This window comes from Gardnerella sp. KA01000 (genome assembly GCF_049244035.1).
Classification (GTDB): domain Bacteria; phylum Actinomycetota; class Actinomycetes; order Actinomycetales; family Bifidobacteriaceae; genus Bifidobacterium; species Bifidobacterium leopoldii.
Genome location: NZ_CP058367.1, coordinates 173015 through 230685, shown reverse-complemented (window position 1 = coordinate 230685; position 57671 = coordinate 173015). Strand labels below are relative to the sequence as shown.

At 44.9% G+C, this 57671-nt stretch carries 40 protein-coding genes, 1 tRNA gene and 3 rRNA genes (2 of these 44 running past the window's edge); 4 read left to right on the top strand and 40 right to left on the bottom strand.

What is annotated here, in order from left to right; genetic code table 11:
- Window positions 1-638 carry the final stretch of a PucR family transcriptional regulator gene (locus tag HXT58_RS00905; RefSeq protein ID WP_415706285.1) on the top strand. The gene continues 709 nt to the left of window position 1, outside the view, so 638 of the gene's 1347 nt are visible here — the last part of the coding sequence; its start codon lies off the left edge, out of view; its stop codon occupies window positions 636-638.
- A 121-nt stretch (window positions 639-759) separates the two neighbouring features.
- On the opposite strand, the gene HXT58_RS00900 is transcribed toward HXT58_RS00905, so the two are convergent.
- From HXT58_RS00900 to rplK, 5 genes are all read right to left on the bottom strand, one after another.
- Window positions 760-1221, bottom strand: coding sequence for a hypothetical protein (locus HXT58_RS00900; RefSeq protein WP_004118594.1), 462 nt, complete (start codon window positions 1219-1221; stop codon window positions 760-762).
- 388 nt (window positions 1222-1609) lie between these two features.
- Window positions 1610-3058 carry a hypothetical protein gene (locus HXT58_RS00895; RefSeq protein ID WP_415706283.1) on the bottom strand — a complete coding sequence of 483 codons (1449 nt, stop codon included), beginning with the start codon at window positions 3056-3058 and terminating at the stop codon, window positions 1610-1612.
- Window positions 3059-3510: 452 nt separating this feature from the next.
- Window positions 3511-4371, bottom strand: coding sequence for a hypothetical protein (locus HXT58_RS00890; protein ID WP_004118590.1), 861 nt, complete (start codon window positions 4369-4371; stop codon window positions 3511-3513).
- A 610-nt stretch (window positions 4372-4981) separates the two neighbouring features.
- Window positions 4982-5677 (bottom strand): 50S ribosomal protein L1, encoded by a 696-nt coding sequence (gene rplA / locus HXT58_RS00885; protein WP_004106273.1) that lies wholly within the window; start codon window positions 5675-5677, stop codon window positions 4982-4984.
- A 14-nt stretch (window positions 5678-5691) separates the two neighbouring features.
- Window positions 5692-6123, bottom strand: coding sequence for a 50S ribosomal protein L11 (gene rplK / locus HXT58_RS00880; protein WP_004118588.1), 432 nt, complete (start codon window positions 6121-6123; stop codon window positions 5692-5694).
- Window positions 6124-6307: 184 nt separating this feature from the next.
- Here rplK and HXT58_RS00875 point away from each other — a divergent pair, with 184 nt between their 5' ends.
- Window positions 6308-6502 (top strand): hypothetical protein, encoded by a 195-nt coding sequence (locus HXT58_RS00875; protein WP_410294780.1) that lies wholly within the window; start codon window positions 6308-6310, stop codon window positions 6500-6502.
- Between the two features lie 186 nt (window positions 6503-6688).
- Here the strand turns inward: HXT58_RS00875 and HXT58_RS00870 are convergent, their stop codons facing one another.
- The 14 genes from HXT58_RS00870 to HXT58_RS00805 all read right to left on the bottom strand — a co-directional run bounded on the left by HXT58_RS00870 (window position 6689) and on the right by HXT58_RS00805 (window position 26199).
- The gene (locus HXT58_RS00870; protein ID WP_421775635.1) at window positions 6689-7621 is read right to left on the bottom strand and encodes an ORF6N domain-containing protein; all 933 of its coding nucleotides are present in this window, start codon (window positions 7619-7621) and stop codon (window positions 6689-6691) included.
- 347 nt (window positions 7622-7968) lie between these two features.
- Window positions 7969-9336: an ATP-binding protein gene (locus HXT58_RS00865; RefSeq protein WP_415706136.1), complete on the bottom strand. Its 1368-nt coding sequence runs from the start codon at window positions 9334-9336 to the stop codon at window positions 7969-7971.
- 186 nt (window positions 9337-9522) lie between these two features.
- Window positions 9523-10521, bottom strand: a complete 999-nt coding sequence (locus HXT58_RS00860) for a class C sortase (protein ID WP_410297522.1) — start codon at window positions 10519-10521, stop codon at window positions 9523-9525.
- A gap of 750 nt (window positions 10522-11271) precedes the next feature.
- A complete protein-coding gene (locus HXT58_RS00855) occupies window positions 11272-13200 on the bottom strand; it encodes a SpaH/EbpB family LPXTG-anchored major pilin (RefSeq protein ID WP_415706134.1) in 1929 nt (642 codons plus the stop codon).
- Between the two features lie 319 nt (window positions 13201-13519).
- The gene (locus HXT58_RS00850; RefSeq protein WP_415706132.1) at window positions 13520-16024 is read right to left on the bottom strand and encodes a hypothetical protein; all 2505 of its coding nucleotides are present in this window, start codon (window positions 16022-16024) and stop codon (window positions 13520-13522) included.
- 337 nt (window positions 16025-16361) lie between these two features.
- Window positions 16362-17264 carry a transcription termination/antitermination protein NusG gene (gene nusG, locus HXT58_RS00845; protein ID WP_415706130.1) on the bottom strand — a complete coding sequence of 301 codons (903 nt, stop codon included), beginning with the start codon at window positions 17262-17264 and terminating at the stop codon, window positions 16362-16364.
- A 41-nt stretch (window positions 17265-17305) separates the two neighbouring features.
- Window positions 17306-17533, bottom strand: a complete 228-nt coding sequence (secE, locus tag HXT58_RS00840; RefSeq protein WP_004106254.1) for a preprotein translocase subunit SecE — start codon at window positions 17531-17533, stop codon at window positions 17306-17308.
- A 36-nt stretch (window positions 17534-17569) separates the two neighbouring features.
- Window positions 17570-17645, bottom strand: a tRNA-Trp gene (locus HXT58_RS00835).
- Between the two features lie 156 nt (window positions 17646-17801).
- Complete coding sequence (locus HXT58_RS00830; protein ID WP_415706129.1) at window positions 17802-19040, bottom strand: pyridoxal phosphate-dependent aminotransferase; 1239 nt, start codon at window positions 19038-19040, stop codon at window positions 17802-17804.
- A 102-nt stretch (window positions 19041-19142) separates the two neighbouring features.
- Window positions 19143-20288: a glutamate 5-kinase gene (gene proB, locus HXT58_RS00825; RefSeq protein ID WP_174163575.1), complete on the bottom strand. Its 1146-nt coding sequence runs from the start codon at window positions 20286-20288 to the stop codon at window positions 19143-19145.
- Window positions 20289-20313: 25 nt separating this feature from the next.
- Window positions 20314-21996 carry a GTPase ObgE gene (gene obgE, locus HXT58_RS00820; protein WP_004118573.1) on the bottom strand — a complete coding sequence of 561 codons (1683 nt, stop codon included), beginning with the start codon at window positions 21994-21996 and terminating at the stop codon, window positions 20314-20316.
- A 147-nt stretch (window positions 21997-22143) separates the two neighbouring features.
- Entirely contained in the window at window positions 22144-22395 is a 252-nt protein-coding gene (gene rpmA / locus HXT58_RS00815; RefSeq protein WP_004106248.1) for a 50S ribosomal protein L27, read from the bottom strand.
- Between the two features lie 33 nt (window positions 22396-22428).
- Window positions 22429-22737, bottom strand: coding sequence for a 50S ribosomal protein L21 (gene rplU / locus HXT58_RS00810; RefSeq protein WP_415706127.1), 309 nt, complete (start codon window positions 22735-22737; stop codon window positions 22429-22431).
- Window positions 22738-22923: 186 nt separating this feature from the next.
- Complete coding sequence (locus tag HXT58_RS00805) at window positions 22924-26199, bottom strand: Rne/Rng family ribonuclease (RefSeq protein WP_415706125.1); 3276 nt, start codon at window positions 26197-26199, stop codon at window positions 22924-22926.
- Between the two features lie 394 nt (window positions 26200-26593).
- On the opposite strand from HXT58_RS00805, the gene HXT58_RS00800 reads away from it, so the two are divergent.
- On the top strand, window positions 26594-27535 hold the full coding sequence (locus HXT58_RS00800; RefSeq protein ID WP_004106240.1) for an AEC family transporter: 942 nt from the start codon (window positions 26594-26596) through the stop codon (window positions 27533-27535).
- Between the two features lie 221 nt (window positions 27536-27756).
- On the opposite strand, the gene HXT58_RS00795 is transcribed toward HXT58_RS00800, so the two are convergent.
- From HXT58_RS00795 to HXT58_RS00730, 14 genes are all read right to left on the bottom strand, one after another.
- The gene (locus HXT58_RS00795; RefSeq protein ID WP_415706124.1) at window positions 27757-29196 is read right to left on the bottom strand and encodes a Maf family nucleotide pyrophosphatase; all 1440 of its coding nucleotides are present in this window, start codon (window positions 29194-29196) and stop codon (window positions 27757-27759) included.
- A 33-nt stretch (window positions 29197-29229) separates the two neighbouring features.
- On the bottom strand, window positions 29230-30306 hold the full coding sequence (gene thrB, locus HXT58_RS00790) for a homoserine kinase (RefSeq protein ID WP_415706122.1): 1077 nt from the start codon (window positions 30304-30306) through the stop codon (window positions 29230-29232).
- 18 nt (window positions 30307-30324) lie between these two features.
- Window positions 30325-31716 carry a homoserine dehydrogenase gene (locus tag HXT58_RS00785; RefSeq protein ID WP_415706120.1) on the bottom strand — a complete coding sequence of 464 codons (1392 nt, stop codon included), beginning with the start codon at window positions 31714-31716 and terminating at the stop codon, window positions 30325-30327.
- 61 nt (window positions 31717-31777) lie between these two features.
- Window positions 31778-32770: a CPBP family intramembrane glutamic endopeptidase gene (locus HXT58_RS00780; protein ID WP_004118563.1), complete on the bottom strand. Its 993-nt coding sequence runs from the start codon at window positions 32768-32770 to the stop codon at window positions 31778-31780.
- A 101-nt stretch (window positions 32771-32871) separates the two neighbouring features.
- The gene (locus HXT58_RS00775; RefSeq protein WP_415706118.1) at window positions 32872-34014 is read right to left on the bottom strand and encodes a D-alanine--D-alanine ligase family protein; all 1143 of its coding nucleotides are present in this window, start codon (window positions 34012-34014) and stop codon (window positions 32872-32874) included.
- A gap of 72 nt (window positions 34015-34086) precedes the next feature.
- Window positions 34087-35082, bottom strand: coding sequence for an NAD(P)H-dependent glycerol-3-phosphate dehydrogenase (locus HXT58_RS00770; RefSeq protein WP_004118560.1), 996 nt, complete (start codon window positions 35080-35082; stop codon window positions 34087-34089).
- 141 nt (window positions 35083-35223) lie between these two features.
- On the bottom strand, window positions 35224-36108 hold the full coding sequence (locus HXT58_RS00765) for a lysophospholipid acyltransferase family protein (RefSeq protein ID WP_064340516.1): 885 nt from the start codon (window positions 36106-36108) through the stop codon (window positions 35224-35226).
- A 20-nt stretch (window positions 36109-36128) separates the two neighbouring features.
- Window positions 36129-36992 (bottom strand): anchored repeat-type ABC transporter permease subunit, encoded by an 864-nt coding sequence (locus tag HXT58_RS00760; RefSeq protein WP_064340515.1) that lies wholly within the window; start codon window positions 36990-36992, stop codon window positions 36129-36131.
- Entirely contained in the window at window positions 36992-37780 is a 789-nt protein-coding gene (locus tag HXT58_RS00755; RefSeq protein WP_004119642.1) for an anchored repeat-type ABC transporter ATP-binding subunit, read from the bottom strand. The genes HXT58_RS00760 and HXT58_RS00755 overlap by 1 nt, the downstream gene beginning before the upstream one ends.
- Window positions 37781-37800: 20 nt before the next feature.
- Window positions 37801-39516 (bottom strand): anchored repeat ABC transporter, substrate-binding protein, encoded by a 1716-nt coding sequence (locus HXT58_RS00750; protein ID WP_004118551.1) that lies wholly within the window; start codon window positions 39514-39516, stop codon window positions 37801-37803.
- A gap of 51 nt (window positions 39517-39567) precedes the next feature.
- Window positions 39568-41766 carry a choice-of-anchor M domain-containing protein gene (locus HXT58_RS00745; RefSeq protein WP_004118549.1) on the bottom strand — a complete coding sequence of 733 codons (2199 nt, stop codon included), beginning with the start codon at window positions 41764-41766 and terminating at the stop codon, window positions 39568-39570.
- A 13-nt stretch (window positions 41767-41779) separates the two neighbouring features.
- Window positions 41780-42982: a choice-of-anchor M domain-containing protein gene (locus HXT58_RS00740; protein ID WP_415706116.1), complete on the bottom strand. Its 1203-nt coding sequence runs from the start codon at window positions 42980-42982 to the stop codon at window positions 41780-41782.
- Between the two features lie 34 nt (window positions 42983-43016).
- A complete protein-coding gene (locus HXT58_RS00735; protein WP_415706114.1) occupies window positions 43017-45335 on the bottom strand; it encodes a choice-of-anchor M domain-containing protein in 2319 nt (772 codons plus the stop codon).
- A 230-nt stretch (window positions 45336-45565) separates the two neighbouring features.
- Window positions 45566-46120 carry a cysteine hydrolase family protein gene (locus HXT58_RS00730; RefSeq protein ID WP_415706113.1) on the bottom strand — a complete coding sequence of 185 codons (555 nt, stop codon included), beginning with the start codon at window positions 46118-46120 and terminating at the stop codon, window positions 45566-45568.
- 349 nt (window positions 46121-46469) lie between these two features.
- Here HXT58_RS00730 and HXT58_RS00725 point away from each other — a divergent pair, with 349 nt between their 5' ends.
- A complete protein-coding gene (locus HXT58_RS00725) occupies window positions 46470-47030 on the top strand; it encodes a hypothetical protein (protein WP_117009052.1) in 561 nt (186 codons plus the stop codon).
- Between the two features lie 113 nt (window positions 47031-47143).
- On the opposite strand, the gene HXT58_RS00720 is transcribed toward HXT58_RS00725, so the two are convergent.
- From HXT58_RS00720 to HXT58_RS00690, 7 genes are all read right to left on the bottom strand, one after another.
- A complete protein-coding gene (locus HXT58_RS00720; protein WP_415706111.1) occupies window positions 47144-48394 on the bottom strand; it encodes a DUF6591 domain-containing protein in 1251 nt (416 codons plus the stop codon).
- Between the two features lie 381 nt (window positions 48395-48775).
- A 5S ribosomal RNA gene (rrf, locus tag HXT58_RS00715) occupies window positions 48776-48892 on the bottom strand.
- A gap of 179 nt (window positions 48893-49071) precedes the next feature.
- Window positions 49072-52133, bottom strand: a 23S ribosomal RNA gene (locus tag HXT58_RS00710).
- Window positions 52134-52508: 375 nt separating this feature from the next.
- Window positions 52509-54035 (bottom strand): 16S ribosomal RNA (locus HXT58_RS00705).
- The 16S, 23S and 5S rRNA genes sit together here, the layout of an rRNA operon.
- Before the next feature lie 192 nt (window positions 54036-54227).
- The gene (locus HXT58_RS00700) at window positions 54228-54374 is read right to left on the bottom strand and encodes a hypothetical protein (protein ID WP_415706068.1); all 147 of its coding nucleotides are present in this window, start codon (window positions 54372-54374) and stop codon (window positions 54228-54230) included.
- Between the two features lie 143 nt (window positions 54375-54517).
- The gene (locus HXT58_RS00695) at window positions 54518-55333 is read right to left on the bottom strand and encodes an HD domain-containing protein (protein WP_004104700.1); all 816 of its coding nucleotides are present in this window, start codon (window positions 55331-55333) and stop codon (window positions 54518-54520) included.
- Between the two features lie 23 nt (window positions 55334-55356).
- Window positions 55357-57671, bottom strand: the 3' portion of a protein-coding gene (locus tag HXT58_RS00690; RefSeq protein ID WP_032835175.1) for a KUP/HAK/KT family potassium transporter. The gene runs 319 nt beyond the window's last position; the window shows 2315 of its 2634 coding nt (coding positions 320-2634); its start codon lies beyond the right edge, outside the window; its stop codon occupies window positions 55357-55359.

The window sequence follows — 57671 nt, the reverse complement described above, 5'->3', positions numbered from 1 at the left end:
ATGCATATGATGCAATAGTTGAGCGCACACAAAGTAGTGCTTTGCAGCGCATTACGGGAGCTTGGCAAAAAACGCAAGCACTGATATCAGCATCTACGAAAAATTCTTCTACTTTTGCAGCACCTTCTCATATTATTCTGCTTGCTGTACGCGAAAATCCTAGCGATCAGGCTTTAGAGAAGCTGTGCAAAGTTTTTGAGAATTCTCATAAGACGATTTGTGTTAGTAGCATGGTTGAGGGCGTTGAGCAGATTTCTTCCGCTCTTACTGCTACTCTTGCCGCGATTGCTGTTGCTCCAGCAGTAAAGCATTTGCCGCAAATCATTCACACGGATGATTTGCTTCCGGAGCGAGCACTTATTGGCGATGCCACAGCTTTTGATACTCTTTACAACAAGGTGTATCAAAGTTTGGCTCCTTACAGTCATGACGATCCGACTTTGGAAACTATTGACATGTTCTTGCGCTTTGGTGGAGCTCTTGACCAAACAGCACACGAACTTAATGTGCATCCAAATACTGTTCGTTACCGTTTACGTAAAGTTGCGCAAACTACAGGATGGGATGCTACGGATCCGCGCGCCGCTTATGTGCTGCAAACAGCTATAACAATTGGTAGAATTCGCGATTCACATTAAGTCTAACTTTACAAACAAAAAACGTGCGACGCAAAACCAAAGGTTTTACATCACACGCTAAATGCAAGAATAAAGCAAGCACAAACAATAATAATATATTATTTATACTTACGGCACTAATTTAGTGACGAATCTTGCGAAGAGCAGTACCCATGCCGGCAAGAGCAGAAGCAACGACAGCAATCACAGCTACCGCGGCACCGGTCTTAGGAAGCTTAGCCTTAGCTGGAGCAGCTGGAGCTGGAGCAGCTGGGGCTGGCTTCTTATCATTCTCATGGAAATTGCTGGTAAGAGCTCTGTTGTACAAAGTCTTTGTAGCAGGCTCGCAAACTACAGTGCCCAAAGCGTTCTTGTAGCAGTGATTCATATCAGGAACCTGGGTAGGGTCATTGTAACCCTTAGGATTAGCAGGAGCCTCATGAGTCTCTGGATACAAATTCTCACCGTTCAATGGATCTGGAGTACCGTACTCAAGAACATGAGTATCGATTTCATCATCAGCCATTGCTGGAGCAGCAAAAGCACAACCTGCAAGCAAAGTAGCAGCTGCAGCGAAAGCTGCAATGGTCTTCTTCTTTAACATATTAGACCTTCAATCTCTTTTATCTGATCCCCGCGCAAAAGTTAGGGCTAACACGCAGAAGCCAGATACCAATATTAAAACTGGAATAAACCAACCCGGAATACACCAACTCGGAATATACCAATCTAAATTACAATAACACAGGGTACACCAATTTTTCACAAATAGAAAGTATTTTAAAGAAAAAACACTAAATAAAGGCGTTTTGTTGTAATAAACAAACTATTAGCAGTATAAGAGAATGTTCAGAACTCAATACAGAACAAACTATGGATAATCAGCAAACAGACATAATACTAAACTCAATATTAAAAAGTGAGCGTGCCGTATTCGCATACAGCACGCTCACAAATAGTTAAGCAATCATGCACTTCTGTGCATTAAAAGCTTAGTGGCGAATCTTGCGAAGAGCAGCACCCACACCAGCAAGCACAGAAGCAACAACAGCAACCAAAGCTACAGCAGCACCAGTCTTAGCCAATGGAGCAGCAACATTTGCAGCATTCTTCGTTGCATTCTTCATTGTCTTATTGTCATTAGTATTACCAGCAACATTTCCAGCGCCGTTGCCAGTACCAGCGCCATTACCGCTAGGCTGACTTGGAACAGGAGTCAAAGGATTAATAGGCTTTGGAGTAAGCTTCTTGCTCTTTTCAGCTTCAGCAAGCAAAGCGCGAGCACCCTCAACAGTCTTAGCCTTACGAATCAGCTTAGCAGTGAAAGTGAAACCTTCCTTCTCAGCCTGCTGAGCAATCTTCTCAATCTCAGCCTTAACAATCTTCTGGAAAGCAGCCTTAGCTTGAGCAAGAAGCTTTACAGTATCAGCATCAAGCTTGCCATCCTTAGCAGCCTTCTTAGCAGCTTCTGCATGAGCGTTCATTTCCTCGTACAAAGCCTTAGCCTGGTCATAAGTCAAGCCCTTGAACAAATCAGCACCATTATACTCAGGCACATTATTAACTGCAGGAGCTACGCCATTGTTAATATTTCTTTTTTCACGCTCAGCCTCAGCAAGCAAAGCCTTCAATGCAGTCAAAGTAGATTTCTTGGAATTACGAATCAGCTTAGCAACGAAAGCGAAACCTTCCTTCTCAGCCTTCTTAGCTAACTCTTCCCTAGCATTCTTCTTACCCTGCTCAAGAAGCTTTGCTACAGCAGCAGACTCCTTAGACTCAGCATAATGTTTCAAAGCATCAATAACACTCTTTGGCAAGCCAAAACGCTCAGCCTCAGCAATAAGCGCATCCTTCTTAGCCTTATCTTTAGATATTGCTTCTTCAACCTTCGCTCTTTGAGCGTCAAATAAGGCTTTTTGGACAGGACTAATCTTCTTCTTCTGCTGCTTCAGTGTAGCTTCAAAAGTCTTAAAATCACCAAGACCAGCCATAGTCGTAACAACATCATCAGTTACATCGCTCTTATATGTAAGAGTAACTGTAATAGCGTTCTCACCAGCATTAATAGTTGTAGGATAAGTAATTGGCGCTACAGTACCAGTATCAACTACAGAATCACCCTGAGCAGGAGTAAGATTATTCTGCACCTGAGCTAACAAGCCAGCACCAATCTGAGCAACAGTATGGGTAATATCATCCTTAGTAGCACCGTACTTATCACCCTTCTTGTAAAGAGTAATAGCAGTAGTCTTATGATCCTTGTTATCTACCTTGAAGCTGAAAACAACATTATCAAGCGTAGTAACTTGATCGCCCTGCACAGCAGGAGGATTAGAACCACCATTAACAGGCGGCTTTGCCATGGCTGGCGCAGCAAACACCAAACCAGAAACCAGCGTAGCACCTGCAGCAAATGCAGCAATCGCTTTCTTATTCAACATAATAAACCTCAATTTTTCTCACATAAATTGCGCAACATCATTTGTTCACGCAAATGCAAAATCAATAAACAAAATTCAGTAAATATTCAAAATGAGCTTCAATATTTTGGGAATTAATTCAATATCTTGAGCAATAACCTTCAAAACTTGGGTTATAGGCCAAAACTTTAATCAAAACCCAAAATACTAACACATACGGCAAAAGGCTTGGGAAACGAATGCCCCTAGTAGCACAATTCCCCAAGCCTCTTACACTAATCAGCATTGCTTCCCTAACAAGCAACACTGACTCAACACTCAACAGCTAGCTTACAAACACTATCAACGCCAGCACTGTGAAGAAAGAGATTTGGCAAAACAGTGAAAACGCACAATAAAATTTGCAAGTCGCCTGTGGCATAAAACTTAAACAGTCTCATGCCACAAGTTGAGTGAAAAATTATTCACTAAATTTAGTGACGAATCTTGCGAAGAGCAGCACCCATACCGGCAAGCACGGAAGCAGCAACAGCAGCCAAAGCTACAGCAGCGCCGGTCTTAGCCAATGGAGCAGCGGCAGCTGGGGTCTTAGCTGCAGCAGTCTTAGCCTCAGCCTTAGCAGCAGCCTTCTTAGCTGGAGCCTTCTTACCTGGGAAGTTTGGTTCCTTCTTCATAGCATTCAAGATATCCTTGGCACCAGTGTCGCAGCTCTGATCCTTAGCGTGATCGCGTGCGGAATCCAACAAGGCAGCAGCGCGAGTACGGTTGTTATCAGCAACCTTGAGCAAAGCTTCTACCTGAGCCTGAAGCTGCTGGACTTCGTGAGCCTCAACGTAATCACCCTTAGCAAGGGCATCCTTCATATCCTCAGCAAGCTCAGCCTTGAGATCCTTAACAGTAGCTTCAACATGACCGTAGTGCAAAACAGCCTTCTCAAGCTTACGACGAATATCCTTCAAGTAAGCGCAGGTGTCACCCATACCCTTGATGAGGTCATCCCAGCCGTGAGCCTGTGTAGCTTCAAGCTTTTGGAGAAGAGCATCATAAAGGTGAACATTGGTCTGCGCACGCTTCAAAACCTCTACGAACTGACCCTTGTAGTTATGCTGAAGCAAATCAGAGTTGATTGGATCATGGCTTTCTGGATCAGCTGCAGGAGTACCAGGAACACCATTATCAGACTGCTGACCAGTTGGATCAGTGGTGTGGCTGCTCATACCTGGAACCTTAATCCAGTCATCCAAGCCTGCTGCCATTGCTGGAGCAGAAAAAGCGAAACCGGAGAGGAGGGTGGCGCCGGCAGCAAATGCGGCAATAGCCTTCTTATTTAACATAATATTTTCCTTTCTTCTTCTCCTTCACGCCAAACGCGCGAAGAAAAAATTAATATTCACAACTTAAGTTTTGTGAATAACTACCAGCGCAGAGCATCCGGCTGGAAGCTGTTATTAACATACCCCCCCCCCGTTCGAAAAAGTCAAGAGCAGACGCACAACTCATTAACAAAAAACATTTATATTTTTACGGAAATATTTCAGTCAAACTATTTTTAAGTATAAAAAATACAGTATTACACATTACTTTTCGTAAAAATGTCAATTTCAAGGTTTTTAAAGATTTTTCCCAGAAAACTCTCAGGAAACTCTTGAATACTCCCCCAACCAGCCGCAAAACCGTTGCAAAACCGCCATTCCCCCGCGACACGCCGCGCACGACCACGCGCCCTCAACCTCTCCAGTCACCTATTCATTACTAACACAGTTTGCGTACTGCACCAGCAACGCTAATCGCAATTACTCGTTACTAACGCAGAAACGCAGTAACGCAAGTAACAAAAAACGCTGAAAACATGACTCAAAAGAGCACATTTTCAGCGTTTATAAGTTTTAAACTTAATCTACTACTTACCAGCCATGCTTTCGCATAAGCTACGCAAGCAATAAATCAGGCAGCAATGCTGGCGATATCAACTGGAACACCAGGAGCCATCGTAGAGGTCACAGTTACCTTAGTAATGTAACGACCCTTGATGGTGCTTGGCTTCAAGCGACGGATTTCGTCTGCGACAGCCTTGAAGTTCTCTTCAAGAGCCTTAGCATCGAAGGAGAGCTTGCCGAAGAGGAAGGACAGGTTGCCCTGGCGATCCACGCGGAACTCAATCTTACCGCCCTTAATGTCGGCAACAGCCTTGGCTACATCCATAGTCACGGTGCCAGTCTTTGGGTTTGGCATCAAGCTACGAGGACCGAGAACACGACCCAAGCGGCCAACCTTACCCATCATGTCTGGGGTTGCAACGACTGCATCGAAGTCAAGGAAGCCACCGGCAACCTTTTCGATAAGCTCGTCATCACCAACAATGTCAGCGCCAGCTTCCTGAGCCTCAGTAGCCTTTGGGCCACGAGCGAACACCAAAACCTTAGCGGTTTTACCGGTGCCGTTTGGCAAGTTCACAACGCCACGAACCAACTGATCAGCCTTGCGAGGATCCACGTTAAGGCGCATAACAGCCTCAACGGACTCGTCGAAAGCGTGCTTTGGCATGCTCTGCAACAAAGCGATAGCTTCAGCTGGGGTGTACAGGTTATTGCGGTCGATCTTCTCAGCCGCTTCACGATACTTCTTAGAACGCTTAGCCATTTCTACACTCCCTTTCAGTCGGTAACGGTAATACCCATCGAGCGAGCAGTACCCGCGATGATCTTCATACCGGCCTCGACGTCACGTGCGGAGAGGTCAGGCATCTTAATTTCGGCGATTTCGCGCACCTGAGCCTTGGTCACAGAACCAACCTTGTGAGTCAATGGATTCTCGGTGCCCTTCTGGATTCCAGCAGCCTTAAGCAACAAAGCAGCGGCTGGTGGGGTCTTCAAAATGAAGGTGAAGGAACGATCTTCGTAAACGGTGATCTCTACTGGGACGATCTGACCCATCTTGTCCTTCGTCTGGTCGTTATACGCCTTGCAGAAGTCCATGATGTTCACGCCGTGGGAGCCTAATGCTGGGCCCAGTGGTGGAGCTGGATTTGCCTTACCAGCCTGAATCTCGAGCTTAATAAGCGCGGAGACTTTCTTTTTCGGAGCCATAATATGGTTCTTCTTTCTTGTACAAGCGGTTCAAACGGTTGTTGCAAACTCTCCTATAGTCGCTTCTTACAGAAGTAAAACACTTACGAAACGTTGCTATAAAGCCGTTTTGCAGCTTCCTCCCGCACCTTGTATTGCTGTGCTGTGCTAGCGGATTCCTCCTCCAGTCACAAGCCTTCCTATTATGCCACATCTTCGCGACACGCTGCATTACGAAATCTGCAACTATTTTTGCGCAGCTACTTTTGCGCAACAGCAAAAGTTGGAAGCATACTTCCAAGTTGGGTACAAACTTACAAAAGTTGGAAGTCTACTTCCAAGTCGAGCGCAAACTTACGAAAGTTGGAAGTCTACTTCCAAGTTGAGCGCAAAACACTAGAACATTATAAAATGTTAAAACTCTAACTCAGGATTCTTTAACAACTCATCAAACATCACATGATACAAGCGCAAAGGCAGATCCTGTCGCTCGCGCGTTACAGCGCGCTCACGTCTTCGCTTGCATTGAAAGCACACCGTGCTTTCAACTTTGAGCAAGCTCAGCGCTCCGAATTACCTTTGCGCGCTACGCTTTAAGCGCAAAAGTAGGTCGTCGCGCACAAACGTAAACAGCCTCATCTGCCGTCCCATAATCTATAACCACATACCTATCGTGATACTTTCTGCCAGCAGCCTTAAACTTCAAATCAACACCAGGATAATCGCTTACAAAATCACTCAATATGCTTTCCGTAAGCATATTCTTATTCCTAGCATTATCACTAAAAACTACTATTCCCACCTCTTCACCAGCAAACCGCAATAGTTCCAAAGTTTTAAGACCAATATAATTATCAACAACGTAAATGCTTTTCTTAGCTGATTTATATATTTTGCAATACGCAAGATCCGCTTCTATTTTATTGCCGTCCATAAGAAGAAAATGCTTATACGTATTTGGATTAATAAAATTATCCATTACCTTATTAAAATCTTCCTTTGTTGCCATTTGAGATTTTATTTCCGCTATATCTTTAGTATTCTGATTCGTTTGAATCGCCAACTGCGCTAACTCATTCGCGCCAATAAAATCCCTGTTTTCAACAATATAATCCTTCATTTGCTTAAAGGTTCTAACTAATGCCCTACTCTGTTTAACAGCAAGATCACCTCTTAACACAGTCATGAGCATATAAATACCCTGCTCCGTAAAAGCATAAGGCAAATATCGAGAGCCACCCCAACTTGAGGTGAAATTTTTGCACCTCAAGTTTTTGAACTCGTCAGCAGTTAGCCGAAACATAAAATCTTCGCCCTCAAACTTTTCAATATTATTCTTAATCTGTCTATTGAAATTTTTCGTTTCATACCCATATATTTCAGCAAGCTCAAAATCAAGCATGACTTTTTGATTACGAATGTTGTAGATTTTCTCTTTTATTGTTTCAGCGTCTATTATCATTCCAACAGACGCGTTTTTAGAGTCAGCGATAATTAGATTTTTATTCCCCTCTACCATAAGATCACTCCTAAAAAATGTGCGTAAAACCTAGCGCTGTACAACAAAAACTACATTTCTAACACAAAACCCATGAATCGCAAGCAATCAGGGTTATTCCAAAAATCAATCACAAGCCATAAAACATCTAACAACTAACAAAACTAGCATGCATCAGCGCATAAATATAATTCTATAAGATTCCACAAATAAAAAGCAACAAAAAAAAATCGGTTTTAATACAAACGCACAGCACATTTATGTAGTGCGCTTGTACCTGATTTACGGCATGTCATGCCAAATCAGCCAAACGGCTAAGCCGTGAGGAATAAGTGCACTACATAGCAGCGCGAAGGCAGGTCGGAACGCTACACCAATCCACACATATAAAGTGGTAATATTACGAGATTCAAATCTTTTCTAACGCTAAGCTGTTTAGGAGCAAATACATAACTTGTTCCAATTCTTTTTGAAAACTTCGCCTTAAATTTATCAAGAGAAACTGTTTTGAACACATTTCCAGATTTAACTTCAATCGCAGATATACGCATTTTGCCAGCAGAATCCTGAAAAGCTTTAGAAATCAAAAAATCTATTTCCATTGTATTTTCCGAATTTTCTTTGTCTCTATTTGAATAGAAAAATAGGCGATGTCCAGATGCTATTAGCTGTTGCGCAACAACGTTTTCAACTAGCATTCCTTCATTAATTGAAATTTTTCCAAATAAAATTTCTTTATGCAGATCATTAGACGCAATACTACTATCTGAAAGTATCATAGAAGTCAACAAACCAGTATCAGCCATATAACATTTTACTAACGCATCATCTGCATTAAGATTCAATCCCACATTTGGATCTGTAGATTTATAGCAATTATTTGTAATACTCGCATCCGAAAGCCAAAAAAACGCATCCTTATAGTCACGCATACGAGCATTCTTGCCTAAGGAAGTAATCCTATATCTTTTTTCATGCCTGGAAAGCTGTGCTGGTATTCCATCAAACACAGCCATAACTTTCATTTCATAACCTTTTGCAAACTTTGCAGCATCCTGCCTATAGAGCGAAAGAATACGACGCTTAACCCTATCTACTCGAGCAAAATCTCTCGAATCAACATATTCATTTACAGACTGCGGCATGCCGCCAATCAGCATGTATTCTCTAAAAAGTCGCATCGCTTTTTTATGTAAAGCATCCGGCAAAGGATTTAACTCATCAAATGAATTTTTAATAACTTTCGATAGATTTTCTTCTCCAAAAGCCCACAAAAATTCTTCAAAATCAAGAGGATACATGCGTTCTTCTTGTTCTTCAGATGGAATCAATATTGTTTCAACATTGTGTTTAATAGACAATAACGAGCCAGTCTCTATATAGTCATATCTGCCATCTGCAACTAGTTGTTTTACAAATTCTCTAGCCTGTGGGAAAAATTGCACTTCGTCAAAAACCATTACCGATTCACGGTTATAAAGTTTCACACCATACAATGCAGATAGGTACGTAAAGAAAGTGCTTAAATCTGAACGATAATCTTCAAATAGCCGAAGCGCATCTTTTGATACTTGCGAAAAATCAATAAGAATATAAGACTTGTATTCGTTTCTTGCAAACTCTTCAACTATAGTACTTTTCCCAACTCTTCGAGCACCTGTTACTAAAAGCGCTGTTGAACCGCGATCAGCATTCTTCCAATCGAGCATTTTTTGATAGAATTTTCGCCTTAACATATAACACCACTCTTAATTACCACAAAACCGTTGAAAATACTATTGTTTTATAGTATATATTTCACGAAAATCAATGTCAATTTATGCTAAATTTTCACGAAATCAGGGGTAAATATATGCCGAATTTTCACGAAAATCAAGGTGTTATTTCTCTAAATCTTCGCAACACGCTGCATTACAGCAATTCTAAGCAGTTATATGTTTGGCATGAGCAAGTGAAGCAGCACGGCGGCGGCGCTTGCGAACCGCGGCAATAATCATCGTCGTAAGAATCACCGCGCAACCAATAAGCGCGAGCACGAACATCGTCATCCAAAGCGGCCACTGCAACTTGTCCCCAGGAGCGGAAACTGGATCCGGCAGCACGCGATAGCCCGTAACCAGCAACCTCTGCGTATTCACACCATACGGCGTACACGTAAGCAACGTCGCCAAATCTCGCCCATTCTCGCGTTGAAGCAACCTAATATCATGCGGATCGACCACGCTAATACGGAACACCTTGTAACGTAAGGTTTCGCCTTGCACGTCAAAATAGAAATAGTCGCCCTTCTTCAACTCCACTAAATCATCAAACATGGTCGCATTCGGCAAACCCGTATGTGCCGTCACAACAGAGTGACGCGTTTTGCCACCAACCGGCAAATCCGTGCCATACAAATGCCCGGCGCCATACGCCAAAACCTCCTGCGAACTACCGTGATAAATCGGCAGTTTAACGCCAATCTTCGGGATTTTCACAATACCCATAATCCCCATTGGCTCATCCAGCTGCTTCGCATATTCCTTATACTCCGGCGTCTTCATATAATCTGTCGTGCCATCGTAAGGATCAGCCGTAATAATCGACTTGTGGCGCGCATTATAACGACGAGCAGCGTTCAAAATCTTCTCGCGAGCGCTCGCAGTCTGCTTACGACTCAAACGATCATACGCGGTAGAAATCTCCTTCGACACCTTGTTATTCCACAACGTTGACGCAATCGGGTACGTGAAGCACAAAATTGCTGCAAGCGCGAGGGCAATTGGCTCAAGCGTTCGGCGGAGCTTGGATTTTGGCTTTTTGGTGGGTTTTGATGCGGGTTTTGATGCGGTTGATGAGTCTTGAGTTGATTCGGTTGCAGGTTTTGCTTTAGACTGATTGAAGAAAGCATATACTTTTGTAACAACTTTGTTTAATTTCATGCTTCCTCCTTGTGAAGTTTATATGCGTAAATACTTGCTTGATGTGGCGCGAGTTTTGGGGGCTGGTGTTTGGCTGGTGGATTTCTGAAGTGGATGTGAGTGGTGGGTGTTACTTGTCTCGCAGCGCTCCGCTCTTATACCTTACTTGGACTTAATGGTTGCGTAGTTAAGTTTAGTTTTTTACTTACTTTCTCTGCAAAAATAGTATTCGTCAATAAGATTATTACTATCGTTCCGCTTTTATATTGCTCGACCAAGCAACACCCACCCCTCACTCGTAAATTCACACATCGTTGTTTTGTGGTGTGGTAGGAGTGCTTGGCGTGGTGTATGCGGCAGCAATGACGTTAATGTCCTTTGGACAACAAGCAATCAACGTCTGCAGAGCAATAATGCTAAAGTTCACTAAGCAATAAATAATCGACGTTTGCAAAACATTACTGCAAAGATTCAGGAGGTTTGGGGGAAATACGACCTTTATTTTACGCGACTGTAAAATTTCTGCCGGATTCGAGCGCGTAGCCGACCGTTTCTGTACATGCACGTAAAGTTTATGCCGCTTGTTAGCGCGCAACCGACCGTTCCTTTACACGTGTGTAAAATTTCTGCCGCTTGTTGGCGAGAACACGACTTTTTCTTTACGAGGCTGCAAGAGAACAATCATAAGAGCAAGTGAGTCTAGGATTTAGTTCAGTAAACCCTAGACTCACACTTTGCTATTAGACTACAAGACCAGCTTTAGAAAGCGGATCAAGCGTTCTGCTGCTGTTCTTCTTCCTTGCGATTGCGCACGTACATAATCACGCTCGCAACAATAAGAACCATGCCCACAACAGCGAAAATCAGCACGCCGTAAGCACCAGTTGCAGGAAGATTGAACCAGAAGCTCTTGCCGTTGTCGCCGCCCTTAAGTGGAAGGTCCTCAAACGGCTCAGTAGTAGTCGTGTCCTTCTTAACAGTCACAGCGTGGACTACAGGAGAAATCGCATAACCCTTAGGAGCTTTAACCTCAACAAGATAAACAGGAACACCAGCGCGAGTCTTGTATGCCTTCGCGAAGTTACCTTTAGTATCTGTTGTAGCAGTCTGCACATCAGTAGTAGCAGCGCCAACTGGTTGGGAAGCACCAGCTGCAGCAGCATCATTAATAGTTGACGCAGCCTTGCAAGCATCAATCGAGCCAAGTTCCTTATTTTCCTTCAGACCTTGAGCGCAAGCATCAGCCTTAGCCTTATCAGCAAAAATCCTGAACTCAGCATTTTCAAGCGGCTTCTCTTCAGTACCTTCCTTATAGAACTTACGCACCTGAAGGAAACCGAAGTCAATAGTCGCTTGAGAATGATCATTATCAGGAATGATTGGCGGCAAGTCACCCTCATTCTTCTCATGAGCCTGGAAGAAGCCAGACTTGTTTACAATCTCATCCTTCTCCTTATCATCATCAGACATTGGCTTAGATTCGGTTGGAGCAGTGCCACCTTTGAAAGCATCACTAAGCTCAAACTCGAGATCAACCGTAACCTTAGGTGCTTCTTGATCTTCAGTAACGTTATTCAAGGCAGTAGCAATCTTACCTAAGCCATCATTATTAAACGTTACAAGAATACGCTTATGACCAGCAGCAAGATCCGCACCACCAGCATCAGAAGACGAGTTTACAACACTAACGGTGTACATATCTTTATTTTGATTGTCTTTTTTATCAAGACTAGTTTCGCCAATCTTTACATGCTTCACAACACTTGCATCAATAGTCTTGAAGGCAGCAGTTGGAGCATCATCGAAGACCTTATAACCCTGAAGATTAGCAGCAGTCAACTTACCATTTTTAGGCTTAGCTTTGTTCACTTCCGCAGTAATCGTGAAAGGCACTTTATCCTTAACGCTAGCGAACTTAGTCTTATCGTAAACCTTCTGAATAGTAGCCGATAGATCCTTGTTCTTCGGCTTCACAACAGGATTATAGTTATACGAAACAGTCGTCTTTGCATCCTTGCCCTCGCTAGTAGTGTACTCCGGCAAAGGAAGCGTCATATAGAAGGATTGCAAATCCGAAACACCATAGCCCTTAGGCGCGTTAGTTTCCTCAACCTTATACAAACCAAGATCAAGATTATTCTTGCCATCACCAAACTTGGCTATACCATTTTCATCAGTGGTCTGCGTCTTAGCGTTATCAGTATCAAGCTTGACTTCTGCATCATCACCACTGTCTTTAATAGTGTGATCATTCAACTTAGTAACAAGCTTTGCAATCTTCTGCCAAGACTCAAATTTGCTAAGATCTAAAGTAACGTCTTCTTTAGTTTTCTTACCACCTTTATCTGTTTTCTCTTCCTTAACAGAAATGACCTTAGTCAATTTGAAAGTAGCATCTTTAAGCGGCTTAAAACCAGTTTTGCATTGAGGATCTGTTTGTGTCTGAGAAGTAGTAGAGTTATCATCCTTCGTCTTCTTCACGCACTTAAGGATGGTTATAGTACCTTTTGTCGGAGCATCCTTCTCCCACGGAGCCTTAGGATTCTCAGTAGCATGGGTTTCATTATGCACAGGATGGTTAGGATCCGGTTTCGCACCCCACGCAACGCCAGCCACGGTTACAGCGCCGGCGACGCACAGCGTGCCAGCCATCGCAAGCGACGCAACCGCCGCCACGAATTTATTAGTGAACTTTTTCATGTTCACTCCTTTCATTTGCTTTTTACAGCAAGTAGAGAATTGATTTGCATTAATAATGCTCTTGACGAGTAAAGTTTTAAAATTTTTGGCATTTACCTTGTGTTATCACGCTCCCGAATCCCGAAAGACTGCGCGATAGAACAATACGCAATAAAACAATACGCAATAAAACAATACGCAATAAAACAATACGCAATAAAACAATACGCAATAAAACAATACGCAATAAAACAATGCGCGAAACAGGAAGGCTTTATGCGCAAATGCGTACGTAGTCGCCTTATGCGAAGCACGGCGAGTAAATGCATATACAACTGCTTTATACGTAATTGCATAAGCCTCGCCACCTTCCCAAAATTAATTTGCGACCGCGCTCACTTTGGCTTACCACAAAGCCAGCCGCCAGCAGATTCACCAACAGAGCGGCAAGAATACCCAGCTGCAAATTCCAACTCTGCCCACCCGTGTGCGGCAAAGTAAAATTGCTCACCGAATCAATATTGAGCGTAAAAGCAGCAAAATCCTTATTTTCTTTAAGAGACTTATCACCAGCTAATGCCTTATCAATGTCCGTAGGCGTTTGCTTGCCAGATTGAGCATTGAACGCTTTAGGCTTTAGCGCGTACACAACGCACTGGTAATTGCCAACCTCAGTCGGCTTTATACTCACTTCCATAGAAGTTTGAGACGCAACGTTCTTCGCAGTACATTCTTTATCCCCATCATTTGCCTTATTGCATCTAGTTTGCTTCGTATCCTCAGGCACACTCAGACCAAGCTCGGCAAGATTACTGCTCCAAGTCTTGTATTCAAGAGGCTCCTCAGCTTGCGGCGATCCAGCAGTTTGAGACGGTTGCGACGGTTCAGAGGGTTGCTCAGATTGCGAGACAGCGCCAATATTAGTGCCACTTGAGCCACTTCCAGCAGAACCACTTCCACTCGAGCCAGTACCGCCAGTCGAAGCGCCACCACCAGCATTATCCTTCTTCTTTTCGCCCTTAGAGCACAGCACGCGCAATGTAATCTTATTCTTGCTATCCGCCGCAGAAGTAGCATCAATAAACGGCTTAAGCTCCATACCGATCATTGCAGAAATCTTGTTATTCTTTTCAGACAATGCCGTAGGACTACCATTAAACGGATACACCTTCAGTGTAAGAATTTCTGGCGGCTTCGGCTTATCTCCAAACTGGATTGTTATCTTCTTATAATCCCAGTCAACGCCTTGCTTAATAGACGCTTTATTAGTCCACTTATCTTCAACAATGTTTTGTTCTGGCTTTTCAAACAGAGATTGCTTATTAGTTTCTACTCTAGTATCAAACTCGTCTAATACTGTAGAATATACCTTAGTTTTACCGTTTCCTGAGTTTCGCTCTAATTTAAATTCATCATCTTTTTTAATAGCAAACACTTTGCACTCAAAAGTCCCAGACTTCGTAGGCGTTCCAGTAATCCAGCTTTGAGAGCGCTCAGTATAATCATCATTTTCATACACAGCAGAATTCTCTGCATTTTTATCAGGTCGATTCTGATTTTCCTTATGCTCGAACTGAGTCTGCGTACCTAGACTCAAACCATTAACACTGCCTACCGTATAACTGGCATTATCATCACTACCAGTTTCATGGCAAATCATACGATGATAGATAAAACCAGGCTTATCTTTCGATTGCGATTCAATAAAAAGCTTATTGTCAATAGGATCGTAAACGTCTTTCTTATCAGTACTGCCAGTAGTACTGCCGTCAGTACCTCCGCTAGGAGCTGAACCTTTAGACTTTGGTTTTATAGTAATTTTATTACCACTTACAGGAGTCTTATCCTTCTTATTCACAAAATCGTATAAGCTCAGCGATAAATCATCGGGCTGAGCCTTAGGCAAATCATCCTTAGCAAGTATCGCTTTAATCCTAGTGCTGGATTTAGAACCATTTGGATAATGTATTACAACATTAAACCTATATGTATTATCTACTAGCCATTTGCTTGCAAAAAAACGTATAGAACCATCGCTATTAGATACACCCTGCGTAGATTTAGCAGTGTAGCTATCATTCTTATCATTCTCACCCTTGAAAAAAGCATACTTTACGGAATCATTAGTTTTACCATACTTCTCCAACCCAAGCCAAACGCCATTAGGTAATGTTTGCTGCACAATACCAGCAACTTTTATTGTTGGGGTAATAATCTGAGGAACCCTATTATAAGACTCGCCATCCTTGCCTTTAATGTTTATTGTGTCTTTATTACCTTTATCTTTACTACCATAAGTAATGCTGTAGCATTTTACAGGAGTATTATACTTTTTATTATTCTTGCACACTTCCGGAAGTTCAGGCTTTTTCTTCACACTTCTGTCAGTGCCTTTAACAGATTCCGTAGAGGCGCCTTTCTTTTGGGCATCTTTAGCTTTTTTATTTACAGCAGTCTCATTTACAAACTTCTCAGCCTTAGGCTTATTGACACCATTGTTACTAGCAGGGTTCTGCTTTTCAACAGACTTTAGCTCACCATCATTCTTCTTTAAAGTATCAGAAGAGCCAGTATTTTTCTTATCATGCTCAGCACTATTAGATTCACTCTGATCAGGCTGCTTATTCGATTCACTATCGTTTTTAGCAGAACCAGCCTTCGCGCCCTCAGCCTTCTCAGTAGAAGTAGCACTTTCACCAGTACCTTCGCCAGCACTTAAAGCAGAAGTTGGAGCAATCACAAAAGTAGCAAGCAACATTGCAATCGCCACGAAAAAAGCAAATAACGAACGGCGAATTGAGCACACTAGTCGAAGGAAACGGCTAAATATATGCGAATTAAACATATACACCTACCTCCTAATTCACCAACTCTTATATAGTAATGTCGTTATTACAACGGCACTGAAAAACTCGAATTCTCTGCTAAAAACGCTCTTCTCAAACACTCAGCACTATACCCCCCCCCCACGCCTATTTGCAAGCCAAACGAAATATTTGGAAATATTTATTATTTACATTGATAAAAGCACTGTAATTGCAAGAAAATTTAGGATTATTTCCCCATTTTACGGCGTGTTGCAGTAAATAATAAAAACCGGGGCGCGAATTAACACACCCCGGTTTGTAAAAGTTACAAAAACTTAAAGCTTTTCACTCAAGCTTTTGGATCAGTCTTTCATCTCAAACAATCGGCTCCACTTGGTTGAATCCAAGCTCCACAGGAGTTTCACGCCCAAAGATGGAAACCAACACTGTAAGCTTCTGAGTTGTAGGCTCCACATCCGAAACCACAGCTGCCATCGTTGAGAATGGACCGTCAGTCACAGTCACCTGATCGCCAACCTTGTAAGCAACCTCAACCTTACGCTTGCGCGCTGCAGCCGGCTTATCGCCAGCATTCTTCAAAGCTTCGGAAGCAATCATCGGAGCCATCATTGACACAACTTCTTTGCGGCTCAATGGTGCAGGCTCTCTAGAAGGACCAACAAAACCAGTCACGCCCTCAGTCTCGCGCACAATGCGACGAGCGTTCTCATCCGGCCACATGCGAATCAACACATATCCTGGCACACGCACACGGGTAATAACCTTCTTACCCTTTTCTGTATGCTTCTCGACTTCTTCCATAGGAACTTCAATCTGGAAAATCTTATCTTCCAAACCAAAGTTCTGCACGCGGGATTCAACGTTAGTTTTCACGCGCTTTTCGTAACCAGAATACGTGTGAAGAACGTACCACTTGCCTTCCAAAGTGCGAAGTTTCTTAGAAAATTCTGCTACAGCGATTGCGCCGGCATCAGTTGGGTCGGCTTCGCTAGTTTCGCCAGCATCGCTAGCTTCATCAGTTTCGCCAGTTTCGTTAGAAGCATCAGCAACACTGTCAGCTACAACACTGTCAGCAGCAGCGCCATCAGCTACATCAGCTTCAACATCAGCAGATTCCTCATCCACATCAGCTTCAACGGACTCGCTAGAAGCAGCAACTTCATTATTCACAGCTGATTCGTTTGCTTCGTCAGCATCATGAGAAGCAAAAGCCTCATCAGCTTCACTTGCTTCTTCGAGATTGAATTCATCAGTCATCTTGCATACACCTTCAAAATTTCAATTCAGCCAATTTCAACTCAGCCGAACAGCCACATTACGGACTTACCCAAACCGAAGTCCATGCAGGTGACGAAAGCCATCAAAAATACAACAAATATGAAAACTGCAGACGACCAAGCAAACAACTCTTTGCCATGAGGTGCAATAACCTTGCGCGTCTCGTCAATAGTTTGCTTAACGAACATGCCAATACGCACGAACAAGTTATGCTTTACTGCTTTCTTAGTACTGCGTGCCTGCGCCATGCTTGAATCCTTCGTGTAAAAACTTGAACAAAAAACTGGCAGGGACGGCGGGACTCGAACCCACAACCTACGGTTTTGGAGACCGTTGCGCTACCAATTGCGCCACATCCCTAAGGTGAACTTGCTCATCATACCCCAAAAGGGACGAAATAGCAAACCGCCAGATAGACATACTATCTCATGGGCATGATTTCGTTATATCATCGCACAAAAGCGAGTGTCGCATTTTGCATGGCAAGCAAGTTCTTATTTTGCAATAAATACTTGCTTAAGCTTCAACCCACTTCTTCATGCGACGCATGCCCTCAGCAAGCTGGTCGTCAGCAAGAGCGCAAGAGAATCGCAAATATCCAGGAGCACCAAAAGCCTCTCCTGGAACCGCAGCAACATGCGCTTCGTCAAGCAACATTTCAGCAAATCGAGAAGAAGTATGCGGCACTTCGCTATGCTCCCCGAGCGGACGCTCAAGCAGCGCCTCAACGTTAGCAAACGCGTAAAAAGCGCCATGAGGAAGAGGGCAAGTAACGCCGTCAATATTGTTCAACGCTTCCACAATCGCTTTGCGTCGAGCGTCAAAAGCCCCACGCATAGTGGCAACCACGTCTAGCGAACCGCCGACTGCAGCAATTGCTGCACGCTGCGAAATATTAGAAACATTAGAAGTCATATGGCTTTGAAGCTTAATTGCAGCTTTAGCAACATCTTCTGGTGCCACCATCCAGCCAACACGCCAGCCAGGCATGGCGTAAGTTTTCGCAACACCATTCAAAATCAGCAGCTGCTCGCGAATTTCCGGCACCTCTACGCCAATATACGAAGTCGAAATGCCGTCGTAATGCAGGTGCTCGTAAATCTCGTCAGAAATAACCCAAATATGGTGTTTTACAGCCCACTCGCCGATTGCGCGTATAGTTTGCGCGCTCCAAATAGCGCCTGTAGGATTCGAAGGCGAAGTTACGATAATTGCGCGCGTGCGTGAAGTACGAGCTGCCTCAATCGCCTCAATATCTGGTTCAAAACCGCAATCTGCACCTGCCAAAACTGGCACAGGCACGCCGCCTGCAAGCTTCACAGCCTCCGGATAACTCGTCCAATATGGAGCTGGAATAATAACTTCGTCGCCATCATTTAAGAGAATTTGGCAAGCCTCATACACAGCTTGCTTTCCGCCGTTTGTAACTACGACTTGTTTTGGGGAAACTTCGTAGCCGGAATCTCGCTGCACTTTGCTCGCAATCGCCTCCCTAAGCTCCGGTAAACCTGCCGTAGCAGTATAACGATAGTTGCGCGGGTCTTTACACGCTTGTGTTGCAGCATCAACAATATAAGAGGGAGTAGGAAAATCTGGCTCGCCTGCGCCAAAGCTTACAACGTCAATGCCGTCAGCTTTCATAGCTTTTGCCTTGCCGTCTACTGCCAAAGTTGCACTCGGAGCGACCCGGTTAATACGCTCGCTTAATACGCGCCAATTTTCTGAGGATGAAGTTTCTGCAATATTCTCTGCCATGATTTACAGTGTAACCTTAAGCCGCGAAACGAGCGAAACAAGCGAAACTGTCGAAAACACAAAACCATTTGGTGAAATCGACAAAACACGAACCACTAGTAATCACACAAGCACGAGATTGTCGCGGTGCACAACCGGATGCGCATACTGACGGCCGAGTGATTCTTCAAGCTCATCGCTCGTACGCCCCATAATCTCCGGAATTTCCTCCGCGTCAAAAGCAACCAAACCCTTAGCCAAATGGTTACCCTGCTCATCGTCAATCCACACAGGATCCGTCGCCGAAAACTCGCCACGCACGCCAACAATACCAGCCGCAAGCAAGCTCGCGCGACCTCCGCGAACCGCCTTCGCAGCACCATTATCAACCACCAAAACTCCGTGCGGATGCGAAGCAAAACCAATCCAAAGTCGCCTTGAAGAATCGCGCGTATGCACCGGCGCAAACACAGTACCAACAGCATCTCCAGCCAGTGCCGGACCGGCATTTCCAGCGCAAGTTAGCACAGTTGGAATTCCCGAAACTGCAGCAACATGCGCAGCTTCCATCTTCGTCACCATACCACCGGTACCTACGCCCGAAACACTTGCGCCAACTTTCACTTCTTCAATCGCGCGCGTCACATCTGGCACAAAACTCACACGCTTAGCACCCGGTTCACTAGGCGGCGCAGTATAGAGAGAATCCACATCCGTAAGCAACACAAGAGCTTCCGCTCGCACAATATTTGCTACAAGAGCTGCAAGACGGTCGTTGTCACCAAATCGAATTTCGTTGCTAGAAAGTGCATCATTTTCGTTTACTATTGGGATTACGCCAAGCTCAAGCAAACGTAGCATTGTGCGTTGCGCATTGCGGTAGCGCGACGGCGAAATAGTAACGTCCGCCGTAAGAAGCATTTGCCCGACTCTGAAACCAAATTGCGAAAATGCTGCTTCGTATTGAGCCATAAGCAATCCTTGGCCAACTGAAGCCGTTGCCTGCTGAGTTGGCACATCTTTAGGACGCTCATTAAAGCCGAGCAAACCAAATCCAGCTGCAATTGCGCCAGAAGACACAAGCACAATGCGAGCACCTTGCATTTGCGCGTGACTTATTGCAGCCACAAGAGCGCGCAACTTTTGCACATCCAGCTGCCCGGACGCGCTCGTAAGTGAGCTTGAGCCAACTTTTACAACGATTGTACGCGCCTCACGAATTGAACACCGAACCCCATCTTCGGTAAGCTCAATTTCTGGATTATTCATAAGATTCCCCTTGACCTTGATTTTTCTAGTTTTTCTGCTCTTCTCCACGACCAAACAAGCTATTTTCATCATGGCGATCGTCATCCACAGAAGGATCTGCCCAGTGACCCGACTTTCGCTCAGCCATCATCGCGTCTCGAACTGCGCTCTTTGCATCCATCATGCTGTGATAATCTCGTCTACGCTCAGCATTCGTACGCCTTGCTCCGCGAGGATCGTTCGCTTCGATTCGCAAATCCTTACCACGCGCACCCAAGTTAGCGCCGTCCAATCCTTCTGCACCGGCAGCAATACTTGGATCCCAATCGAAACAAACCATATGATTCCCAGTGCCAATACGAATTTCGTCTCCTGGACGCGCGCCCTTCTTGCGCAATTCATCCTCAACACCAAGCTTTGCTAAGCGATCTGCCAAATAACCAACGGCTTCGTCGTTGTCAAAATTCGTTTGTACAACCCAGCGCTCAGGTTTTGCGCCAGTAACAGTGAACCAAAAATCACCATTCCTGTCTTCTTCGCGCTTAATTTCAAAGTCTGCACTATTTCCACGTCCATCATCGCGGCGACGACGCAAAGCTGAAGTCTGCTGCTCAAGCGGCTGGATGACAACACGCTCTTCTTCTCGTGCTGCTTCCTCGGCAGCGAGCTTCTCGCGCATCTTTTCAACCAATCGTCCAAGCGCAAAACCAAGCTCTTTCAAGCCCTCGTGAGACGCGGTAGAAATCTCAAATACAGTCAATCCCATTTTCTCAAATTCACCGCGTACAAAATCAGCCAATTCTTTAGCTTCAGGCACATCGACTTTATTTAGCACAATAATGCGCGGACGCTCTGGAATTGGAATCGCACCCAACGGAAGCTCAAGTTTATCAGCGTATTGCGCAAGCTCATGCTCAAGAGCGTGGTAATCGCTAATTGGATCGCGATTTGGCTCCAGCGTTGCGCAATCAATTACATGCGCAATAATCTCTGTGCGCTCAATATGACGCAAAAACTCAAGACCTAAGCCTTTTCCTTCGGAAGCTCCTGGAATTAAGCCTGGAACGTCTGCAATTGTGTAGCGATAGTTGCCGAAGCTTACAACGCCTAGGTTTGGCACCAAAGTAGTAAACGGGTAATCAGCAATTTTCGGCTTAGCTGCACTAATTGAGGCAACTAAGCTTGATTTTCCTGCAGAAGGGAATCCAACTAAAGCTACGTCTGCGATAGACTTGAGTTCCAAAATTACGTCGCGTTCTTCGCCAGGCTCGCCTAAAAGCGCGAATCCTGGGGCACGACGAGTTTTGTTTGCGAGTGCTGCGTTGCCAAGACCGCCGGCACCCCCCTGCGCCACAACGAATTTGTCTCCAACATGTTGCAAATCCGCCAAAACTTCGCCAGGTCGCTTTTGAGAGCCTGCGGCACCGCGTGCTGTAAAAACAACAGTTCCAACAGGCACTGGAAGCACTAAGTCTGCACCTTTTGAACCGTCTTTAGTGTCACCTAAGCCCATCGTACCGTTTTCTGCAGTGCGGTGAGGCATGAAGCGGTAGTCAAGTAAGCTGTTTGCGTTGCGATCAGCTACAAAAATAACGGAACCGCCGTCACCGCCATTACCGCCATTTGGGCCTGCTAATGGTTTGTACTTTTCGCGACGAACTCCGGCAGATCCGTTTCCACCATCTCCGCCTTTTACATGCACTGTTACGCGGTCTACAAAATCACTCATACTGCTACCTTACTCGAAGCTAAACACCTAAATTCTTGGGAACATGCGAGAACAAAAAAGCCGCACCGAACTGGGTGCGGCTTAAACGTTTTATCGCCGAGTTATTATCGTCGACTTATTGTTGAAGCGCTTTGGCTTAGCTAAAATTCAGGCGGTAACAACGTCAACAACCTTGCGGTCGCGACGGATACCGAACTTCACATTGCCGTCCACCAAAGCGTACAGCGTGTGATCCTTGCCCAAAGCAACATTCTGACCTGCGTGGAACTTAGTGCCGCGCTGACGAACGATAATGTTGCCAGCCACTACAGCTTCACCGCCAAACTTCTTAACACCAAGATATTGCGCTTGTGAGTCGCGACCGTTGCGCGAGCTAGACGCACCCTTCTTATGTGCCATCTCACTGTCCTTTCAGGTTTATAACACCGTCAATCAGGCGATGGCCGTGATCTTGACGAGAGTCAACTTCTGACGATGACCCTTGCGACGAGCCACACCAGTCTTGTTCTTATACTTCATAATGCTAATCTTTGGACCTTTGGCTTCGTCATTCAAGACTTCTGCCTTCACCGTGATCTTAGCAAGATCCTTGGCGCTTAAGATCACCTTAGCACCGTCAACAACGAGCGCGACCGGGAATTCCACGGTATCGCCCTTCTTTGCATCGAGACGGTTCACGAGAATGGCGTCGCCAACCTCGACCTTCTCTTGATGGCCACCGGCCTTCACAATCGCGTACATAATTCGTTCCTTAGCTCAATTGAAAGCTTACTTTTGCCTTGCGCACAGCAAAACGCGCGCGGCAAGACACCGACTATCAAAAATACACCTACCCATGTACTAACGTCAAGTCGCTAGATTCATGAGTCAATGCAGACAATATTCAATATTGTACTCAAGGCATATACTTAGTCACTATTCAGAGGCTCAATCATCATTTTCTGCAGTTTCTTGCGTAGTTTCCTGCGTAGCATCTTGCGTAGGTTGCTCCGAAGTATACCCAGCAATCTCTTGCGTAGTATCCTCTAAATTATTTTCAATTAATTCTTCAGAAGTTTTATCAGCTTCACTAGTTTCCGCAACTTCACTAGTTTCAGCAGTTTCGCCAGCATCCGCAGTTTCGCCAGTTTCCGCAGTTTCGCCAGTTTCATCCGCCTTAGAAGATACAGACTCTTTGTCAGAATTCAAAAAATTGCTATACTGCGTTTCTTCTTCAGATTTATGAGCTGCGTCAGTAATTACAGATGCGGCAGCTATACGCGCTAACTTAGCTCTCACTTCCGCGCTAGAACCCTGCTGCTTAACAGGAGCAGGCTGTTCCGTTGCGCTTCCGTGACCATACTTGTTTGTTTTAACAAAAGGATCTCCGCCCTTAAGCGCGTAAGGATCCGCATATTCCGAAGAAACAGTAGGCTCATCGTGCAAAATAAATCCACGTCCCTTGCACGTTGGACACTCTTCAGAGAACGCTTCAACTAAGCCTTGGCCAACGCGTTTACGCGTCATTTGCACAAGACCAAGAGACGTAACTTCAGCAACCTGATGCTTCGTGCGATCCCTAGCCAAGCATTCCAAAAGCCTACGCAAAACCAAATCGCGGTTCGCTGGCATAACCATATCGACATAATCGATCATAACCATGCCACCAATATCGCGCAAACGAAGCTGGCGCGCAATCTCTTCAGAAGCCTCCAAATTACAACGAGTAACCGTTTCTTCCAAAGACTTACCACGCCCAATAAATCGTCCAGTATTCACATCGATCGTAGTCATTGCTTCCGTACGATCAATCACGATAGAGCCGCCAGCTGGCAAATAAACCTGACGCTCCATGCCCTTACGAAGCTGACTATCAATCTGCCACTTATCGAAAACGTCTTTGCCTTCATGCTCAGCAGGATCCCAATATTCAACCTTGCTGCGCAAATCTGGAGCCATCATCTCAAGATATTCATCAATTCGCTGACGCACTCCCTCGCCTTCCACAATAAGCTTTTGGAAGTCATCGTTGAAAATATCGCGCACAACACGAATTGCCACATCAGGCTCACCCTGTAACAACTTAGGACGCTTTCCATGCAAGTATTCTTCGCGCTTAGCTTCAATGCGCTCCCACTGCTTAACGAGCGAATCTAAATCTTTTTCAATCGACTCCTCGCTTGCACCGTCAGCAGCAGTACGAATAATAACACCCATATCTTTTGGCGCAATCTTCGACACAATAGCGCGCAAACGCGAGCGCTCTCGATCTGAAAGCTTGCGGCTTACACCTGTCATACCGCCAGATGGCACAAGCACTAAGAAACGCCCTGCAAGAGTTACTTGCGAAGTCAATCGAGCACCCTTATGTCCAATTGGATCCTTAGTAACCTGTACAAGCACAGGATCGCCAGACTTAAACGCAAGCTCAATTCTACGAGGTTGACCTTCAAGACGAGCCATATCCCAATTAACTTCGCCTGCATAAAGCACGCCATTCCTGGCCTGACCAATATCTACGAATGCAGCTTCCATGCTTGGAAGTACGTTTTGAATGCGCCCAAGATAAATATTTCCAACAGTAGCAACTTCTTGAATATCAGAAACGTAATGTTCTACAAGAATATTGTCTTCAATAACGGAAATTTGCGTGTGGCGATCGCGCTCACGAACAACCATTAATCGTTCAACATTTTCGCGACGAGCAAGGAAATCTTGCTCCATAAGAAGGTTTTGACGGCTACGCTCACGCCTATTATCTCTACGGCGTTGGCGCTTTGCTTCAAGTCGCGTAGAGCCTTCAATATCCGTAATTTCGTCTATATACTGCTGCTTGCGCGAGCGGCGAGAAGTCAAGTCGTCTTCGTTTGCATTAGTGTAGTCGGATGACTCTTCCTGAGAAGGTGCGGAATTCGTGTCATCGGAGGATTTAGAACGGCGGCGGCGACGACGGCGCGTATAAAGAGTTTCTTCCTCATCTTGCTCACGAAGTTCTTCTGGATCTGGAATTAAATCGCGATCTTCTTGAGAGACTTCATCTAGACTTGTGCGTTTTGTGCGAGAATTCACGTCATCGTCAAGATCATTTGAAATATCGATGTCTAAATCGCGACTTCCGTTGCGGCTTTCATTTCGATCAGTGCGAGAGCTACGACGGCGACGACGGCGACGCGTAATCATTATTTCATCGTCATCGTTGCTATTATTCGCATTATAATCGTCGTTTGTACCTCTGTTATCGCCTTCGTCACTGCTATTACGGCTATCTCTGTTATCTCTGCTATTGCTACCGCCTCTGCTGTCTACTGCACCGTTTTCATTTCGAGCGTCATCATCATTAGAGATGTTATTCGACATATTGCGACGATTAGAACGCCTATTTGAAGCATTTTCCGCAGATAAAATATCGCTAACATCAAGAGTTTCATCGATGCGCGTATCAATGGGAGCATAAACAATATTGTCGTATGCAAGATCCTCTTCAATTTGCTCAACTTCAGCTGCAGCACGTCGCTCAACAGCATTCAATCTGCGAGAACGGCGAGAACGCTGGCTTTTGCGAGTTTTTTCATCGCGATCATCTTGCGAATCCTGAAAATTCTTAGCGTACTCAGAATCTTGAGAATACATAGAATGACTTGTTTCACGCGATGTTTCACGACTATTCCCTCTGCCACTATCACGCTTTATTTCGCTTGAATTCTCGCGTCTTTCAGAACGAGACTTGCGTTCGCTACTATCACGACTATCACGAGAATCACGGCTATTGCGTCCACCGCGCCTTCCGCGAGAAATATCACGTAAATCATCGCGCAAATCATCATTCAAGCCATCACGCGAGTTGTCACGCAAGTCATTACGCGAACTGCTGCTTTCCTCGCTACGATCGTTCACTACCTTAGGAAGAACTGGCTCCTGGAATAGGAGCGAAGTTATTGGGCGCGATTTAACAACATGCGGCTCAGAATTCTTCGCACTAGAATCCTCAACTTTTAGTTCCATTGCTTCTCCAGCCGCACCGGCACCACGAGTAACTCGTCGACCGCGACGACGACGCGTAACGCCAGAGCTTTGCTGCAAAGTATCACCGGCAGCTATATTACTTTCCGCAAAATCTGTAGATTGCATTATTCCGGACATTTCCGCAGAAGTAGCGGTTTTAGACACAGTTCTACTATTTTCAGCTTCAGATTCATTGAAGCGTTCTCTTATTATTCTGGGCACTATGCTCCTCACGAGACGCTGCATCGCCTCGCATCCCTGGCTTTAAGTTGAGCACGCACGTGCGCGAGCCACCCCAAAGCTCTCTACAAAGTCTAGCTGCGCGACAGCGGACGCCAGCCTCGGAAAACGCTCACGAGGGGATCGACGCCATCGATTGCCTGGCGGCTTGCAGTGCCACCGCTCTCTAGTATGCCATATTGCCGAGTCAAATATATGACTCGTTGAATATTAAAATTTGCATCGCTGTTTTTAAGCCAATTAGCAGTTACTAAAAATTCCAATAATTTCAAACTTATCCATAGCGCACATAAAAGTTGCGTATCTCTCCTATAGTTACAGCATAGGTTCGCACGCATGCAATTTGCGTGCAATTAACGAATTTTGGAGGCAAGAAATGGGCTTAATCAGCGCAATGCAAGGCTTTTGCGTAATTGGCATTGTTATTGCTGCAGGCTACGTTACTGCTCGCATGCGCGTTGGCGGTTCACAGGCTCAAATGGTCCTAAATCGCGTAAGTTTTTTCGTTTCCAGCCCTTGCTTAATGTTTGCAATACTTTCTAAAGAGCCTATTTTTGAGATTTTTCACTCTTCGATTTTTGTTGCATTCTTTTCTGCGATGATTGTTGGAGTTGCGTTCGTTCTGCTTAATCGCTTTTGCTTCCATCTTCCTGCAGCTGACTGCACTATAGGTGCTCTCAATTCTCTTTATTTAAATTCAAACAATATTGGCTTGCCGGTTGCGACTTATATTTTGGGAAATCCTGCGCTTGTTGCTCCGATTTTAGTTATGCAACAGGCTGTATTTACTCCTGTTGGTTTGACTGTTCTCGACATTACAACTACTGGGAAATGTTCGCTTAAGCGCATCGCTCAGCAGCCTTTAAAACAACCACTTTTAATTGGTTCGCTTGGGGGAATTATTATTTCTGCAATTTCCGCAAAAGTTGGCTACTTCCCTGTTCCTAATTTTCTTTACGATCCAATTAAGATGATTGGCGATTCTGCAGTTCCAATGATTTTAATGGCTTTTGGAATGTCGCTTTACGGCAGCAAGCCTTTGCAAAAAGATTCTAATCGCGCTGCTATTGCCACGGTTGCTGTGTTAAAAAATCTTATTATGCCTGCAATTGCGTTTTTGCTAGCTTATTTTGTGATGGGTTTCCGCGGGGCGACTTTGTATGCGTGCGTTGTGTTAGCTGCTCTTCCAACTGGTCAAAACGTTTACAATTATGCTGCGCGCTACAACGTCGGCTTAAGTTTTGCGCGCGACGGCATACTGTTTTCTACTGTCACTAGCCCAATTTGCATAGCCGTAATTGCCGCAATTTTGGGATGATTTCGTGCGCAGTTTATGCCGCCTACGCGCGCAATGCTGCGCTCAGGCAGGTCGGAGCGCACACAAAACACAACCCAGTTTCTAAAACCCAACCACACAAACCTGCCCTGCCTTCGTCAATCGAGACGAAGGCAGACCTCGCTTGCGTTGAAAGCACACCGTGCTTTCAACCCTAAGCAAGCTCGGCGCTCCGAGTTGCTTTAGCGCGCGCTGTGCTGCGCTCAAGCATGTCGGAGCGCTAACTCATCAAGGCGCGCACGGAAAGACGGCCAATCCGTGCGCATTGCCGTAAGCAACTTCAGCTTAGGCACGTCGTCAATTGGCACCCACTTAATTTCCATACTCTCGTCGTCGTGCGCGCAAGGATCCACACTATGCTCCGGCTTTTCAAACGCAAAAACCGTTGTATAACACCAGTTTCCGTGATCCTCGCGGTAAGCTCCAACAACTTCAATATCTCCCGAAGTAATATTTGCTTCCTCGAAAGACTCACGCAATGCGCCCTCAATCGCGCTTTCTCCATCGGAAATTGCGCCACCAGGGATGCCCCAAGTGCCACCTTCAGCGCTCCAAAGCGCGCGATGTTGCATCACAACGTGCGTCACGCGACCAGTTTCGACATCTCGCCTAGCAAGCAGAACTCCAGCAGCACCGTTATGACCCCAATGCCTGCGACCACAATCGCAATGCACCCAGCCATCTCCCGGCTGATGCACATTTTCTTTAGGCACCTCCGTGGAAGTCGGATCATTCTTTTCGCCAACTTCTTCCAAGCTTTCCTTATTCCACAAATCCGGCCAAGCGTATCCAAGCTCTGCAACCATTTGTCTCAGCAGCGGCAAGCTGATTCCAAGAACACCGTGAGGATCTCCATTAATGCTTTCAATAAAAGCTCCGCCAAAACCTTCTAGTGTAAAGGATCCTGCAACTTCTAGAGGTTCACCAGTTGCTACATACGCGCGAATTTCCGCGTCACTCATTTGCGCAAAAGTTACGCTTGCATGACTTGTTTTGCAAATAGTTTTGCCGGTTTTTGCGTCGATTAAGCAGTGGCCAGTCCACAATTGTCCTGTTTTTCCGCTCATCTGCTTGATTCTCTCAAATGCCACTTCAGGAGTATGCGGCTTTCCGTAGCACTCACCATCGAGTAAGAACATGGAATCGCAGCCAACAATCAGCACACCGCTACAATCATGAGAAGATTTATTTGTATATGCAAAATCGTGAATATCGAAAGTTTTTGTAGGAACAGTAACGCCTGAAAAATCGCGAGTTTGCGCCGTATCTACGTTATGCGTTACGTCTGATTGCGAATCGCTTGCTAAAGCATTACCAGCAGATTTCGCAGTTTCTGCAAGTTCAGAAGATTCAGTTTCAGCTTCCAGCGGATACCCCACAACTAAATCGCCACTAGCCGAAGCAGCCGTATCCGCCACACGTTTCCACGCATGGTACACAGCTTGAGCTTTTGCGCGAGCCAAAATAGAAACTCGCTGCTCAGCACTCAACTGCTCAACGCTTGCACCTCGATCACTAGCGGCATCACGCAAAGCTGCCGGCTCATCCACTTCGCTTACGTGAATTACCGGAATCACGCCAGCCGCCGCCAAAACCGCTCTACGCGAAGGAGACTGCGAGGCTAAAATCAACGAAACTGTCATACCTTACCCTTCCCTTTTACAACTTCACACAACTTATTCGCGAGTTATTGCAACGCCAGTAGAATCAACCGACACGTGAAGTACCCGCCAGCCAGTACGCGAAAGCCACGGCTCAGCAATTGCGTCGATTTTTTGAGCTGCACTCTTGTTATACTCGGCATCTCCTGCATAAAATACAGCAACGCACGATCCTGCTCCCGAAATCGCTGCCGCAAAACCATGCTCGCGCAACGTCTCCACCAGCTTCCACGAATCTTTCATAAGATTTGCACGATACGTTTGATGAAGAGCATCTTGAGTTGCTGCAAAAAGTAGCGCATTTCGCGAAATATCAGATTTTACTGTGCCTAATTTATTTTCAGAATCGCTATTTAACTCACCAAAAGCAACCGGGAGCATTGCAGCTCGCGACACATTAAATATTGCGTCACCATACGGCACTTTTGCTGGAAGCGCGCGTCTAGCAAGCTCTGTAGAAAGCTCGAAATCAGGAACGAATACCGACACAGAAATATCTTGCGAAACTTTGTATCGCACAGTATGAAAACCGGTAGAAAGCGGAGCTTCGCAATCTCCAGCCACGCGCACAGAACCTTTGCCTTCCCCAGCATCAAGCTTCCAGCTCATCGTCAAACCGCCAAAAACTGCAGGAGCAACATTGTCTGGATGACCTTCAATTGCGGCCGCTATTTCGAAAATTGCTTCACGATTAAGCTCACCTTCGTGCGCAAAAGCCCAAGCAGCAGCAACAGCAGCAACAATCGCTTCTGCAGAAGAGCCCATACCGCGCGCTTGCGGAATCCGATTATGCGCTTCTAACGTAAATCGCAAGTTTGGCAGACCAAATATTTTGCAAGCTTTGCGAAAAGTCGCTACAACTAGATGCGTTTCATCTTTTGGAAGCGTATCCTCGCCTTCGCCGTGAATAATTAGGCGCACGTTTCCAGCATAATCGAGCGAATCAAGCGAATTTTTAGAACGATTATCATCCAGAGTAAAAACTAAAGAATCCGCATAATCAAGCGCAATACCGGCTGTATCAAACCCAGAACCAAGATTTGCGCTAGTTGCTGGCACGCGCACGGAAACACTGTTACATACTGGCTTCATACGATCACCTGCAGCTTTTCACTTTATAACGCGCAAAACTAGCGGCTTTCCGCACACAACGTCCAACTTCTGCAAATCCTCGCAAATAACTTGAACCGCAGCTTCCGAACATTCGCTCACAAGCACGCGCACACTGCCAGGCCCACCAAGACCGCACTGTGGGCAATCCGAATCACCTTCAGCCTGCGCATATTGCGCTTCACAAGTCGAAGCCAAACGCTCAGCTGCAACGCCATGATCTGCAAAAACATCCATAACTTCGCTGCACAAAGTCAAAGAAGTATCTTCCATATTGCAACGAATCACAAAATCTGCTCTAGTCTGCTCGCTAGAGGCCGGCACATACTTGTTGTACATTGGCACGCCAAAACCTGCGCATCCACGCACAAGATTTCGAGCAGCACTAACAACATCTCCCACAACAGCACTTGCAGTTGGAGCGCCGCCGGCACCGCGTCCGTAGAACATCAAATCATCTGCAGCCTGCGCCTTCACAAACACAGCATTAAAACTGCCATGAACCGACGCCAAAGGGTGATCCGCGCCAACAAGCGCCGGATACACACTAACGCTTACTCCGCCATCTGTGCTTACTCCGCCATCTGAATTTGATTCGCCGTCGCAATGCCTTTCAACTGCTGCAAGTAGCTTAATTACACGCTTTTCCGCGCTCGCTGCAGCAATATCTTCAGAGTCAATCGCGCTAATTCCTTCAACAGAAACATCGTCAATACTTACCGGCATTTGGAATGCGAGAGTTGCAAGAATCGCAGCTTTATTTGCAGCATCGAAACCTTCAACATCTCCGGTCGGATCCGCCTCAGCATAACCCTTTTCTTGAGCTGCGCGTAAAGCCGAGTCAAAATCAAGTCCGCGCACAGTCATTTCGTCAAGAATATAGTTGGTAGTTCCGTTTACAATCCCGAAAATTTGCGTAATTTCGTCGCCAATAAGTGACTCTCGAAGCGGTCGAACAATAGGAATCGCTCCTGCTACAGCCGCCTCAAAGTACAAGTCAACTCCGTGACTTTCTGCACACTCGTATAATTCCGGACCAAACTTTGCAAGCAACGCTTTATTTGCAGTAACAACAGATTTTCCATGGCATAGCGCACTTTTTACAAAAGTATGAGCCGGCTCAAGTCCGCCAATAAGCTCGATTACAATATCAACGTCTTCTCGGGTGCACAAAGAGGCAGTGTCTGTAGTTAGCAAATCACGCTTAATCCAAGGAGCATCAACTTCTTCTGGATGCAGGCACGCAACTCCTGCAAGCCCAATATTTGCGCCAATTCTAGCCGCAAGTTCATCACTCTGCTCAACTATAAGTCGCGCTGTTTGCGAACCGACTGTTCCGGCACCAAGCAATCCAACGCGAATAGTTTTATTGGCTAATTTTTTGCTTAACATATAACTCGCCTCCTTAAGTCATGAATTTTGAATTTTTGTTTTTCGTTACGAAAAATAGCAGTTACGAAAAAAGCATCATCACATTAAGAATCACAGAAATAATCAAAAACGCAATTACACCTACGGTTCCATAAAGTGATTTCAAATTATTTTCCTTAGGCAATTCCAAAGGCGCATCAAAGAAAACTAAATATCGGCGGCTACGAGCAAGTAACACTATTCCAACTACAAGCACTGCAAACACAAATATGCTATATAATCCAGCTAGCACAAATCCAGAAGGCAAATCCATTAACTCTTTATTTGATAATTTGTCAATTTCTATAACATTCCCGTTTGCATCTGTCATCTGTTTTAGTAACCATAAAGCAACAACGCTTCCTTGGAAGTTCACAATCATGTGAAGAAATATGCTGTAACGCAATTTAGAAGTTCGCACGTACATGTACCCAAGAATAAGCCCAAGCCCGAAAGCGTAGAAAAATTGGAATATATTCATGTGGAATAATGCAAAAGCTAAAGCAGAGAACACAATTGCTTTCTTTTCGCCATACACACGCAATCGAGAAAGTATTTGCTTTCTAAAAAACCATTCTTCCATAATAGGAGCAAGAATCACTACGAACACAAACGTTTCCCACATATTTCCAGACACAATAGTCTCTGAAATACGATTTTCTGCTTTACCGTCTGTAATAATTGAAGCTAATGTTGTACCAATTAAGTTTCCTCCATACATAACTGGCACACTAACTGCGTAGAATCCCAAAAATTGACGCAAAGACATAGAAAATTCACGCGACGCAAGAGTTGGTACTGCTCGCATAATCAGCATTGCAATAGGAAGCGCTATTAAATATTGAGCAATGTCAGACACTAATATTGTTGCAATAGATTTTTCTAAAAATTCTTTAGGCAAAAAATACGGAAAGCACATACCTAATGCATATGCAGCAGCAATCCACACAACCATGAACATGCATAATGACATTCCAATAGTTCCCTGCCGCTTTCGCGCCAACAAATATGTGTCGTCATGTTGTATCTCTTGCATACTCATTCCTTTTGTTATTCTTTACGCTTTATTGTGATTTTTCGCTTTTTATTGAATTCGTATTAAGTTTGCGCTACTTGCGCCACCCGCACTATTCACACTTACTTAAGCACACCCTCAATAAGCTTCGTAATTAAATCGCCATAGCTTATTCCGGTTGCTTCCCAAGCTTTTGGATACATGGAGATTGGCGTAAACCCAGGCATTGTATTGATTTCGTTGATCATCACATGACCTTCAGGAGTCACGAACGAATCAACACGGCTTAATCCTCTACCGTCTGCTGCTTTGAATGCTGCGAGCGCTGTTTTACGCACGAGCTCCAAAGTTTCCGCAGGAAGATCTGCTGGAACTTCCACGTGCGAAGCCGCGGAATCCATGTATTTGCTGTCAAAATCGTAGAACTGATCTTCGCCAGCCTGACGCTTGTCTAACACAATTTCACCTGGCAAGCTTACTTTCGGCTCCTCGCCATCGCGAGCTGCAAGAACCGCACACTCGATTTCTCGCGCGTTAATTCCTTGCTCTACTAGCACTCGCCAATCGTGCTTCGAAGCTTCAAAAACGGCTTGTGCTAAAGCCTCAGCATCATGCGATTCCACTTTTGTTACGCCAAAACTAGATCCTGCACGGCTTGGTTTTACAAAAAGCGGATACTCGAGTTTTGCTGCCTCAACTTGCGCAAGCATTTCGTTTGCGTACGCAGCAAAGCGATTTGTCGAGTCACTTGCAAATTTTCTAGCATCCAACGCAATTCCCGGAGCGACATCAATTCCAGCAGCCTTAAACAGTTGCTTCGCGTAATACTTATCCATGCATGCAGCCGAAGCCAATACTCCGCAACCGACGTACGGCACTTGCATCATTTCTAGCAAACCTTGCAAAGTGCCATCTTCACCGTTTGGTCCGTGAAGAACTGGGAAAACAGCGTCGATATGACCTAAACTTTCAAGCGTGTCGTCCGCTTTTCGCACCAAGAATCCGTCTGCACCCTTTGCAGGGTCAAGCACAACATCACGCGTTCCAGCGGTTTTTGTGATTACTGGCAACTCGCCTTCTTCCATGTGGAAGTTACGAGGATCTTCACCACCAACAATCCATTCGCCTTGTTTTGTGATTGCGATCCGCACAATGTCAAAACGATTTTCGTCGACAGCACTGAGCACTCCAGCAGCAGATATGCAAGAAATCGAATGTTCGTCTGCCTTACCGCCATACAAGAACACTACACGCTTTTTCGTCATTTTTTTCCTTTATATATTTTTGAATTATTCTAATTATTTTGGATTAGTTTTGATTATTTTCGCAAACGCTACTTACTCTTCGCAAATATCGTCGTCGAAAAGCATTGCGAGCATTTCTTGGCAGGAAATTCCTTCTTCAAGCACGCGAGCCATTGCACTTGCAAGCGGAGTTGCAACACCCAAACGCTTGCCCATTGCAACTACTGCACTTGTGGTTGGCACGCCTTCTGCAACACCATTGCTTACGGCAGTTGCTTCTTCAACGCTCATGCCTTTTCCAAGATTTGCACCGAAAGTATAGTTGCGGCTTAGAGGAGATCCACAAGTTGCAACTAAATCACCAAAGCCAGCAAGACCTGCAAAAGTGCGCGAATCTGCACCTTCTGCTACGCCCAATGCCGTCAATTCTGCCAAACCGCGCGTTTCAATCATAGCCGCCGTGTTTTCGCCATATCCTGCGCCTCGGGCCATACCAACTGCGAGCGCAACCACGTTTTTAAGCGAGCCACACATTTCTACGCCGATTACGTCTGTTGACACAAATGCTTTAAAGTAGCTGTTTGAGCATGCTTTTGCAACTACTTCTGCCTGAGATTTTTCTGCGCAAGCAACTACTGCTGCAGCCGGGTGGCGAGATGCAACTTCCTTGCTCAAGTTTGGTCCGGAAAGTGCAGCAAAACGGTTACGCGGTAAGTTCAAAGCTTCGCACACAACTTCATCCATACGTTTGCCGGTTGTGCGCTCAATGCCTTTCATAAGCGAAACAACGATCGCATTTTGTGGAATCAAACCCACAAAACCTTCCAACGCAACGCGAGCAAACTGTGCCGCAATCGCCACGACTACAATATCCGCATTCGCAACAGCCTCTGCTCGATCCCCAGTTGCAGTCATGTTTTCTGGAAGTTTTTCTACGCTAGGCAGACGCACGCCATTATGATGATGATCGCGAATTCCTTCAACAATTTCCGGCTCTATTGCCCACATTGTCACTTGATTTCCTGCATCCGCAAGTACTTGTCCAAACGCAGTTCCCCAAGCACCAGCACCCAACACCGTAACGTTCATGTTTTACGTCCTGCCTTTCGGTTGTGAGTTTTATAAGCTACTGTATAGCTATTTATTTGTAATCACACTATTACATAATTCTACACATGCCGCTTTACGGGATTTTTAAAAGATACTTTATTTTATTCTTCTGTATATTTTTTATTCTTCCGTAACGCGTTTCATCTGCCTGTAATCGAAGTATCCTGCAGGAGATTTTTCTCCACGAATTTCTTCCATAATCTGCGTCATACGCACACGCACGCGACGAGCCAACTCTTCAGCAGATTCAAGAGGAGGTAGCTCTCCCCAATTTTCACTCCCCTTTAGCAAGTCAGCATAATCGAGTTGGGTATCGTAGCACATTACAACATTTTTCTTTGGCCATGGCCACCAGTGGTTAATGCTTGCTGCGCCCCATGTAACCGCGCAAAATAGCGGAATCTGATGTCCGAGTCTGCGCGATGCTTCGAGAGCAATTATACCAATTCCGGGCTTCATGCTCATAGGCCATTTTTTAGGATCGCGCGTAACTGTTCCTTCAGGCCATACACTTAAAGGTCTGCCATTGGTGAGGATTTTAATAGATTCTTCTTCTATTTCTCGCGCTTTTCCGCTTCTGCGAGGAACCGGCTGCATGCCTACAAGTTGGAACCATTTGCCTAAGATTGGCCAGTGAGCGAGTTCCGCTTTTGCCATGTAGCGCGGACGACGACCTTGGTGGAATAGTGCAGTCATAGGTATGAAAACGTCAAACATCGTCACGTGTGTGCAAGCTGTAATAAACACGCCTTCTTCTGGCACGTTTTCCAATCCCCACGCCTTTACTTTGCAGCGCGAACGCAATACGCGCGACGTTCCTTCGAGCAGTCTTTCGGCGGCTTTAGGATTTTGCGCGTCAATTTCTACCTGATTTGGCTTGCGTTTTCCTGTCGGATAGTAATACGTTGGGTCAACTAAATTGTGTTTACTTGCTAAAAGCTTTACTTGCTCATCACTGAGTGGTTTTACTGCACTTCTTGGCGAAGGTTTTCCTTTTGATACCATGCTTTCTATTGTGCAGCATGCTATAAACCTACGCTACGACCTACTTTTGCAATCAACCCATGTTTAGGAGAGCACGCCCAAGCGAGCACAAAGAGAGCGGTTGCTACGAGCACAATTGTTCCGCCCGTTGCTGTATCAAAGCTCCACGAAATATACATTCCAACAATCGAAGAAACGCAACCAATAACAGGAGCTAAAACCATCATCCTAGATAGCCGATCAGTAAGCAGTCGCGCAGTTGCAGCAGGAGTCACAAGCAGAGCAAGCACAAGCACGTTTCCAATAATTTGCACGGAAACAACTACAGCGATAGCCACTAACACGTACAACATTCCATCTAGCCATGCAACCGGCAATCCCATTGCGCGCGAAGTTTCTCGATCCATCGATACGCACACAAGCTCTTTGTGGAACATGCATAATATAGCCAAAATAATCAAACCAGTAATAGCAACAACAGCAATATCTGAATCAGGAATACCTGTAATCGAGCCAAACAAGAAGGATTCCAAGGATCCAGCGTAGCCAGATGCTTTAGAAATAATCACAATTCCAAGAGCGAAAGCAGATACGAAAAATACGCCAATAAATGAGTCTTCGCGAAGCCTACGGTTTTGGCTAAAAATAGATACGATTAGCGCGGTTGCAACTCCTGCGAGTGCTCCTCCAAATAGCAGATTTCCTTGCAATACGAAGGCTATAGCAAGTCCTGGGAATACTGAGTGAGCTACAGCATCTCCAATAAACGCCATTCCTCTAAGCACTACATAGCATCCAACTACACCGCAAATTACGCTAGAAAGGCACGCTACAATAAGCGCTTTTAGCAAAAACCAAAGGTCAGGATTTGTTAAATCTTGTATAAATTCTATTGGAGATAACATTACTCTTTTACCACACTTTCCTTACCAATTACGCGCTCAACTGCTTTAATAAGCGGATTTTGCGGAGCTACGTGGAAGGTTTGTACCCACTGTTCTGTTTGCAAATGTTGCGGATCGTCGTCGCCCACAATAGTGCCATCAAATAGCATTATTCTCGAGCATGAGTTAATTGAGCCAATAATATCGTGTGAGCTCATGAGAATTGCTTCACCAGAAGCAGACAATTTCAAGAACAAATCGGTAAGCAGCTCCTGAGTAGGCATATCGAGTCCAGTAAACGGTTCGTCTAACAGAAGCAAACGCGGCTCTCCAGCCAATGCTCTAGCAACAAGCACACGTTGCCGCTGGCCTCCAGAAAGTTCTCCAATCGTGCGATCTTGGAAATCAGCCATTCCTGTGCGCTCAAGCGAGTTTAATGCAATCTCGTAATCTTCTTTTTTAGCGCGGCGAACGTAACCAATATGACGAATCCTACCCATCATCACTACATCTAAAACAGAAAGTGGGAAATCCCACGCAATATCGTGACGTTGTGGCACATACCCAACGTAAGATACGCGAGAATTAAGTTTTACACCTTCCATATGAGGAGCACGCACTTCGAGTTTTCCAGTATGTGGAATCAAACCCATAATTGCACGAAATAGCGTTGTTTTACCGGCACCGTTTGCACCAAGCAATCCCACAAATTCGCCACTATTAATGGTAAAAGAAACGTCTTTTACCACAGCGCGATTCCCGTACGAAATATTCAAATTGTGTGCGCAAATTACTGCATTTTCTTCCATATTTACTACCTTTAACACTTTCACTTCAAACATTTCGCTAAAGAATCCGCGTTAGCTCGCATCATATCCGCGTAAGTTCGCACATTTGCGTCGAAAGCGTCACCATAAATTGGGCAAACTTTCACATGCGCTTCAGACGCAAGCTCTTTAAGCACAGACGAGCGAGAAATTAAATTCGGCTCTAAAAACACTGCAGGGATTTCCAAGTCGCGCAAAATTTGCGAAAGTCTGCGCCTATCTTGCACGCTTGGCTCGCTTGAAGGGTTGATTGTTACAAATCCCGCAATATTTACGCCATAAGCTTTACCTAAGTATGCAAAAGCGTCATGCGTTGTAACCAAGTTGCGACGCTCTTTTGGAATTGACGCCACTTTTTGCCTCATATACGCGTCTACATCTAATAGCTTGTTAATGTATCGGTCCGCATTTGCGCGATATTTGCGAGCATTTTTAGGATCGACTTCACACAAGCGGTCAGCTATTGTGCGCACATAAGCAATTCCGTTTTTCACTGACTGCCATAAATGCGGATCAATATCTCCGTGAACATGTTTTCCAAGAACAGCTTGTGGAAGTTGATAAATTTTCTGCCTTGCAAATCCAAGGAATCTATAGCCTTGTTCAGCTGGAATTTCTTTTAAAGCATTAGTCGGCACTTCTACTACTACATCTCGCGGCTCATAATACACGCGCTTTGGCGCAACCGACCGCTTTTCTTGCAAAGTGTCAACTCTGTACAAAAATCCGCGTTTAGCTAAATCGTAAGCCAAATCTGCATGGCCTTGATTCAAGACTACACTAGCTCCACGCTTTTTCGCTAATTTCTGCGCGTTAATGCCAACAGCAAAACGCATAGTTGCGTTTCCTAAACTTGCAACCCTCTCGTTTTGAGCATTGAGCATATCTGCGTGAAAACCGAGAGTGTATTCTCCTGGCTTACTAAAAGCCCAACTTAAATGCGTGTGCGCGTCCGCAGGCAAATCCACATGATCTTCATCGTTAATCCCGTTTGCTGAATTAACGTAAGTTTCTACACTTCCAAAAGTGCCAGTAAGGTAAGCGAAAAGCGAACCAGGACCAGTTACTTTAGTTGCAGTTAAGCGGATCCTGTCCGAACGCTTCATGTTGTATGCTTTTGGCTTTATTACAGTAGCGCGTCCTTCTTTCGTTACAGTGGAAGGCGCGTTTGATTGCGAAGATTGAGAAACCTGAGAAGACTGCGACTTATCAGATTTCTCTTGAGATTTTTGTTGCTCTTTAGTATCTTCAGCTTCCTCAACCGTCTGCGAAGTTTGGCGTTCTGTAGCAAGACCAAGCCAAATAGTGTCCAACGACACATCTTCGACCATTGGAATAATATCCGCCGCATGTTTCACGCTTTCTTCAGCAAGTTGCACATTCGGCACGCCTTTTCGCAAATTCGCATCTAAAGCAGTAATAACACCATGCTCCTCAAGCATCATGTAATTACTAAAAGCCACGTCCGCATACACAACGTCTCTGATTGAACGCAATCGCGGCTCGTAAGAGTGCGGATCTGCATTATCAGGTACGATTGAACTCACATTTGCAGCATCCCCTGCTACATTCGCCACCATATCGCGCAAAACGCCTGTAGTTGTAACTACATTAATGCGACCATCGCGATGTCCTGCACGATTCCCATTAGCACTACCACAAGCAGAAAGCGGCAAAATAAGCGCGACGACTGCAATTGCACCAATCGAAGAAAACAAAGTTTGCTTTACTCTTCTGGGCCTATGAATCACCCTCACACACTCCTACTACTAATAGCGCAACAGCCAGTTGAAGTTAATAAGTCCGCGATTGTAGAGATACCAAATCCCTGCACCCAAAACGCCAAGCACAGCAATAATTCCACCAGCAAGAAGCGAATAAGCAAGTAAAGGATTTCGCTTAAATAATCCTGTTACGCCTTTTGCTTCAGACTTCACAACATCATCATTATCGTTCAACTTCTGTCGGTACAAACTTTTAGCGAGCCTCTTGTTACTAATTTTTGAAACAAGACCTTTATGCTTTTTAGCTTTTCTTGGCAATTGTTTTCCAGAACGTGAATTGTTTGATCCAAAACCACGACCTCCAACAAAAGAATTTCCGCCACCGACAAAACCGATTCCACGGCTGCCATGATTGCCGCCAGAATGAGGCAAATTAGCAGGTTTTGCTGGATTATGAGGTGCAGAAGGTCCACCTTTTTTGCTTTTGGTGTCCTTTTCTTCATTGTTTTCAACACCGCCAGCAGAGCCCATTGGTGTTTCTTGTGGATCTACACCAACAGCAACGTGAATATTGCGAGTTACTGTAGAATTTCCGTCAGAAGCTTGGAATTGCAATGTGTAATATCCAGGTTTGTCGAAATCCCAATTCGCATGAGCATGCGTATTTGCAGGTATCGTATAATCTGTTGCTCCTTGAGTAGAGAAAATCTCTTGATCTCCGCCACCCAAGCCTCCAAACATCCAAACACGTACGTTTCCAGGACCTTCAACTCCTGTTAGGCTCAATTGAGTTGGCTTATGCGGATTCATAGACTGATTATTCCAACCCATCCATGGCACACCATCAATTTGTGTTTGCGGTATACGATACACGCCGTTAGTTTTACCAGCATCACCAACTGCGAATACAACTGTATCCGGGTCTCTAAAGACGTGGCTTCCTGTCACATCTTCTTGCACAGCCATATCAACTTTATTTGAATCGCCAGTATATACAGCAATATCAACATGACCGTGGTCTATAACGAGTTTGTCACCCTTGATGTCTTTGAACTTTGTCGAAGTAGATTGCTGACTTTGAGAATCTTGCTTTCCGCTTTTCGCGTTATGTTCCCCATGAATAAGACCACCGTTATTACTTCCAAAAAGTCCTCTATTACTTCCAAAAAGTCCTTGTTGTTGCATTTTTGCTCCAGGCCATGGAGTCACATACACAGTGTTGTTGTTACCGTTAATGAAGAAAGATCCGTTACTTTGTTGCACATTAATACTGTGATCCTCACTTTGAGAATCGTCATTATCATCTGAATCTTCTTCGTCATCTTCACCATCTTCATCACCATCAAAAGATGCGCCATCATAATCAGCAAAATCCCCAGCTGTTACATCATGATTAGTGACGTGGAATGTATAGTCTTGCTCAGAACTTTGCTCCTCGTCACCAACGGTAGCAGTAGCTTTCATTTTTAACTTGTACACACCAGGACGGTTAAAAGACCAATACATGTGCGAATGCTTGCCACCAGTCTCAGTGATGTCAACATCTTTTGGCCAGTTTTCAGCAGAGCCGAGCATTTTCTCATAATCGTCACCGCTGCGAGTGTACATAAAAACTTCGCCATTGTGAGGTGCTTCGATACCAGTTAATGACAGTTTGACTGTTGGGTTAACTTTTGTAGAACCAGCTCCCTCATATAACGGTCTAGTATCTAAACCAGGCCATAATGCACCAGTATTTCCAGCTCCAGATTGATCAAAGAACCAGACTACACCTTCGCGAGTTGTTGCGTAGATTTCTTTTATTATCGGATCATTCTCATCTTTGGAAAGCTGCATGATGTTTTTAGAACCGACTTCAAAAATAAGTCGATTCGTATCATAACGAGTGCCATCATGATCTTCACTTTCAAACGCATCACCCAAGGTGCCTAATACTATGCGCTTGCTTGTAGTATCAAAGAAAGTTGCAAAAACGTCAGTATGACCTTTATATGCGTGGCACATTGCAGCTTTACTATCAGCCGCAGGTTGTGATGAAGCAGTTTTATCTAAGCGAGCAGCCGTACACGCTTTAAAATTGGCTTGCTTTATGGCGGTAAAATCTTTAGAAGATTTCTTTCCACTTACAACAGTTGCGTCACTGCCATTGTCAGCAAAAGCTGCGGGAGTTCCCATCATCATGCCACACAAGCACACGCCCACCAACAAAGCGCGAGATAATTTCTTTATACTATTACGAACCATTTTCGTCACACCATTATTTCCACTGAGTACCATCAGATTGCATATTGTCTGATTGAGAATATTGAGAATTATTAATTGGTGACATTACTGTCGTTTCTTGGTCACGCACTAGATTTGACAAAGTACTGTCGCCATTTGCATTATTCACAAAATTTGCATTATTTGCATACTGTTGATTAGCTTGTGCAGAAACTTGCTTAGCAAGCGCAAGATTTCGTGCTTTCTTACTTTTAACTACAGCTATTAGCACAAAAATCACAATAATTACGGCAATAATAGCCACAAAAATACCTACAATTTGAAGAACTAAAGCTGTATCATCACTTTTTTCAGATACTTTGTGAGAATGCTTATGCTTGTTGCGAAGGAGTTTGTGATGATTGTTAGTTTCATCTTTTGTGGATTCATCGTTGTCTTCTTCATCTTGATCCTCTTCATTACCTTCGTCGCCACTTGCTCCAGCAGCAGCACCCGTACCTAAAGCAGCATTAGGATCAGTATTATCTCCAACCGCAAAATTAAGAACACGCGTATCGCTTACAGAGCGTCCGTTTTTAAGCTTTCCTGAAAAAGTAAGCTTCACATGATAAATTCCAGGCTTAGAAAACACCCAATTCACGTGAGTATGAGCGTTAGTTTCAATCCAGCTGTTTTGCGGATAACCTTTAGTACTATCCCAAAGCTGCTGTGGATTGTTATTGCCATTTTCTAAGTAAACATGCAATTTGCCTGGACCACTTACTCCTTCAAGCGAAAGGTTTGCACCACGATCGAGCTCGTTAAGCACGCCACCTTCCTGCGTATTCCAACCAAGCCACGGCACATCAGGATTCTGAGTTTGTGGAATAACATACAGCTTCGTTCCAGGCTTTTCGCCAATAAAACTGTAGGCAGCGTCATCAGGCATAGGAATTATTGAATTGCCACCTAATTTAAATACCACATTTTCTGGGTCTCGCCACACTGGTTCATCACCAGTATCATCGCGAATCTTCAATTTCCATTTGCCGTCGATTAGCGTTGGTCCAAAATCAGCATGACCTGCTTGAATCATAACTGGTTGATTGCCTTCAGTGGCATAAGCAGTTTCTTGCATTGGATTTGGTGCACATAAAGATGCAACCAAAGTTACTAAAGAAAATATGAGCGCAAGCAACGCAGTAGAATATGCATGCTTTCGTTTTACTTGCAATGTTTCATTTTGTTTGTAATTCATTATTTAAACTTTCTAGTAATAATACGAATACTATTTACAACAATTTCAATCTAGGACGTACCAAAGCACCGCATGCACCAGTTATTGTGCATAAGCCGACGCTCGCACCTGAAGCTGCGACCGCAACCCACTTAGTCGAGGAACTATCACCTTTTGTATCATCTGAATCATCTTCATACACTTCATCAGATTCTTCGTTGTATTGCCTTGCACCTTGCAAAGCATGGCGTTCAGTATTCTTAACAAAATCAGAGTTATTGACAGAACTATTTTTGGACTTATTGCCAGAATTATTATCTGTTCTCACGAAATTACGAATAGTTTGTCCACTTTTCTTAGAGCTCTTGTTCTTAGTATGAGTTCCGCCAGAAGTTCGTCGCGATGAATTATGTAACGATGTTCCGCTTGAATTTTCTGTTCTTGTAAAAGAACTAGAACCAGAACTAGCACCACTTTGCGTATTATTTTTAGAATTATTCTTACGATTAGTGCGGTTAGTCTTATTGCGATTCTTCTTTGTGCGCTTGAATTTTCTGTTGGATTTCTTAAAGAAATTAGATTCGAATTGGAATCCACCATTAGAACTAGATCCAAATAGTCCCGAATTTGCAGTGCCGCCGAATACGCCTTTCAAAAAGTTCTTTCCACCAGCGAAATGCTTAGTCTTATTTTTGCGCTTATTATGACGCTTCTCATGGTGCTTTTTCCCGTGAGGGTTCTCATCATCTTCAGAATCAGAACCACTTTGATCATCATCGCCATCATGGTTATGAGAGTGAGGAACACCTTTCATCTCAATAACATAATCGCAAAACTCATCAAACATTTTATTACGGTAAAGTTCACCGTTCTTTAAAACTAAGGAAGGACGAATCGTTGCACCTTGCATTGACGCATCAAGTTTTAGCTCCAACTTGCTGCTTGCAGCACCCGGAATGCGCTTAAATTCGCTTTCTCCTTCCTTTTTCATCAACCAAACATAGTCTTTAACAATGGAAGTTACTGGACTTGTCGGATCGTCAATTGGCGCACCGGTAACACCGTCGGTTGCAACATGAGGGTTAAGCAATACTGTTTTCGCGTGTAAAGTATCCCCTGGTTTGAAACGCTTATAAGGAGCAATTGCTTTTACTACAGGATGTCCGTCGGCACCGTGATCTTCAACGGCGATGGTTGCAGACGCAGTATCTTTGCCAACTTGCGTTTCACCTTCAGTTGCGTGAGCATACACTTTCATCTTGTTCATTGCAGGCTCAGCCGGAAGCTGCAATCTCTCAGCAAAAAGAGTGGTTCCATACGCGTCAGGACCTTCGTCAGCACGCACATATCTCCACTCAATACGAGCACCCTTTGGTTTGTTAACTACTTTTAAGTCTAAACCACCATAACCTTCGTATGAATGATAATGCGGATGAGGCCCGGAATCACGAATATTGCCGATGCGCATATCGCCGCCATCGTCTTTATCTGTGTCTTTATGATCTTTGGAAGCTTCGTGCGCTTCTTCATCATCGTCAGGATTAATAAAATCACCGCGACGGTGCAAATCAAGCGTTTCCGTAATGCCAGAAGCAGGTACTTCGCCTGAATATGTATCTTCTACTTCAAAAGTGTATTCTGCAGGTTCGGTTGTGATCTGCTTCTTAGTGTTCTTATTTGTAATAGTTGCTGCTACTTTTAGCTTGTAAACGCCAGGCTGCGTAAATCCCCAGTTTGCATGCACGTGGCCAGCAGTATGTTGGTGAATTACGCCAGGTAGCATAAATCGACTGCCATCAGTATCAGGTTCGTCGTCTAAATCATTCTCTTCAAATGATAATTTCTTCGAATTTTTTCCAATGCCATCGGTAGTCCAAAGCAGAATGCGCCCGTTCATTGGTCCAGTAACTTGCTGAATTGCAATATCTGCTGTTGCATCATCTGCGTGAGATGCGCCAACTAAAGATGCAGCATAACCTGTGTCCCAACCCGGGAAAAGAGGGTTCCCTTTTTGATTTCCGGAACTATCGAGATAGTAGTATTCAGTAGCGAGAGCAGGAAGTTGCGATTTTGTAGTGTACGTGCTTTTAGCTACGCGCAAAGTAGTGTTTTCAGGCTTTAAGAAAGTAGCAGCGTCTTTTTCGACGGCCATAATGAATTTACCATTGTATTGAATTGGGTAAAACACGTCTGTATGGCCGTGACTTAGCACTTCCTTTTTTGTAGGATCGTATTTTTCAGCAGGATTACCATTTTCTAATGCAACTGCCGGTAAAGCTGCACTAAATCCTGATGCGAGCACGGCAATGGCAAGTATTGCAACACTTGCCATTGCAAAAGCACGTTTCACAATATTCCTAATGACCTGAGTCATAATTACTATTTCGCTCTCTACACTTCATCTTCTCTATTTCGCCTATTCGCGCTCTTCTTTCACGAATGACTATTGAAGATATCCATACAACGTCTATTAATAATAATAATGATTCTCATTAATAGCAAGTCGACACTCCGAATACATAAAAACGCTGGCAGCTCAAAGCAACCAGCGTCGATTATTTAATAATTATTCAATATTTATCTAATATTTTTTAAAAGCAACTTTTAGCCTTCCACAATATCAGCATTAAGGCAAGTCTTAAAATGACGCAAAGCCCATTCGTGACCTGCAGGATCAAAGCTTGCAACGGCATCCTTGTGAACCACAATCTTGAATCCAAGATTATACGCATCGACAGCAGTGTGAAGCACGCAAATATCCGTGCAAACTCCCACCAAATGCAGCTCTTCAATGTGACGTTCGCGAAGCTTAATCAGCAAATCCGTGCCATTAAACGAAGAGTAGCGAGTTTTATGAACGTAATAAACGTTGCTTTTATCTTTATTTGCTTCGTAAAAATCACCAAGCGTGCCATATAACTTCTGGCCGTGAGTTCCTGCGATATTGTGAGGTGGGAAAAGCTTAGTTTCAGGATGATACGGATCGTTCAAATGGTGCGTATCAATCGCAAAAACCACGAACTCACCGGCGTCAAGAAATTCCTGCGAAATCTCAGTAATACGCTTCTCGAGCTTTTGCGCAGGCTCGCCCACAGTAAGAGAGCCATCGCTTGCCACAAAATCATTCGTATAATCAATGTTAATAAGGGCTTTATTCATACCTACTCCTTGTATGAAATTTACAGAATAATCGCAAATAGCATTACTGCTAACAGCATTATTGCAAATAGCTCTACTGCAATAGCATAATCGCTTTAGTTACAATATTCCGCATTCTTAATTGCTTGATTTTATTTCAATTGATAGCCCAATTATCAACTCAATTGCTGGCCCAATTGCGATCGGCGCAATACCTCAATATTCAAAGAATACTCAAAGCTCACTTGCTTCTGCACCGACTATCATCATTTAATCACTACCTTGCGGCAAATTTTAAATCTTACTGATAAAATATTGAAACAAAAAAAAACAAATTAACAACTCTAAATAGTCTTATAGGTAGGAAAATATGAAAAAAATAAAAATTCACCAGATTGTTAATCTTATTTTTAGCGGCATTGCTTTAATTGGATTGCTTCTGCCATATTCTTCATCGTACGGAGAATACAGGAATTTTTTGACATCAAATCCAGACATCTTGTTTGCAAAAGAAATAGGTTTTAAAAATATTGACGCTGTCGATTTATCGATGTTAGAAAATCTTAGGTTATATTTCTGCCTTGCTAATAATTCTCATGGAAATGACTGGCTCAAGAATGAAGCAATAATAAATGTTGTTCTCATAATTGCACTAATCGCATCTATACTTCTTATACTATTGTTTACGCTTTTAAATAAGCCTGTTGCAAATATTGTATTTGCACTCATCTTGGCAGCTGCATCACTTCTTATGAATTATGACGCAGTAAGCCGTCATGCACTTCCTTCAGATAATTATACTTTTGGCTTTACATATTACCTTTATACGCCGTTGGCAGTGGCTGTAATAGTTTGCTCAATAGTTGGAATTGTCATAAAAAAGAAAGAAAAGAAAGCTGCAAGACTTTCAAATTTTGCACATGCAAAATAAGAGTAAACAAAATTGTAAATTGTAAGCAGTTTACAAAATAATTGTAGGGGTCAATATTTTAGAACATTGACCCCTACTATTATCGCTACATTTGCAAGCAAATATAGTTAATACTATTTAGACACAGCTATAAGTTTCTTAGAAACTCTCGCTTGAACATCAACATAATAATTAAGCTCATCAGAGTTCAAATCTTTGCTATGCCAATTGTTGAACTTTTTTACTGCATCATTATATTTATCTAAATACGCAGAGTACTCATTAAGAATAGTCTTATCAGTTGGATTTTTCTTATACTTTTTCATGAACGCAACATATTCGTCCATAACTGTTTCATAGCTATCCATTGCCGCTTTGAAATCACTACGCAATCCATTAACAAGCTTCGTGTTAGTTTTAGGTTTTGGTTCAGCTTTTGGAGTAGCTTGCTTTGGAGCAGCCTTTGCGGCATCTTTCTTCGCATCAGACTTATTGGAATCATCACTGTCTTTAGACTCGTTATCTGGAGCACTGATACTAATGCTCATAATATTATTGCCTTCGTATCCTAATGACAAATCCCAACCTGAATTATTTTTCGCATTGTACAAATCATCTTTCTTGCTGTAGTCAACTGTAAAACCTTTATCAGAGCAAGCTTTCACATATTTCTCATAATCTTCCCTACTAGTGTTACCAATATAAACTTTAAAGCTATCCTCATTTTCGTATGAGAACTTTCCGAATATAGATTTTGGTACAGGCAATTGATTAGCTGCTTTACTCGATGGCCAAGTAATTGGAGACATTTCCATCGGCGCATTCAGCGCGATACTTAGCTGATTATTGCTTTCATAACGAAGCAATTTTAATTTATAGCCTTCACTGTTATAAGAAGAATATTCTGTAGAATCAGTTTTTGAATCTACAGTAAATCCTTTATCCTTGCAAGCTTTAATATAATCATTAAACTGTTTGGCAGAAATATTGTTTATATCAACATTCATTTCTTCAGAAGAGTTTTCAATGATTTTACCCATGTTAGATGGAGGATTTGGCAATTCTGAGCCTAAAACCATCTCATTCCAATTAATAACAACGCCGTTATCTAATTTTTTAATATTCAAGAATCCGCATATTGCAACAACAATTATTATTATGCTGAGTAAATAAAACCAAAATCTTTTATAAATTGGCTTTTTCTTTTTGGCATGCATGCTGCCATAACCTGTAGCTGCTGGAACAGTGAGATTCTGTTGCTGCGGCGGAACAGGAATATTTTGCTCAAAAGTCGAAGCTGCTGTTGATTGTTCGACCTTTAATTTTGATCCGCAGTATGGGCAGAAGTCATTCCAAGACTCCATTCCGCAACTTGTACATTTCATACATCATCTCCTAACAATATTGATACGCATATATCATGAAAATGCATCTCATGCTTTGCTATAAATAATATCAAATAAATTGTTGGACTTTTAAGTATTAAATGTGGTATGAGCTTTGGGGGTTTAACGTCAACATCTGCTCCATTTGCGAGACGACACTCGCACTATACGTGCTCGCTACGAAACTCGCGTTGGAAGTCCAGTGGACTTCCAACTTAAGCGAGTTTCCGCTCCGAATTGCCTTCGCGCGCTAAATCGCAGCGCTCAGACAGGTCGTCGCGCCCCCGTTTGAAGGATTACAGATAACAGTATACGAAAACGAAAGAACAGTATGCGAGTATGAAAAAAGCGGGGAGTAAAAAACTCCCCGCTAGAAAAATAATGCGGCAGCGTGCTAGTCTCCCACACCCTATCGAGTGCAGTACCCTCGCCGTGTCAGGCCTTAGCTTCCGGGTTCGGAATGGGACCGGGCGTCTCACCTGAGCCATGACCACCGCAAAACTAGATTATACACTCAAAACCATTGAGTGGCAACACGTGGCGGTTAGGGAACCGGACATGAACGCGCGTAAAAACTCTTTTATCAACTGATCGTTAAGCAAAACATTCAGTACTCATTAACGCTAGAAGAATAATACTCATAAGGAACTCACCCTCCCCACTAGTAAAAGTGAGGAAGAATGTCACCATCGCCCGTTAGTACTAGTCAGCTCCACCCCTTACAGGGCTTCCACATCTAGCCTATCAACCACGTGTTCTACATGGGGGCTCACACACTAAAGTGCAAGGAATGCTTATCTTGGAGCAGGCTTCCCGCTTAGATGCTTTCAGCGGTTATCCCTTCCGAACGTAGCTAACCGGCAGCGCCACTGGCGTGACGACCGGCATACCAGAGGTTCGTCCACCCAGGTCCTCTCGTACTATGGGCAGGTCTCCTCAACATTCCAACGAGCGCAGAGGATAGAGACCAAACTGTCTCACGACGTTCTGAACCCAGCTCGCGTGCCGCTTTAATCGGCGAACAGCCGAACCCTTGGGACCTGCTCCAGCCCCAGGATGCGACGAGCCGACATCGAGGTGCCAAACCATCCCGTCGATATGGACTCTTGGGAATGATCAGCCTGTTATCCCCGGGGTACCTTTTATCCGTTGAGCGATGCCACGTCCGTACGCCGGCACCGGATCACTATCTCCGACTTTCGTCCCTGCTCGACCCGTCAGTCTCACAGTCAAGCCCGCTTGTGCGATTACACTCAACACCCGATTGCCAACCGGGCTGAGCGGACCATTGAGCGCCTCCGTTACTCTTTAGGAGGCAACCGCCCCAGTTAAACTACCCGCCAGGCACTGTCCCTGACACGGATAACGCGTCGAGGTTAGACGCCAGATATGGAAAGAGCGGTATTTCACCTGTCGACTCCACGCAAGCTAGCGCCCACGCTTCACAGCCTCCCGCCTATGCTACACGATCCACACCTAACGACAATACCAAGGTATAGTAAAGGTCCCGGGGTCTTTTCGTCCTTCTGCGCTTAACGAGCATCTTTACTCGTACTGCAATTTCGCCGGGCTCCTGGCCGAGACAGTGGGGAAGTCGTTACGCCATTCGTGCAGGTCGGAACTTACCCGACAAGGAATTTCGCTACCTTAGGATGGTTATAGTTACCACCGCCGTTTACCGGGGCTTAAATTCACCGCTTCACCGAAGCTAACGGATCCTCTTAACCTTCCGGCACCGGGCAGGCGTCAGAGCGTATACAGCGGCTTACGCCTTCGCACGCTCCTGTGTTTTTGGTAAACAGTCGCTACCCCCTAGCTTGTGCCACCCCCAACAGCTCAACAATGTAAAACCATATCACCATCAGGGGTCTCCCTTATGCCGAAGGCACGGGAGTAATTTGCCGAGTTCCTTGGCCAGGATTCGCCCGATCGCTTCGGTATACTCTACCAGACCACCAGTGTCGGTTTAGGGTACGAGCGGAATCACACCTCACGTTGAAGCTTTTCTTGGCAAGCAGGATCACCGGAATCAGCCTTACAGCCTACCCATCACGCCTCAGCTTAACATCCCCCGGATTTACCTAGGAGACAGCCCACACGCTTAGCCACGGAAAACCACCTCCGCAGCCGGCTACCTACCCGCGTCACTCCCACGCTAACCTACTACCGATACAGTCCCAACACAAACCTATCAACAACCCCGAAAGGCAATCAACAAGAAAATGAAGGTTAGTACTCTCAGATTCAGTTCGAACGGTGTAACACCGGTACGGGAATATCAACCCGTTCATCCATTCGACTACGCCTGTCGGCCTCGCCTTAGGACTCGACTCACCCGGGGACGACGAACGTGGCCCCGGAACCCTTAGTCATTCAGCGGACGGGATTCACACCCGTCTCTCGCTACTCATGTCTGCATTCTCACTCCTGTAAAGTCCACGACAAGTTCACACTGCCGCTTCACCCCATACAGGACGCTCTCCTACCCCGCATGAACAAAATTCATGCAGCCGCGTCTTCGGTGGCGTGCTTAAGCCCCGCTACATTGTCGGCGCGGAACCACTAGACCAGTGAGCTGTTACGCACTCTTTCAAGGATGGCTGCTTCTGAGCCAACCTCCTGGCTGTCTATGCGACTCCACATCCTTTCCCACTTAGCACGCGCTTCGGGACCTTAGACGACGATCAGGGCTGTTTCCCTTTTGACGACGGAGCTTATCCCCCGCCGACTCACTGCCGTGATAAACCTAACAGGTATTCGGAGTTTGGCTGCTATTGGTACCCGGTATGGGCCCGCAAGCATCCAGTAGCTCTACCCCCTGTAAGCAATAACACGACGCTGCACCTAAATGCATTTCGGAGAGAACCAGCTATCACGGAATTTGATTGGCCTTTCACCCCTAACCCCAAGTCATCCCCCCAGTTTTCAACCTAGGTGGGTTCGGTCCTCCACACGGTCTTACCCGCGCTTCAACCTGCTCAGGGCTAGATCATCCCGCTTCGGGTCCAGGACATGCGACTCAAACGCCTTTTAAAACTCGCTTTCGCTACGGCTCCCCCACCCGGGTTAGCCTCGCCACATACCACTGACTCGCAGACTCATTTTTCGATAGGCACGCCGTCACCCCACAAAGAAGGCTCCGACGGATTGTAAGCGCACGGTTTCAGGAACTATTTCACTCCCCTCCCGGGGTGCTTTTCACCTTTCCCTCACGGTACTAGTACACTATCGGTCAGACAGGAATACTTAGGCTTACCCAACGGTCTGGGCAGATTCACGCGGGATTCCACGAGTCCCGCGCTACTTGGGAATAAACATAAAGAGACATCGCACGACAAGCTACGGGGCCATCACCCTCTACGGCTGGGAATTCAATCCCATTCACCTAGCACGACATTTTATCACTCTCCTCAACCCCGTCAGAGGCTGAACAGTCCATCCCACGACCCCGAATGCGCAACACCTGACGGCTATCACACGCACCCGGTTTAGCCTGATCCGCTTTCGCTCGCCACTACTCACGGAGTATCCTTTCCTGCAGGTACTGAGATGTTTCACTTCCCTGCGTACCCCCCACAAAAACTGTGGTGACCACTCATAACAGTGGCCGGGTCTCCCCATTCGGAAATCCTCGGATCAAAGCCCACTCGGCAGCTCCCCGAGGCATATCGCAGCCCGTCACGTCCTTCATCGGTCCTGTCTACCAAGGCATCCACCATACGCCCTTACCAGTGACAAACACTAAAGTAAGAACCCATCAGCAAAATTCTCTAGACAAAAAATCATCACACTAAACGATCACAAAACGATCAAGCGACTCCAACAAAAGGAGCCGGTTGAAATTGATAAAAGCAAAAAAATCGAAACCAAAAAAGTCTCGCATTTTACTCGCGTCCACTATCCAGTTCTCAAACCACCACAACACCACAAAACCAGCATCAACACTCAAAAAGCATCAACCTGAAATCCTGTGAGTCAAGGACCGCAACCCCAAAACAAGGGGGGTGGCAATCCGGGAACCCAAAAGCATGCCCAACAAACTCATATAAAACGTTAACCACTGTTTTCCACACCAGTAACCACACTCAACCGAGCGTGCACAAAAACTCCGTAGAAAGGAGGTGATCCAGCCGCACCTTCCGGTACGGCTACCTTGTTACGACTTAGTCCCAATCACGAGCCTCACCTTAGACGGCTCCATCCCAAAAGGGTTAGGCCACCGGCTTCGGGTGCTGCCCACTTTCATGACTTGACGGGCGGTGTGTACAAGGCCCGGGAACGCATTCACCGCGACGTTGCTGATTCGCGATTACTAGCGACTCCGCCTTCACGTAGTCGAGTTGCAGACTACGATCCGAACTGAGACCGGTTTTAAGGGATCCGCTCCATGTCACCATGTCGCATCCCGTTGTACCGGCCATTGTAGCATGCGTGAAGCCCTGGACGTAAGGGGCATGATGATCTGACGTCATCCCCACCTTCCTCCGAGTTAACCCCGGCGGTCCCCCGTGAGTTCCCGGCATAACCCGCTGGCAACACAGGGCGAGGGTTGCGCTCGTTGCGGGACTTAACCCAACATCTCACGACACGAGCTGACGACGACCATGCACCACCTGTGAACCTGCCCCGAAGGGAAACCACATCTCTGCAGTCGACAGGCACATGTCAAGCCCAGGTAAGGTTCTTCGCGTTGCATCGAATTAATCCGCATGCTCCGCCGCTTGTGCGGGCCCCCGTCAATTTCTTTGAGTTTTAGCCTTGCGGCCGTACTCCCCAGGCGGGACGCTTAACGCGTTAGCTCCGACACGGAACCCGTGGAATGGGCCCCACATCCAGCGTCCACCGTTTACGGCGTGGACTACCAGGGTATCTAATCCTGTTCGCTCCCCACGCTTTCGCTTCTCAGCGTCAGTAACAGCCCAGAGACCTGCCTTCGCCATTGGTGTTCTTCCCGATATCTACACATTCCACCGTTACACCGGGAATTCCAGTCTCCCCTACTGCACTCTAGCCCGCCCGTACCCGGCGCAGACCCACCGTTAAGCGATGGGCTTTCACACCAGACGCGACGAACCGCCTACAAGCTCTTTACGCCCAATAATTCCGGATAACGCTTGCGCCCTACGTATTACCGCGGCTGCTGGCACGTAGTTAGCCGGCGCTTATTCGAAAGGTACACTCACCCGAAGGCTTGCTCCCAATCAAAAGCGGTTTACAACCCGAAGGCCTTCATCCCGCACGCGGCGTCGCTGCGTCAGGGTTTCCCCCATTGCGCAATATTCCCCACTGCTGCCTCCCGTAGGAGTCTGGGCCGTATCTCAGTCCCAATGTGGCCGTCCGCCCTCTCAGGCCGGCTACCCGTCGAAGCCTAGGTGGGCCATTACCCCGCCTACAAGCTGATAGGACGCGACCCCATCCCATGCCACTAAACACTTTCCCAACAAGACATGCGTCAAGTTGGAGCATCCAGCATTACCACCCGTTTCCAAGAGCTATTCTGGAGCATGGGGCAGGTTGGTCACGCATTACTCACCCGTTCGCCACTCTCACCAGTCAGCAAGCTGACTAGATCCCGTTCGACTTGCATGTGTTAAGCACGCCGCCAGCGTTCATCCTGAGCCAGAATCGAACCCTCCACGAAAAACTTCAATGAAGAGCCAACAAAAGGCTCCAATATTAAAAAGAAAAAGACGAGACATTCTTTAAGGAAAGAACATCCCAACAAAAAACCTCACCACCATTTAACCATCTCTCAGGCACCCTGCAATCTGCAAGGCAGGCAATGAACTGGCAATAATTAACTAATAAGTAGTACAGACACGCTCTTGAGTTCTCAAACCACCACCACACCAGCCGGCCCATCAACCTCAACCGAGGAGAACCAGCCGCGCTGAGCAGCAAGAGATAAACTTACACCAACCCACGCTAAAACGCAAACCCACCAAAAATAAACACCCCAAAACCATTGAAAACAAGCCAAAACACCGGCGTGTCGAAAACCACGCAAAAAACACCAAAAACATGCTATCTGATATTGAATCTATAAAAAACTTTTTAAAAAATAATAGATTTCTTAAAAAATACACAAAAATAGGATAAAAATACGCAAAAAATCAATAGCGCTCACGCATCAACACGCATATTAAAGATTTCTGCCAGGCCTGCAATATCTGGCTCACCATATTTCGTAACTAATTGCATCCACCGATTAGCATTGTCTTCACCAAATCGCGCAGCCTTGCGACGATAAGAATCAACTGTCAAAAAACGAGGAGGTATCGATTTGCTGTTATATTTATCCGCAACCATAACAATTTCTTGCTCAACTGTTTGCGGAATATAGTCTTCAGCAGGAAGAGGCAAATTTTGCGCAACAACTTGCTCTCGAGTTAAGCCAACTCCAGTATGATTGCGCGCAAATTGCGCAGCATCCTCACTAAAACCATTATCAATTAAATATTTATATCCGCGCAAACCATGCAAAATATAATTCGGTCCATCAAAGCGTAATATGCCACCAGCGTTGCTACTGCCATCACTTTCAAGCACAAAATACGTGCCAATATCGTGCAACAATCCACCTATTAAAGCTGCGTATTCATCAATATACTGTTTTGGAGCTAAGCCATCACTAACCGCAGGTAATATTGCATAACTATCTCCGACAAGCTCCTGAAGGCAATTTTTTGCTATTTCAGCACGCTTACGCAAAGTTCCACTCATTTGAGCAGCACGATTTTCAGCGGACAAAAGCATATTGCAATGATGAGCAATTTGCCAAGCAATTGTTGAGATTACAACACAATGACCGTGAATAAGCTCATAAGCAGCAGAAGATGGTGCAGTTGCACTATGCAATTTCTCTACTTCACCAAAATCAGGTAGATTAGCGAGTTTTATCGAGTTGCAATTAAGTATGCTTTCTGCACCATTTTCCATTTTAAGGCTCTTCCTTAAGATTCTTACTTAAGATTATTTTTTGCACTCTTTTCAGTTGCTGCACTCTTTTCAGATTTCATACTATTCGCATCATTGGCACGAGCAGCATCCTCCACAGCCTGCACAACAGCATGCGTTACATTCGCCGCATCGATATTTGCCCCATCTTTATTAGGCTTCTCCACGCTAACTTTTTTTGTCTCTTTAATTGGAACTGGGCTAATTTTCCCAGTATTGGCAAGTTTTTCGTTAGCAAACATCACATTAGCAGCAGCAATATCTCGTGCGTTCATAACAGCAGTCTGCTCAGCATCAGTAGGTCTGATATCTTTCACAACGTGAATATTAGTTTCAAGCGCTGAGGCACCTTGCAAAGATTGAACTGCTCGCTGAGAACAGTCTTCACGCTTCAACCGCGGAGGTCTGCGAGTAGAAACAAACAACGGCTGCACTTCAACAACCGGATTGTAAGGAGCCAAACCAAACCATTTAACAGGCGTACCAGCAACATGTCTAATTGCATATTTCATCTTTAAAGATAACGCTCCACGCACAGAAATATTAGATTCCGGCATCAACGCTTTGTGCAACAGAACATAGCGAATTGGTCCAATATCTGGATCTGCATCAACCTTCGGATACACGGATTTTTGCTGAGGAAGTTCGCCCGTGTGCGACAAGTCATGCATAATTTGGTGAAGATACGCTGGTATAGAAGGCGACACTTTAAATCCGAGTTTAATTTTTACGCGGAATAAGTAATCCGTACCGAAATTCTCTACACAATACTCACGAGTAAACGGAGCGTCATCTGTTTCTACAGAAACAGCCCACCAAGCTCTAGCACGCTTTGGATGGTCGGCAAAAATAGAGAAGAAGATTCCAGTATCGAGACGCTTCATTTCACGATCGGAAGTCAAATACACAATATTGTCAGCGAAATACGGAATACGGAAATCTCCGTGCAACTTATCTAGCACAGGTAGGAAATCTTTCGGTTTCATGTGCAAACGTTGCGAACGCTCAATTTTAGTTCCATCTTTCCAAGTGACCATAATGATCAAAATTGAAACACCGAGCAGCATAGTAAACCAGCCACCGTGCATGAATTTTGCCATGGAAGCCACAAAGAACATCATCTCAATCATGAGGAATACGATTGCAAATATGAAGGCACCAAATCGCTTCTTTTGATACCACATGTGCACTGTGAGCAAAATAGTCGTAGCAAGCATAGTTAGAGTTAAAGCTAAACCGTATGCGCCAGAGATATGTTCAGAATCGCGGAATACTGCAAGAACCGTAATAGTGGCAACACACAGCACAACATTCACAACTGGAATATACAGCTGTCCACGAGTTCTAGCAGGATATCGCACTTGCAAATGTGGCATCCAATTTAGGCTTGTTGCCTCAGAAACCATTGTGTATGCGCCTGTAATCAACGCTTGAGAAGCAATAATGCCAGCAGTAACCGAAAGAATAACGGCAACATATCGCACATTTGGTTCAAGCATTTGGAAGAACGGGTTCAAACCTTCTATTGACCATAATGCTTTATCGTTTTGATTTTTCAACATCCAAGCGCCTTGCCCAAAGTAATTCAGCAGCAAAGCAACTTTAATAAACGGCCAGGTTGCGTACACATTGCCTCTACCAACATGACCCATATCAGAATATAACGCTTCAGCACCGGTAGTAGAAAGGAAGATCACACCCATAACCGCTAATCCCTGCACATTATGCGTGCTAAACAGGAATTTTATGCCATGAATCGGGTTAAGTGCTTCAAAAATAGTCCAATCTTGGCCAATGTTCATGACACCAACCAGCGCAAGGAAAGCAAACCAAAGCATCACAACAATGCCAAATACTTTGCCAATTCGCTCAGTTCCGCGTTGCTGTACAGAGAAAAGTATGACGATTATAATAACCGTAATCATCATCGACAAATTCTCATTTTCTAAGAATATTGGCTTAAACACTGCAATAGTGCGCAAACCTTCAACTGCTGAAGAGATGGAAACTGCAGGAGTCAGCACAGAATCTGCCAAAAACGCGGCTCCACCAATCATTGCCGGTATTGCAAGCCACGCGCCTTTTTTACGTAGAAGCGAATATAAAGCAAAAATGCCACCTTCGCCTTTGTTGTCTGTTCTCATTGCAACAAATACGTATTTTACGGTTGTAATTAATGTGATTGACCAGAACAGTAGCGAAAGCATTCCGTAGATAGTCGCGCGATTTATGTTTTGTAAGCCGCCTTGACCTGCTAAAAATGTTTGCGCAGTATAAAGCGGAGAAGTACCAATATCGCCATAAACAACGCCAAGAGCAA

Coding starts and splice junctions, on each gene's coding strand:
- HXT58_RS00890 (WP_004118590.1), bottom strand. CDS start 4,371: ATGTTAAATAAGAAGGCTATTGCCGCATTTGCTGCCGGCGCCACCCTC.
- rplK (WP_004118588.1), bottom strand. CDS start 6,123: ATGGCTCCGAAAAAGAAAGTCTCCGCGCTTATTAAGCTCGAGATTCAG.
- HXT58_RS00795 (WP_415706124.1), bottom strand. CDS start 29,196: ATGACAGTTTCGTTGATTTTAGCCTCGCAGTCTCCTTCGCGTAGAGCG.
- HXT58_RS00745 (WP_004118549.1), bottom strand. CDS start 41,766: ATGGTTCGTAATAGTATAAAGAAATTATCTCGCGCTTTGTTGGTGGGC.
- HXT58_RS00780 (WP_004118563.1), bottom strand. CDS start 32,770: ATGCAAGAGATACAACATGACGACACATATTTGTTGGCGCGAAAGCGG.
- HXT58_RS00735 (WP_415706114.1), bottom strand. CDS start 45,335: ATGACTCAGGTCATTAGGAATATTGTGAAACGTGCTTTTGCAATGGCA.
- HXT58_RS00800 (WP_004106240.1), top strand. CDS start 26,594: ATGGGCTTAATCAGCGCAATGCAAGGCTTTTGCGTAATTGGCATTGTT.
- HXT58_RS00740 (WP_415706116.1), bottom strand. CDS start 42,982: ATGAATTACAAACAAAATGAAACATTGCAAGTAAAACGAAAGCATGCA.
- secE (WP_004106254.1), bottom strand. CDS start 17,533: ATGGCGCAGGCACGCAGTACTAAGAAAGCAGTAAAGCATAACTTGTTC.
- HXT58_RS00730 (WP_415706113.1), bottom strand. CDS start 46,120: ATGAATAAAGCCCTTATTAACATTGATTATACGAATGATTTTGTGGCA.
- nusG (WP_415706130.1), bottom strand. CDS start 17,264: ATGACTGATGAATTCAATCTCGAAGAAGCAAGTGAAGCTGATGAGGCT.
- HXT58_RS00865 (WP_415706136.1), bottom strand. CDS start 9,336: ATGTTAAGGCGAAAATTCTATCAAAAAATGCTCGATTGGAAGAATGCT.
- HXT58_RS00830 (WP_415706129.1), bottom strand. CDS start 19,040: ATGGCAGAGAATATTGCAGAAACTTCATCCTCAGAAAATTGGCGCGTA.
- HXT58_RS00775 (WP_415706118.1), bottom strand. CDS start 34,014: ATGACGAAAAAGCGTGTAGTGTTCTTGTATGGCGGTAAGGCAGACGAA.
- HXT58_RS00850 (WP_415706132.1), bottom strand. CDS start 16,024: ATGTTTAATTCGCATATATTTAGCCGTTTCCTTCGACTAGTGTGCTCA.
- thrB (WP_415706122.1), bottom strand. CDS start 30,306: ATGAAGCCAGTATGTAACAGTGTTTCCGTGCGCGTGCCAGCAACTAGC.
- HXT58_RS00755 (WP_004119642.1), bottom strand. CDS start 37,780: ATGGAAGAAAATGCAGTAATTTGCGCACACAATTTGAATATTTCGTAC.
- rpmA (WP_004106248.1), bottom strand. CDS start 22,395: ATGGCACATAAGAAGGGTGCGTCTAGCTCGCGCAACGGTCGCGACTCA.
- HXT58_RS00770 (WP_004118560.1), bottom strand. CDS start 35,082: ATGAACGTTACGGTGTTGGGTGCTGGTGCTTGGGGAACTGCGTTTGGA.
- HXT58_RS00870 (WP_421775635.1), bottom strand. CDS start 7,621: ATGGTAGAGGGGAATAAAAATCTAATTATCGCTGACTCTAAAAACGCG.
- HXT58_RS00760 (WP_064340515.1), bottom strand. CDS start 36,992: ATGTTATCTCCAATAGAATTTATACAAGATTTAACAAATCCTGACCTT.
- obgE (WP_004118573.1), bottom strand. CDS start 21,996: ATGAGTGATTTTGTAGACCGCGTAACAGTGCATGTAAAAGGCGGAGAT.
- HXT58_RS00695 (WP_004104700.1), bottom strand. CDS start 55,333: ATGGAAAATGGTGCAGAAAGCATACTTAATTGCAACTCGATAAAACTC.
- HXT58_RS00860 (WP_410297522.1), bottom strand. CDS start 10,521: ATGAAATTAAACAAAGTTGTTACAAAAGTATATGCTTTCTTCAATCAG.
- proB (WP_174163575.1), bottom strand. CDS start 20,288: ATGAATAATCCAGAAATTGAGCTTACCGAAGATGGGGTTCGGTGTTCA.
- HXT58_RS00855 (WP_415706134.1), bottom strand. CDS start 13,200: ATGAAAAAGTTCACTAATAAATTCGTGGCGGCGGTTGCGTCGCTTGCG.
- HXT58_RS00895 (WP_415706283.1), bottom strand. CDS start 3,058: ATGTTGAATAAGAAAGCGATTGCTGCATTTGCTGCAGGTGCTACGCTG.
- HXT58_RS00765 (WP_064340516.1), bottom strand. CDS start 36,108: ATGGTATCAAAAGGAAAACCTTCGCCAAGAAGTGCAGTAAAACCACTC.
- HXT58_RS00900 (WP_004118594.1), bottom strand. CDS start 1,221: ATGTTAAAGAAGAAGACCATTGCAGCTTTCGCTGCAGCTGCTACTTTG.
- rplA (WP_004106273.1), bottom strand. CDS start 5,677: ATGGCTAAGCGTTCTAAGAAGTATCGTGAAGCGGCTGAGAAGATCGAC.
- HXT58_RS00875 (WP_410294780.1), top strand. CDS start 6,308: ATGCCACATCTTCGCGACACGCTGCATTACGAAATCTGCAACTATTTT.
- HXT58_RS00720 (WP_415706111.1), bottom strand. CDS start 48,394: ATGAAATGTACAAGTTGCGGAATGGAGTCTTGGAATGACTTCTGCCCA.
- HXT58_RS00785 (WP_415706120.1), bottom strand. CDS start 31,716: ATGTTAAGCAAAAAATTAGCCAATAAAACTATTCGCGTTGGATTGCTT.
- HXT58_RS00725 (WP_117009052.1), top strand. CDS start 46,470: ATGAAAAAAATAAAAATTCACCAGATTGTTAATCTTATTTTTAGCGGC.
- rplU (WP_415706127.1), bottom strand. CDS start 22,737: ATGTACGCGATTGTGAAGGCCGGTGGCCATCAAGAGAAGGTCGAGGTT.